53 protein-coding genes, 1 tRNA gene and 1 pseudogene (2 of these 55 running past the window's edge) are annotated in these 56772 nt (G+C 74.1%); 25 read left to right on the top strand and 30 right to left on the bottom strand.

Going from position 1 to position 56772, the window contains the following annotated elements; translation table 11 throughout:
- From ABZ881_RS08235 to ABZ881_RS08210, 6 genes and pseudogenes are all read right to left on the bottom strand, one after another.
- A protein-coding gene (locus ABZ881_RS08235; RefSeq protein WP_358482846.1) for an IS1380 family transposase crosses the window boundary here: on the bottom strand, positions 1–111 show its beginning. The gene continues 1299 nt to the left of window position 1, outside the view; the window shows 111 of its 1410 coding nt (coding positions 1–111); its start codon is at positions 109–111; the stop codon falls past the left edge of the window.
- 90 nt (positions 112–201) lie between these two features.
- Positions 202–795: a flavoprotein gene (locus ABZ881_RS08230; protein ID WP_358482845.1), complete on the bottom strand. Its 594-nt coding sequence runs from the start codon at positions 793–795 to the stop codon at positions 202–204.
- Positions 792–2033: pseudogene (locus tag ABZ881_RS08225) on the bottom strand (helix-turn-helix transcriptional regulator). Before ABZ881_RS08225 ends, ABZ881_RS08230 begins: the two are co-directional and overlap by 4 nt.
- 63 nt (positions 2034–2096) lie before the next feature.
- Positions 2097–3335 carry a site-specific integrase gene (locus ABZ881_RS08220; RefSeq protein WP_358482843.1) on the bottom strand — a complete coding sequence of 413 codons (1239 nt, stop codon included), beginning with the start codon at positions 3333–3335 and terminating at the stop codon, positions 2097–2099.
- 113 nt (positions 3336–3448) lie between these two features.
- Positions 3449–3523, bottom strand: a tRNA-Ile gene (locus ABZ881_RS08215).
- A gap of 52 nt (positions 3524–3575) precedes the next feature.
- Entirely contained in the window at positions 3576–5330 is a 1755-nt protein-coding gene (locus ABZ881_RS08210) for a BCCT family transporter (protein WP_358482841.1), read from the bottom strand.
- Between the two features lie 260 nt (positions 5331–5590).
- On the opposite strand from ABZ881_RS08210, the gene ABZ881_RS08205 reads away from it, so the two are divergent.
- Positions 5591–6457, top strand: coding sequence for an LLM class flavin-dependent oxidoreductase (locus ABZ881_RS08205; protein ID WP_358482840.1), 867 nt, complete (start codon positions 5591–5593; stop codon positions 6455–6457).
- 59 nt (positions 6458–6516) lie between these two features.
- The gene (locus tag ABZ881_RS08200) at positions 6517–6714 is read left to right on the top strand and encodes a DUF4177 domain-containing protein (RefSeq protein WP_344020017.1); all 198 of its coding nucleotides are present in this window, start codon (positions 6517–6519) and stop codon (positions 6712–6714) included.
- A gap of 6 nt (positions 6715–6720) precedes the next feature.
- Here the strand turns inward: ABZ881_RS08200 and ABZ881_RS08195 are convergent, their stop codons facing one another.
- Positions 6721–7257 carry a metal-dependent hydrolase gene (locus ABZ881_RS08195; RefSeq protein ID WP_358482837.1) on the bottom strand — a complete coding sequence of 179 codons (537 nt, stop codon included), beginning with the start codon at positions 7255–7257 and terminating at the stop codon, positions 6721–6723.
- Between the two features lie 272 nt (positions 7258–7529).
- Between ABZ881_RS08195 and ABZ881_RS08190 the strand changes: the two genes are divergently transcribed.
- A complete protein-coding gene (locus ABZ881_RS08190) occupies positions 7530–7754 on the top strand; it encodes a DUF2795 domain-containing protein (protein ID WP_358482835.1) in 225 nt (74 codons plus the stop codon).
- Between the two features lie 7 nt (positions 7755–7761).
- Here ABZ881_RS08190 and ABZ881_RS08185 read toward each other — a convergent pair whose 3' ends face one another.
- Entirely contained in the window at positions 7762–8790 is a 1029-nt protein-coding gene (locus tag ABZ881_RS08185; RefSeq protein WP_358482834.1) for a 5-methyltetrahydropteroyltriglutamate--homocysteine methyltransferase, read from the bottom strand.
- Between the two features lie 88 nt (positions 8791–8878).
- Positions 8879–10072: an acyl-CoA dehydrogenase family protein gene (locus ABZ881_RS08180; protein ID WP_358482832.1), complete on the bottom strand. Its 1194-nt coding sequence runs from the start codon at positions 10070–10072 to the stop codon at positions 8879–8881.
- A 148-nt stretch (positions 10073–10220) separates the two neighbouring features.
- Here ABZ881_RS08180 and ABZ881_RS08175 point away from each other — a divergent pair, with 148 nt between their 5' ends.
- On the top strand, positions 10221–11519 hold the full coding sequence (locus ABZ881_RS08175) for a D-arabinono-1,4-lactone oxidase (RefSeq protein ID WP_358482831.1): 1299 nt from the start codon (positions 10221–10223) through the stop codon (positions 11517–11519).
- Positions 11501–12523 (top strand): alanine racemase, encoded by a 1023-nt coding sequence (locus tag ABZ881_RS08170; RefSeq protein WP_358482827.1) that lies wholly within the window; start codon positions 11501–11503, stop codon positions 12521–12523. Before ABZ881_RS08175 ends, ABZ881_RS08170 begins: the two co-directional genes overlap by 19 nt.
- A gap of 106 nt (positions 12524–12629) precedes the next feature.
- Here ABZ881_RS08170 and ABZ881_RS08165 read toward each other — a convergent pair whose 3' ends face one another.
- Genes ABZ881_RS08165 through ABZ881_RS08150 form a run of 4 tightly spaced genes read right to left on the bottom strand, consistent with a single transcriptional unit; the run spans position 12630 to position 15865 of the window.
- Positions 12630–13064, bottom strand: coding sequence for an SRPBCC family protein (locus ABZ881_RS08165; RefSeq protein ID WP_358482826.1), 435 nt, complete (start codon positions 13062–13064; stop codon positions 12630–12632).
- 22 nt (positions 13065–13086) lie between these two features.
- Complete coding sequence (locus ABZ881_RS08160; protein ID WP_358482824.1) at positions 13087–13845, bottom strand: hypothetical protein; 759 nt, start codon at positions 13843–13845, stop codon at positions 13087–13089.
- Complete coding sequence (locus tag ABZ881_RS08155) at positions 13842–14675, bottom strand: phosphoenolpyruvate hydrolase family protein (RefSeq protein WP_358482822.1); 834 nt, start codon at positions 14673–14675, stop codon at positions 13842–13844. Before ABZ881_RS08155 ends, ABZ881_RS08160 begins: the two co-directional genes overlap by 4 nt.
- A complete protein-coding gene (locus tag ABZ881_RS08150; protein ID WP_358482819.1) occupies positions 14672–15865 on the bottom strand; it encodes a Tm-1-like ATP-binding domain-containing protein in 1194 nt (397 codons plus the stop codon). Before ABZ881_RS08150 ends, ABZ881_RS08155 begins: the two co-directional genes overlap by 4 nt.
- 128 nt (positions 15866–15993) lie before the next feature.
- On the opposite strand from ABZ881_RS08150, the gene ABZ881_RS08145 reads away from it, so the two are divergent.
- Positions 15994–17154, top strand: a complete 1161-nt coding sequence (locus tag ABZ881_RS08145; RefSeq protein ID WP_358482818.1) for a hypothetical protein — start codon at positions 15994–15996, stop codon at positions 17152–17154.
- A 69-nt stretch (positions 17155–17223) separates the two neighbouring features.
- Here the strand turns inward: ABZ881_RS08145 and ABZ881_RS08140 are convergent, their stop codons facing one another.
- A complete protein-coding gene (locus ABZ881_RS08140) occupies positions 17224–18327 on the bottom strand; it encodes a DoxX family protein (RefSeq protein WP_358482817.1) in 1104 nt (367 codons plus the stop codon).
- A gap of 112 nt (positions 18328–18439) precedes the next feature.
- Between ABZ881_RS08140 and ABZ881_RS08135 the strand changes: the two genes are divergently transcribed.
- Complete coding sequence (locus ABZ881_RS08135) at positions 18440–19438, top strand: ROK family protein (protein ID WP_358482815.1); 999 nt, start codon at positions 18440–18442, stop codon at positions 19436–19438.
- Positions 19435–21156, top strand: a complete 1722-nt coding sequence (locus ABZ881_RS08130) for an alkaline phosphatase D family protein (RefSeq protein WP_358482813.1) — start codon at positions 19435–19437, stop codon at positions 21154–21156. Before ABZ881_RS08135 ends, ABZ881_RS08130 begins: the two co-directional genes overlap by 4 nt.
- Positions 21157–21172: 16 nt before the next feature.
- Here ABZ881_RS08130 and ABZ881_RS08125 read toward each other — a convergent pair whose 3' ends face one another.
- Positions 21173–22042: a maleylpyruvate isomerase family mycothiol-dependent enzyme gene (locus ABZ881_RS08125; protein ID WP_358482812.1), complete on the bottom strand. Its 870-nt coding sequence runs from the start codon at positions 22040–22042 to the stop codon at positions 21173–21175.
- Between ABZ881_RS08125 and ABZ881_RS08120 the strand changes: the two genes are divergently transcribed.
- The 5 genes from ABZ881_RS08120 (at position 22041) to ABZ881_RS08100 (ending at position 29623) form a co-directional block, all read left to right on the top strand.
- Entirely contained in the window at positions 22041–22463 is a 423-nt protein-coding gene (locus ABZ881_RS08120; RefSeq protein ID WP_358482810.1) for a hypothetical protein, read from the top strand. The genes ABZ881_RS08125 and ABZ881_RS08120 overlap by 2 nt on opposite strands.
- 197 nt (positions 22464–22660) lie before the next feature.
- Positions 22661–25927 carry a fused isobutyryl-CoA mutase/GTPase IcmF gene (gene icmF, locus ABZ881_RS08115; RefSeq protein WP_358482808.1) on the top strand — a complete coding sequence of 1089 codons (3267 nt, stop codon included), beginning with the start codon at positions 22661–22663 and terminating at the stop codon, positions 25925–25927.
- Between the two features lie 137 nt (positions 25928–26064).
- Entirely contained in the window at positions 26065–27462 is a 1398-nt protein-coding gene (locus ABZ881_RS08110; protein ID WP_358482807.1) for an MFS transporter, read from the top strand.
- Positions 27463–27974: 512 nt separating this feature from the next.
- A complete protein-coding gene (locus ABZ881_RS08105; RefSeq protein WP_358482805.1) occupies positions 27975–28559 on the top strand; it encodes a hypothetical protein in 585 nt (194 codons plus the stop codon).
- A complete protein-coding gene (locus tag ABZ881_RS08100; protein WP_358482803.1) occupies positions 28556–29623 on the top strand; it encodes a serine/threonine-protein kinase in 1068 nt (355 codons plus the stop codon). Before ABZ881_RS08105 ends, ABZ881_RS08100 begins: the two co-directional genes overlap by 4 nt.
- Before the next feature lie 79 nt (positions 29624–29702).
- On the opposite strand, the gene ABZ881_RS08095 is transcribed toward ABZ881_RS08100, so the two are convergent.
- Positions 29703–30935, bottom strand: coding sequence for an alpha/beta fold hydrolase (locus tag ABZ881_RS08095; protein ID WP_358482801.1), 1233 nt, complete (start codon positions 30933–30935; stop codon positions 29703–29705).
- Between the two features lie 5 nt (positions 30936–30940).
- Positions 30941–32227, bottom strand: a complete 1287-nt coding sequence (locus ABZ881_RS08090) for an MFS transporter (RefSeq protein WP_358482799.1) — start codon at positions 32225–32227, stop codon at positions 30941–30943.
- Positions 32228–32295: 68 nt separating this feature from the next.
- Between ABZ881_RS08090 and ABZ881_RS08085 the strand changes: the two genes are divergently transcribed.
- Genes ABZ881_RS08085 through ABZ881_RS08070 form a run of 4 tightly spaced genes read left to right on the top strand, consistent with a single transcriptional unit; the run spans position 32296 to position 35497 of the window.
- Complete coding sequence (locus ABZ881_RS08085; protein WP_358482797.1) at positions 32296–33195, top strand: LysR family transcriptional regulator; 900 nt, start codon at positions 32296–32298, stop codon at positions 33193–33195.
- A 35-nt stretch (positions 33196–33230) separates the two neighbouring features.
- A complete protein-coding gene (locus ABZ881_RS08080; protein ID WP_358482796.1) occupies positions 33231–34079 on the top strand; it encodes an oxidoreductase in 849 nt (282 codons plus the stop codon).
- 27 nt (positions 34080–34106) lie between these two features.
- Positions 34107–34736 carry a TetR/AcrR family transcriptional regulator gene (locus tag ABZ881_RS08075; protein ID WP_358482794.1) on the top strand — a complete coding sequence of 210 codons (630 nt, stop codon included), beginning with the start codon at positions 34107–34109 and terminating at the stop codon, positions 34734–34736.
- Positions 34733–35497, top strand: coding sequence for a helical backbone metal receptor (locus ABZ881_RS08070; RefSeq protein WP_358482792.1), 765 nt, complete (start codon positions 34733–34735; stop codon positions 35495–35497). The genes ABZ881_RS08075 and ABZ881_RS08070 overlap by 4 nt, the downstream gene beginning before the upstream one ends.
- 60 nt (positions 35498–35557) lie before the next feature.
- On the opposite strand, the gene ABZ881_RS08065 is transcribed toward ABZ881_RS08070, so the two are convergent.
- On the bottom strand, positions 35558–37114 hold the full coding sequence (locus tag ABZ881_RS08065; protein WP_358482790.1) for a GMC family oxidoreductase N-terminal domain-containing protein: 1557 nt from the start codon (positions 37112–37114) through the stop codon (positions 35558–35560).
- Positions 37111–38598 carry an aldehyde dehydrogenase family protein gene (locus tag ABZ881_RS08060; protein ID WP_358482789.1) on the bottom strand — a complete coding sequence of 496 codons (1488 nt, stop codon included), beginning with the start codon at positions 38596–38598 and terminating at the stop codon, positions 37111–37113. Before ABZ881_RS08060 ends, ABZ881_RS08065 begins: the two co-directional genes overlap by 4 nt.
- Positions 38599–38739: 141 nt before the next feature.
- Here ABZ881_RS08060 and ABZ881_RS08055 point away from each other — a divergent pair, with 141 nt between their 5' ends.
- Positions 38740–39501 carry an IclR family transcriptional regulator gene (locus ABZ881_RS08055; RefSeq protein ID WP_358482787.1) on the top strand — a complete coding sequence of 254 codons (762 nt, stop codon included), beginning with the start codon at positions 38740–38742 and terminating at the stop codon, positions 39499–39501.
- Here ABZ881_RS08055 and ABZ881_RS08050 read toward each other — a convergent pair.
- Positions 39498–39944, bottom strand: a complete 447-nt coding sequence (locus tag ABZ881_RS08050) for an SRPBCC family protein (protein WP_358482785.1) — start codon at positions 39942–39944, stop codon at positions 39498–39500. The two genes, ABZ881_RS08055 and ABZ881_RS08050, sit on opposite strands and share 4 nt — an antisense overlap.
- 213 nt (positions 39945–40157) lie before the next feature.
- Here ABZ881_RS08050 and ABZ881_RS08045 point away from each other — a divergent pair, with 213 nt between their 5' ends.
- From ABZ881_RS08045 to ABZ881_RS08035, 3 genes are all read left to right on the top strand, one after another.
- Complete coding sequence (locus ABZ881_RS08045) at positions 40158–40454, top strand: hypothetical protein (RefSeq protein ID WP_358482784.1); 297 nt, start codon at positions 40158–40160, stop codon at positions 40452–40454.
- 4 nt (positions 40455–40458) lie between these two features.
- Positions 40459–42060 carry an alpha/beta hydrolase gene (locus ABZ881_RS08040; protein ID WP_358482782.1) on the top strand — a complete coding sequence of 534 codons (1602 nt, stop codon included), beginning with the start codon at positions 40459–40461 and terminating at the stop codon, positions 42058–42060.
- Positions 42061–42220: 160 nt separating this feature from the next.
- Positions 42221–42865: a TetR/AcrR family transcriptional regulator gene (locus ABZ881_RS08035; RefSeq protein WP_358482779.1), complete on the top strand. Its 645-nt coding sequence runs from the start codon at positions 42221–42223 to the stop codon at positions 42863–42865.
- A 75-nt stretch (positions 42866–42940) separates the two neighbouring features.
- On the opposite strand, the gene ABZ881_RS08030 is transcribed toward ABZ881_RS08035, so the two are convergent.
- From ABZ881_RS08030 to ABZ881_RS07995, 8 genes are all read right to left on the bottom strand, one after another.
- The gene (locus ABZ881_RS08030; RefSeq protein ID WP_344020079.1) at positions 42941–43144 is read right to left on the bottom strand and encodes a cold-shock protein; all 204 of its coding nucleotides are present in this window, start codon (positions 43142–43144) and stop codon (positions 42941–42943) included.
- Positions 43145–43283: 139 nt separating this feature from the next.
- Positions 43284–43589, bottom strand: a complete 306-nt coding sequence (locus tag ABZ881_RS08025) for a hypothetical protein (RefSeq protein WP_344020081.1) — start codon at positions 43587–43589, stop codon at positions 43284–43286.
- 8 nt (positions 43590–43597) lie between these two features.
- Entirely contained in the window at positions 43598–45265 is a 1668-nt protein-coding gene (locus ABZ881_RS08020) for a helix-turn-helix domain-containing protein (protein WP_358482777.1), read from the bottom strand.
- Positions 45266–45362: 97 nt separating this feature from the next.
- The gene (locus ABZ881_RS08015) at positions 45363–46529 is read right to left on the bottom strand and encodes an LLM class flavin-dependent oxidoreductase (protein ID WP_358482775.1); all 1167 of its coding nucleotides are present in this window, start codon (positions 46527–46529) and stop codon (positions 45363–45365) included.
- Positions 46530–46663: 134 nt separating this feature from the next.
- Positions 46664–47932, bottom strand: a complete 1269-nt coding sequence (locus ABZ881_RS08010) for an alpha-hydroxy-acid oxidizing protein (protein WP_358482774.1) — start codon at positions 47930–47932, stop codon at positions 46664–46666.
- A gap of 31 nt (positions 47933–47963) precedes the next feature.
- Positions 47964–49205, bottom strand: coding sequence for a cytochrome P450 (locus ABZ881_RS08005; protein WP_358482772.1), 1242 nt, complete (start codon positions 49203–49205; stop codon positions 47964–47966).
- Positions 49206–49329: 124 nt separating this feature from the next.
- Entirely contained in the window at positions 49330–50292 is a 963-nt protein-coding gene (locus ABZ881_RS08000; RefSeq protein ID WP_358482770.1) for an arsenic resistance protein, read from the bottom strand.
- 18 nt (positions 50293–50310) lie between these two features.
- The gene (locus ABZ881_RS07995) at positions 50311–51525 is read right to left on the bottom strand and encodes an MFS transporter (RefSeq protein ID WP_358482768.1); all 1215 of its coding nucleotides are present in this window, start codon (positions 51523–51525) and stop codon (positions 50311–50313) included.
- Positions 51526–51671: 146 nt separating this feature from the next.
- Here ABZ881_RS07995 and ABZ881_RS07990 point away from each other — a divergent pair, with 146 nt between their 5' ends.
- The 4 genes from ABZ881_RS07990 to ABZ881_RS07975 all read left to right on the top strand — a co-directional run bounded on the left by ABZ881_RS07990 (position 51672) and on the right by ABZ881_RS07975 (position 55386).
- The gene (locus tag ABZ881_RS07990; RefSeq protein WP_358482766.1) at positions 51672–51929 is read left to right on the top strand and encodes a hypothetical protein; all 258 of its coding nucleotides are present in this window, start codon (positions 51672–51674) and stop codon (positions 51927–51929) included.
- Between the two features lie 15 nt (positions 51930–51944).
- Positions 51945–52250, top strand: a complete 306-nt coding sequence (locus tag ABZ881_RS07985; RefSeq protein ID WP_358482764.1) for a hypothetical protein — start codon at positions 51945–51947, stop codon at positions 52248–52250.
- Positions 52251–52426: 176 nt separating this feature from the next.
- Positions 52427–53971, top strand: coding sequence for a GMC family oxidoreductase N-terminal domain-containing protein (locus ABZ881_RS07980; RefSeq protein WP_358482761.1), 1545 nt, complete (start codon positions 52427–52429; stop codon positions 53969–53971).
- Positions 53968–55386: an aldehyde dehydrogenase family protein gene (locus ABZ881_RS07975; protein WP_358482759.1), complete on the top strand. Its 1419-nt coding sequence runs from the start codon at positions 53968–53970 to the stop codon at positions 55384–55386. Before ABZ881_RS07980 ends, ABZ881_RS07975 begins: the two co-directional genes overlap by 4 nt.
- Positions 55387–55926: 540 nt before the next feature.
- Here the strand turns inward: ABZ881_RS07975 and ABZ881_RS07970 are convergent.
- Both ABZ881_RS07970 and ABZ881_RS07965 read right to left on the bottom strand, forming a co-directional pair.
- Positions 55927–56505 carry a dienelactone hydrolase family protein gene (locus ABZ881_RS07970; RefSeq protein ID WP_358482757.1) on the bottom strand — a complete coding sequence of 193 codons (579 nt, stop codon included), beginning with the start codon at positions 56503–56505 and terminating at the stop codon, positions 55927–55929.
- 84 nt (positions 56506–56589) lie between these two features.
- Positions 56590–56772, bottom strand: partial view of an alpha/beta hydrolase gene (locus ABZ881_RS07965; protein WP_358482756.1) — the 3' end only. The gene runs 678 nt beyond the window's last position; 183 of the gene's 861 nt are visible here — the last part of the coding sequence; the start codon falls outside the window, past its right edge; the stop codon is at positions 56590–56592.

The following is a 56772-nucleotide window of genomic DNA, read 5'->3' as shown; positions in this document are numbered from 1 at the left end:
CCCGACCTTGGCGTTGGTCTCGGTCAGCAGTCTCGTCCCGGCATGAGACACCACCGCCGTCGCGGCCGTGTCGATGTCCGGGCACGGGTAGAACCCGCTAGCCTTCTTCACCTGGAGGGTGCTCCTGCTCTTGGGCCGATGGAGACTTCAGCAATCCCCATTCTCCCTGGTCAGCGGCACCCTCCAGCCTCATGACACGCCCTACTCGGCGAACCGCGATGAAAGCCCCGGGCTAACGGCGATGACGCGGTCAACGCGCGTGAGAACTGTGTCCCACGGGAGTTTGCGATCTGGTGGAGCTTGGCGAGGCTCGTGCAGTGCCCAGACCTCCGGTCCGTAGATCAAGTGGACACCACCGGCGCGCAACGTGGTGAGGTGCCCTTCCCACGCCGGATGCCGTGCGTGGGCTGCGTTCACGCGGGGAAAGACCACGACCGGGGTGGCCGGATTGCCGATGGCCTCACCGGCTGTCGTGAGGGCCTGGTTGTCGGCGATCCCGAGGGCGAGCTTGGCGACCGTGTTCGCCGAGGCAGGCGCGACGACGTAGCAGTCGACAGGTGGATGCGGGCTCCGCTCGTCAGGACCTCGCGGTGCGACCCGTACTGGCAACCCGGTCGCCGTCTCCAGCTCGGCGAGCTCTCCAGAGTCAGATAGCCAGCTGCCTGCTGTGGGTGTCAGAGTGACGGCCACGCGCCAGCCACGTTCCAGGGCCGGGCCGATGAACGAGTCACGAATCGTCTCGACCCCGCCGACGGCTGTGGCGACCAGGCCGATGACCGGCCGGTCGTCGGTCACCGGACCGCCCGGCAGCGGTGGGCGAGACCGAGCAGCCGGGATGACCGCGCACCAGTGGACACCGGGGCGCGGCGGTGCATCGTCTTGACCGCTTCGCGCACAACGGCGCTGTGTCGGACGAGGGCAGGTGCCGTGCGCTCGGCCTCGAGCAGGAGATCTACCGCGTCATCGTCGCGGGCCAGGTAGGAGAGCGCACGCGCGAGGTCGATCAGGTGCGTCACCTGGCGTTCGACCGGGAGGTGAGCGACGTCGACGTTCTCGCCTCGACGCACGACCCATGTCATGTCGCCGAGATCGAGGCCGGCCGAGAGCCGGTGCAGCTCGACGTTCGCCGGCCCGAACCCGGTCTGCCAGTAGCTACCGTCCTCGCCTAGTCGGATCGCCGATTGCTCGGCGTAATCAAGCAGCTCGGTCGCCACCGCCCGGTCCTGACGGCGAGCGGCCGCTACCGCGGTGCGCAGATGCAGCATTCCGAGCAGGCTCAGTGCGTTCGGATCTCCTGCGGCGACCTGCGGGCCCAACCAGTGTGCCGCTGTCTCACCGAGGCTCAGGGCGTCGTCGTAGCGACCGACGGCGAGCAGCGCGTGTGTGGCCGCCCGCGCCGCGGACGCGAGCACGAGCGGGTCGTCAGCCTCGTCAGCGGCCTTCATCGCACGCTCCGCGGCCATCCACGACAGGTCGGCCTCCCCGACCTTGCTCAGCGTGGTCGCGGCCAGGTGATGGGTACGGGCCGACATTGCCCAAGCTCGCCGGCGACCTCCGTCGTCGAGATCGGAAGCCGCATCCTCGAGTTGCTGGGCCGCGCGAACGAGTCGTGGGAGCCGCTCGACGACTTCGCCGATCCGTCCGCGCTGTTAGTCGGCACACAAGAACTCAGCGAGTTGCTCGGCGCGAGCAAGATCGGGCTGCGGCCCATCGCTCGGCGGGGCGAACAGGACCCGAGAGAGTCGGCCGGGCGCCATGAGCGCGTCGCGGATAGCAGGGATGTCGTCGCGTTCCTCGTCCTCCTCCATGAGAACGGGCTGTCCCATGAGGTCGCCGAGCGTGACCCGCAGTGCGCGGGCCAGTTCGGTCAGGAGATCGACACGCCGCATCTGCCGCTCGCCACGCTCGATCTTGCTCAGCCAGTCGGTGCTCCGGCCGACGAGGCCGGCGAGCTGGCTCTGCGTGTAGCCGCGACGTTGCCGGTAGAACGCGATCCGCTCCCCGGTCTGCATCTCGTCACCCGCTCCGCGCATCACTTCAGGCTACCGCGCTCCGGCGTCCCGAATCGGACTGTCGCACAGCTGCCCTGATGAACATCAGGAATCCGCCCACGCCGCGTCCATGACCGCGGCTCCGGCCGGGTGCAGCTCTCCGCGGGCCACGTAGATGTCGGTCAACGTGCTGATCTTGGCGTGACCGGTGAGATCCGCTTTCTGCCGATCGGTGAGAATGCCCGAGTCGTGCCAGATCGTCGCTGCCGTCTTACGGAACGTGTGACTGGTGACCGGCCAGTCCATTCCGGCGGCTTTGCGGGCATCCCGAATATAGGTAGCCATGTTGTTGGGGTCCTTCCACCCCAATCCACCGACCACGGACGCCGCAGGGAACACCGGCACCTCCGGACCGTGGTTCTCTCGACAGCTCAACATTGCCACGACGAACCGCGGGAGCGGAACGATACGAAGTGACATTTCCGTCTTGCCATCGTGTCGCTGTAGCCCTTTCCCGCGATGACGGACGATGTTGCCCGTGATCGCGACGATCGGGACGGCGCGCATCGTGTCGCCGTCGACTACGGGCACACCCTCGAGGTCGACGTCGCACCAACGCACCCCGAGCGCCTCGCCGATCCGGACTCCGGTTCCGATCATGAACGTCACGATGTCCGGTAGGTCTCGCCTGCGGGCCTTCTCCTGCCTTCGTGCCTCGTCGGGGTCGTCCGACGTACCGGTCATCCAGTCGAGGAACTGGCGCCGCTCGACCGCGGTGAGAGCCCGTGGCTTCCGAGACCCCTTCTCGATGGGGTCGAGATGGCGAATCGGGTTGTCGGGGATTGCCTCGTGCTGCGCAGCCATGCGCAGGATCAGCGAGACGATGGTCCGCACTGTCTTGCGGGACTCGGCGCTGTGCCGCGGCGAGAGCGATACGAAGAACCCGTCGAATCGAGACACTGTGCACTCGTAGAGTCGCCACTGCCCGATCGCCGGCAGGATCACCGATCGCAACCGCTGCCGGTACAGGTCCGCGGTCGTCACAGCGCGGGCGCCGTCGGCGACCTGCGCATCGAGCTTCCCCAGCCACAACTCGGCGGCACGCTCGAACGTGTGCTCCGGCCGCAGCGGCGCGACAGCGACGCTGCGAGTCCGAGTACGGATCTCATCTTGGATGGCCCGTGACGCCGCCGCCTTCGTCGAGCCGGCACGCTCGATCCAGCGGGTGACGCCGTCGAAGTCCCGAAACCTGCAGCGGGCGACGTAGCTTCCGCCCCGAGAGCCCGCACGCTGCTTGATCCATATCTCGCCGTGGGTTCCCATCGGCAGCGGTGGTCGAGCCATCCGTAAACCGTCCGTCGCGCGTGCCCACGGAAAATTTCCGTGGGGTTTCCGTGTGATTGGATCACTCTACGGCGTCAGTTGCGGCAACAGCAAGGCCGTGAACTGGGATTTTGTGCGGCGGGCCGGGCTCGAACCGGCAACCTGACGGGTTATGAGTCCGCTGCTCTGACCAATTGAGCTACCGCCGCGGTGTGCGCGGGAGGTTACCGGAGGAGGGTCTCCCCTCCCCCGGCAACTCACTCACTCCGCGGGCGGCGCCTTCCCCGGCCCGCGCACGTCGGACGGCGGCTCCGGCGGGTCCGCCAGCGGCCCCACCTGGGCCACCGCCGGCTCGTCCGGGGCGTCCGCGGGGTCACCCGCGCCGTCCGTGGAGTCCCCGCTCACGACCTCGCGGGACGGCGCGTCGACCTCGGTCGGCTGCTCCCGCAGGTGCCCGGAGACGACGGCGGTGCGCGGCGGGACCTCCCGGCGGAACCCGACGAGCAGCGCGACCAGCATCCCGCAGACCAGGATGAAGATCGGCAGCCCGATGACGGTGATGACCTCCTGCAACGCCTCGATCGCGGTGTCCCCGCCGAGCAGCAGCAGGGCCGCGGCGAGACCGCCGAGCGACAGCGCCCAGAACACCCGCTGGCGCAGCGGGCTCATCTCGCCCTTGCCGGTGCAGAGCATGTCGACGACCAGCGACGCCGAGTCGGCCGAGGTGATCAGGAACAGCATCACGATGATGATCGCGATTCCGGACACCACGGTGGACAGCGGGAACTGCTCGAAGAACGCGAACATCGCCAGCGGCACGCTCTCGGCGACCGCGGCCGAGATGGGGCCGCCCTCGCCGCCGATGCCATCGGCCGCCATCGCCGACCAGCCGAAGACGACGAACCAGACGACGGTGAACGCGGCCGGCGCGACGAGCACGCCCACCACGAACTCGCGCACGGTCCGGCCGCGCGAGATGCGGGCCAGGAAGACGCCCATGTAGGGCGCCCAGGTGACCGTCCACGCCCAGTAGAAGACGGTCCAGCCAGCCTGCCAGCCCCAGCCGTCGGCCTCGGTGTAGGTGGAGAGCGCGTCGTTCCAGAACGACAGCGGGATGATCTGCGTCGCGTAGATCCCGACCGACTCGATCATCTGCCGGAGCAGGAACACCGTCTCGCCGACGAAGAGCACGAACAGCATCAGCCCGATCGCGGCCAGGATGTTGATGTTCGACAGGCGCTTGATGCCGCGGTCCAGCCCGGAGGCGACGGACCAGGTCGCGACCAGGGCGATGATCAGGACGACGCCGACGCGCAGCTCCGTCGAGTCCGCCAGGCCGGTCATGGCGCTGATCCCGGCGCTGATCTGGGAGGTGCCCAGGCCGACCGAGACCGCGAGCCCGAACAGGGTGCCGAGCACCGCGAAGATGTCGATCGCCCGGCCGATCGGGCCGTGGATCTTCTGCCCGAGCAGCGGGTAGAACACCGACGACACCCGCATCGGCAGCTTGTAGCGGTAGATGAAGAAGCCGAACGCCAGGCCGGGGAGTGTGAAGATCGCCCAGGTGTGCAGGCTGAGGTGGTACATGGAGAACGCCATCGCGTCCTGCGCGGCCTGGCCGCTGTAGGGCTCGACGCCCTCGAACGGCGGGCTCCTGAAGTGTGAGATCGGCTCGGCGACGCCCCAGAACATCAGGACCGTGCCGATACCGCCCGCGAACAGCATCGCGAACCAGGACAGGTTCGTGAACTCGGGCTTGTCGCCCTCGGCGCCGAGCTTGAGGTTCCCGTAGCGGGAGAACGCCGCCCAGACCAGGAACACCAGCCAGGCCGTCACGCCGATCACGAAGAACCAGCCGAGGTTGAACGTGATCCACTCCCGGCCCGCGGTGAACGCGGCGCCGATCGGCACCGGGAACATCAGCAGCAGCGCCAGGATGAACAGCATCAGGCCCGCCGACCAGAAGAAGATCAGCGGGTTCGTACGCAGGCCGAGCCTGCGCGCCAGGTCGTGCACGTCGAACTCCTCCCCCCGACCGATGCCCGCACCGCCGGGCGTCATCGGGCGAGGTCGTCGGGAGGCGGGTGGCGGGTGGGCATCGATGCAGTCGCGCAAGAATGTCCGATATGAGATCAGGTGTCCACCTTTGAGTGAGCCGCGGGACGGCCCTGACCACCCCGGACGGGACAGCTGACCAGCGCCCATCTCAGCTCCGCAACGGTCCGCTCCGGGGGATCACCCGTCCGGTGCCGCGCCCCGCCTCCTACCCTCTGCGGATGCGGCTCGGCTACCTCACCCACGTCACCGGGGACGACCCGGCGCGGGCGTACCGCGAGACCGTCGAACTGGCCGTGTGCGCCGAGGAGCTGGGCTACGACTCGTTCTGGGTCGCCCAGCACCACGACGGCCATTTGGGCGGGCGGCTGCCGTCCCCGCTGGTGCTGCTCGCCGCGGTCGCCGAGCGGACCCGGCTGATCCGGCTCGGCACCGCCACCGTCGTGCTGCCGCTGGAGGAGCCGCGCCGACTGGCCGAGGACGCGACCGTCCTCGACGCGCTGGCCGGCGGTCGGCTGGAGTTCGGCATCGGCGCCGGGGCCGACGCCGACGCGGCGCGGCGGTTCGGCCGGCGGCACGACGACCGGCACGCCGACACCGTCGCCGCCCTGGACATCCTGCTGGAACTGCTGCCCGCCGGGCTCGCCGAACAGCGGATGTGGTGGGCCACGTCGTCCTCGGTGGACGCCGCCGCGGACCGCGGTCTCGGGGTGCTCTCCGGGAAGCCAGCCGGGCCCGGGTCGGACGTCGTCCCCGATCTCGCCCGGTACTGGACCTACGCCCGCGGCCTCGCCCGGGTGGCGCTGTCCCGGCCGCTCCCCGCCGGGCACTCGCCGGGCCGGATCATCGACGACCTGCTCGCCGACCCGGCCCTGCCGTGGGCCGGGGAGCTGATCGTGCAGGCACAGCCGTCGACGGTGTCCGCCGATGTGCACCGGGAGACCATGCAGCGCTTCGCGCGGTACGTGCGGCCCTTCCTCGGGGTGGCCGGGCCGGCCCATCCGGCGCCGGTGCCGCAGGCCCCCGAGCCGGACGAGGAGATCGCACCGCTGCTGCGGCCGCGGCCGGTGGTGCGGTCGCACCGGTAGCGGCCCGGTCGCCACCGGCCGCACGGGAACCGTGTCCGGTCCGGACTCGTTCACCCCGCATGTACGAGTACACGGTGGTCGAACTCCGCGAGGGCCTCATCGGCGGCAAGATGTCCGGCGACAAGCTGGAGCGGATCCTCAACGACCACGCGGCCAAGGGCTGGCAGCTCAAGGCGATCACCTCGGTCGAGGTGAAGGGCCGGATCGGCCCCGGCGGCGTCGACGGCATCCTGGTCACCTTCGAGCGGCAGCGCTGAGGCCCCTCACCACGCCCAGGACCCGGTCACCAATCCGACCCCGGTCACCGCGAGCAGCGCGACGACGACGTGCTCGCCGCGCCCGCCGGTGCGGAACCGCAGCACGTCCGGCCAGCGGATCCGGGCCAGCGGCCAGAACGCGAAGCGGTTCCCGGCCGAGGTCAGCTCGTCGCCGATCGCGCCGATCCAGCATCCGGCGCCTGCGGCGACACCGGTCCACACGGCGGTGTCGCCGGGCACCACGAAGGCGGTCGCCCACCAGGCGAGCAGCCCGATCCCGGCGGCGAACACCGGCGAGTGCGAGAACCCGCGGTGCGAGACGCCGGTGAGCAGCCGCGACAGCCACCGGATCAGTCGGCACAGCAGCCAGGTGACCGGGGGCAGCGCCCGGGTCGCGGTGCTGCTCGGGTGGTCGAGATCGGGTGCGAACGCGGCCAGCGCGCACACCAGCACGACGACCGGGACCAGCGCGGGCGGCGGCGGCACCGCCGCGCAGACGGCAAGCCCCAGCACGGCCCCGGACAGCGCGTGCGTCCGGCCCATCACCTGGTCATCACGGTGTCGCGCTCCCCGGCGGTGTCGTCGAACGGCGGTCCCGGGGACGACCGGGCCGGTGCCGATCCTATCGGCGGGCCGGGCCCGGACCCGGCCGTCGACACGCGTCGCGGACAGGATGATTCGACCGCCGCCGGCGAGGTACCCGGGGGCCGTGGCCGACGGGCCTCCGATACCGGGCCACGGCCGCGGCCCGGGGAGCGGGCCGGCCCGCCGGATCCGCTGAACGACACCCGGCCGAACCGGACAGGAGGGTTCCGATGACCTACCGCGACGATCTCCGCGTCGACAAGGCCCTGCAGGGCGCCGACTTCCCGCGCACCCGGCAGCAGGTGCTCGACTACGCCCGGGAGCGCGACACCGACGACACGACGCTGGAGGCGCTGCGCGCCCTCCCCGAGGGCACCTACGACAACGGTGCGCAGGTCGCGCGCGCCGTGCCGCAGGAGCCCGAGGGCGACCGGCCGGGCGGCACCGACCGCTGAGTCGGGCTCAGAGCTCCGCGCGGACCCGGGCGGTGCCCCGGACGAGGGCCCGCAGCTTGCCCTCCGCCGTCGCCCGCGGGAGGTACTTCATCCCGCAGTCGGTGGAGGGCACGATGCGGTCCGGGGTGGTGTGCGGAAATGCCCGCCGCACCCGCCCGGCGACGACCTCGGCCGTCTCCACCTCCGGATCCGACAGGTCGATCACCCCCAGGATGATCGTCTTCCCGGACAGATCCTTCAGCACACCCAGGTCCAGCCCCGACTGCGCCGTCTCGATCGACACCTGATCCACCGCACAGTCCGCCAGCTCCGGCAGGAACGAGTACCCCTCCGGACGCTCGTGGATGATCGCCGCATACCCGAAACAGATGTGCACCGCCGTCGTCCCCGACACACCGTCGAGCGCCGCGTTCAACGCCGCCAGCCCGTACGCCCGCGCCGCATCCGGCCGCGCCTGCATGTACGGCTCGTCGATCTGCACCACGTCCGCACCCGCCGCGTGCAGGTCCCGGATCTCCGCGTTCACCGCCGCCGCGTAGTCCATCGCGGCCGCCCCGGCGTCCGGGTAGTGGTCGTTCTGCGCCTGCTGGCTCATCGTGAACGGCCCCGGCACGGTGATCTTGACCGTCCGATCGGTGTGCGCGCGCAGGAACTGCGCGTCCGCCACCTGCACCGGCGCCGGGCGCCGGATCGGGCCGGTGATCCGCGGCACCGGGTTCGGGTGCCCGCTGCGGTCCAGCGCGGTCCCCGGGTTGTCCACGTCCACCCCTTCCAGCGCGGTGGCGAAGTGGTTGGAGTAGCTCTCCCGGCGGATCTCGCCGTCGGTGACGATGTCCAGCCCGGCCTCCTCCTGGGCCCGGATCGCGAGCCGGGTCGCGTCGTCCTGCGCCTCCGTGAGGTGCTCCGGCGCGGGCCGCCACAGCTCCTTGGCGCGGACCCGCGGCGGGAACCGGTCGGCCAGCCGGGCACGGTCGATCAGCCACTCCGGCTGGGCGTAGCTCCCGACCAGCGACGTGGGCAGTACGGGAAGCGGCACGGGTTCTCCTTCGCGACGGCCGCGGCGAGGCATGCACCCCGCCGCATATCGGACACCTGTCCGATCCTCGGGCACCGTCCGGGACGGGTCAACCCGCCGGCAGGCCCAGCTCCACCTGCGCGAGCCGGCGGTACATCGGCTCCCGGAACCCGGTGTTGCGGTGACCGGCGATCGTCGACAGGTCCCGCCACGCCCGTTCGAAACGCTCGCCGGCCCGCAGCGCGCTGGAACCGACGACCGGGACCAGGCCGCCGACCGCCTCCCACGCGGCGACGATCGCCTCCCGGGCGACGACGGTGAGCCGCAGCTCGTCGTGCTCGCCGTACGGCTTCCCGCCTGCGGCGCCCCGCGCGCTCAGCTCGGTGTGCTCCTCGGCGCAGCGCAGTACGACGGCGTCCGCGACCGCCAGCCGGCTCAGCGCGGTGCCGTACCAGCGCTGGAAGTCCGGGTCGTCGATCCGCGGCCGGACCGGTGGCACCGCGGTTCCCCGGCTGCGCATCAGGCGTCCGAACTCGTCGAGCGCGCCGAGTCCCGCGCCGACGGCGAGCGCCGCCAGCGACACGGTGAAGGGGGCGAGTGCCCGTCCGGCGTAGAGCGGGTTGCCGTGCAGCTCCAGGCCGGGCGTGCCACCCGCGACGTCGACCGAGACCAGCCCGGCACCCTCGACGACCTGGTCGGCGGGGATCACCGCGCCCGCCAGCACGATCCCGTTCGAGCCGCTGCCGCGCAGGCCGAGCGCGTCGCCCCAGTCGTCGAGCACTGTCCACGCCGACCGCGGCGCGACGAACACCAGCGGCCGCTCCGGGTCCCCGTCGGCGAACGCCTGGCCCATGAAGTGAGTCGAGTACCCGATCCCGGAGCAGTACCGGACCGTCCCGTCGAGCCGCCACCCACCGTCCGTCCGGACGGCCCGCACCTCCCCCGACGCCGACGAGGCGCACCGGACGTCGCCGCCGGCGAAGATCCGCTGCTGCGCGGACTCCGGGAGGTACGAGCCGAGCTGCATCGCGTGGCTGGTGGCGAGCGCCCACGACCACGCCGTCGACGGGCAGCCGCGGGCCATCTCCCGCTGCAGCCGGACGAACGTCGGCAGGTCCAGCTCCAGCCCGCCGAACCGGCGCGGCTGCAGCACCCGGTACAGGCCCGCGGCACGGAACCGCTCGTGCAGCTCGGGCGCGTAGCGGGTGCGCCGCTCGGTGGCGGCCTGCTCGGCGAGCAGCGTCGGCCGGAGGTCGACGACGGTGCGCAGCAGGTCGTCGGCGGTGCAGGTGGTCCCGGTCATCGGCGTCCCCGTTTCGCGTCGACGCGGACGCTAGGAGCCGGGACCGGTCCGGCGCGAGACCCGTCCCACCGGGCGGAAGCCGCCGGACGGACAGATGTCCGCGGTACCGGGGTGGTGTCGGACGATCTCCTCCGGCCAGGATGGGAGCGTGAACGGCACCTGGCGGAACTGGGCGGGCAACCAACGGACCCGGCCGGTCCGCACGGTGCACGCCCGGGACACCGGCGAGGTCGCCGACGCCGTCCGCGCCGCCGCCGAGGACGGCCTGCGGGTCAAGGCGATCGGCAGCGGCCACTCGTTCACCGGCGTCGGGGTCGCCGACGGGGTCGCGATCGCGGCGCCGTCGGATCCGGCCGGCATCCGGCTGGACGGCGAGATCGCGCACGTCCCCGCCGGGGTCACCCTGCGCGCGCTGAACCGGCGGCTCTGGGAGCTGGGCCGGGCCCTGCCGAACCTGGGTGACATCGACGCGCAGACCGTCGCCGGGGCGATCTCCACCGGCACGCACGGCACCGGCGCCGGGTACCGCGGCATCGCCACGCAGGTCGAGGGCGTGCAGCTGGTGCTCGCCGACGGCACCGTCCGGCATCCGGGCGGCGACGAGCTCGCCGCCGCCCGGATCGGGCTGGGTGCGCTCGGCGTGCTGACCGGGGTGAGCCTGCGGACCGTGCCCGCGTTCCGGCTGCACGCCGTCGAGTCGGTGCGGCCGCTGCCGGAGGTGCTCGACGGGCTCGACGGGCTCGCCGCCGCGCACGACCACGTCGAGTTCTACTGGTTCCCGCACACCGACCTCGCCGTGCTCAAGACCAACGACCGCACCGACGCCGAGGGTCCCCGGCGCGGCCGCGCGGCCGGATGGATCGGCGACGAGCTGCTCGGCAACAGCGGGTTCGGCCTCGCCTGCCGGGCCGGTGAGCTGGCCCCGCCGCTGGTCCCCCGGCTGAACGATTTCGTCGCCCGCCGGATGCCGGCGGGCGGCTACGTCGGCCGGTCCTACGAGGTGTTCTGCAGCCCGCGCCGGGTCCGGTTCCTGGAGATGGAGTACGCCGTGCCGCGCGCCGCGCTGCCGGAGGCGTTCGACGGGCTGCGCACCGCCGCCGACCGGCACGGTCACGGCGTCACCTTCCCGGTCGAGGTCCGGGTGCTCGGCGCCGACGACGTCCCGCTGTCCACCGCGTACGGCCGCGACACCGCGTACCTGGCCGTGCACGTGCGGGCCGGACGGCCGCACGAGACGTACTTCGGCGCCGTCGAACCGGTGCTGTCCGCGCTGGACGGACGCCCGCACTGGGGCAAGCTGCACACCATGACCGCGGCGACCCTGCGGTCCCGCTACCCGGCGTACGACGACGTCGTCGCCGTCCGCGACCGGCTCGACCCGGAGGGCCGGTTCCGCAACCCCTACCTGGACCGGGTCCTGGGAGTGCCGTGCGCGTCGCCGACCTGACCACCCCCGCGCTGCTCGTCGATGCGGGTGCGCTGGAGGCGAACCTGACCGACATGGCCGCCGTCCTGCCCGGACCGCGGTTGCGGCCGCACGTCAAGGCGCACAAGACGACCGCGCTCGCCGCCCGGCAGGCCGCACACGGTCACCACGGATTCACCTGCGCCACCGTGCGCGAGGTGGAGGGCATGGCGGCGGCCGGCCTGGGTGCGGACCTGCTGCTCGCCAACGAGGTGCTCGACGCCCGCAGGCTGGGCGCCGTCGTCGACACCGGTGCCCGCGTGACCCTGGCGATCGACTCGGCGGAGACGCTGCGGGCGGCCGTCGACGGCGGGGTGCGCGAGGTGCTCGTCGACGTCAACATCGGGCTCCCGCGCTGCGGGATCGCACCGGACCGGGCCGGGGAGTTCGCCGACGCCGCCCGCTCCGCCGGGCTGACCGTGCGCGGCGTGATGGGCTACGAGGGACACCTGCAGATGCTTGCCGACCCGGCCGAACGCGCCCGGCTCACCACCGAGTGCACCGACCGGCTGCTGGCCGCGCACGCCGACGTCGGCGGCGAGGTGATCTCCGGCGGCGGGACCGGCACGCACACGATGAACACCGCCTGCACCGAGATCCAGGCCGGCTCGTACGCGCTGATGGACACCGCCTACACCGCCGCCGGGCTGACCTTCCGGCAGGCGCTGACCGTGCTGTCCACCGTGCTCTCGACGACCGCGCCGGCCGGGGGCATGCCCGGCTGGGCCGTCGCCGACGCCGGGCTGAAGGCGTTCGGAATGGACCACGGCAACCCGACCGTGCCCGGCGGCGACGTCTGGTTCTGCTCCGACGAGCACCTGACCTTCGCCGCGACCCCGCTGCCCCGGCCCGGGGACCGGATCAGGATCGTGCCCGCCCACGTCGACCCGACCGTCGCGTTGCACGAGCGGATGCACGTGGTGGACGGCGACGGCCCGGACGCCGAGGTCCTCGACACCTGGGCGGTCGATCTCCGAGGCTGGTGAGCTGCGCCCGGCCGACGTCCGCCGCCGGGCTGCACCGCACTGGGCCGCGCCGCACCGGGCCGGACCGGGCCGCGCCGCACCCGCGCGGCCACACCTCCGGCCCGGGTCAGCCGTACCGCTGGGCCAGCGCGGTCAACCCGGTGGCGAACACCCCGTTCGCGAACAGCTCGACGAGGTCCCCCTCGGCGGCGGCGTCGGCGTCGAACTCGGTCCACCACTCGCCGAAGGTGTGCCCGGCCGTGGTGACCGGGGCCAGCCGCAGGGTGGAGATGTAGCGGCGCACCGGGAACGGCGACTCCAGGATCTCGTAGGTGACGGCGTGCCCGCGTTCGTCGAGGGCGAGCAGCTCCTCGACGACGACGCCGCCGTCCCCCAGCACGAGCCGGCGCTGCGCCCCGATCTCGGTGCCGGACGCGCCGCGGATCAGCTCGCAGCCCTCGATCGCCGGGTGCCAGCGGTGGATGCTGCCGAAGTCGCGCACGTGCGGCCAGACCTCGGCCAGCGGCGCACCGATCACGGCGCTGGAATAGGGACGGGGCATGGCGTCTCCTCCTCGGGAGTCGTCAGTTCTCGGTGCGCAGGTGGGGTGCCTGGGCGGCGAGCGTGTCGAGCTGGGCGCGCACCTCGGCGAACCCGGTGTCGGAGCGCAGGTCGAGCGCGATCGACGCGGCCTGTTCGGTGGTCTGGCCGAACGCGGTGCGGGCCTCGTCGAGCCGTTCGGCGATCGTGACGGCGGTGGGCCCGCCCGGGGCATGCCCGGAGTCGAGACTCTCCCCCAGTACGGCCAGCCGCAGCGCCTCGTCGAGCTGCCAGTCCAGCCGGCGTCCGACGTCGACCAACCAGCTGCGGGCCGGGCCGTCCGGGGTGGTCCGGACGACGGCGTGGTACGCGGTCACCGCGCGCACGCAGTCCTCGTAGGCGCCGGCCCACCAGCTGCCGGCGCGCAGGCCCGGCGGCAGCACCGGGCGGGCCTCGCCCTGCGCGAGGCGCATCGCGGCGAGCTCGTCCGGGCTGGGCGAGCGCAGCCAGGCGCGGGTGGCGAACTGCACCGGCAGCCCGACCAGCAGCCCGACCGGGATCCCGACGAACAGCACCGTCACCACGAGGATCGCCAGCATGCCCGGCACCCCGTCCAGGCCGCTGGGCTCCTCCGACACCGCCACCCCGATCATGCCGAGGACCCCGAACCCGAGGGCCGCGAACCCGCCGATGATCAGGGCACCGAACCTGGCCAGCGCGTGCTGCGGCCAGCGCCCGCGGACCCGCATCCGGCGCCGCCAGTCACCGCCCGGCGGCGGCGCGGGCCGCCTGGGGGCCATCACCGTTCGAGCGCGTTCTTGAAGGCGCGGGTCTGCGCGGTCAGCGCCTGCTCGGTCGGCAGCCGCTCCATCGACGACGCCCCGTAGAAGCCGTGGCAGGACTTCGTCCGGGACAGCACGTATGCGGCGTCCCCGGGCATCGCGATCGGGCCGCCGTGGCAGAGCACGAGCACGTCGTCGCGGACCTCGCGGGCCGCCGTGGCCCAGTCGTCGACCAGCTCGACGCAGTCGTCGAGGGTCTTCGAGGTCTCCGCGCCGATCGCGCCGCCGGTGGTCAGTCCCATGTGGCAGACGACGATGTCGGCACCCGCCCGGGCCATCTCGCGGGCCTGCTCGGCGGAGAACACGTAGGGCGTGGTCAGCAGCTCCTTCACCCGCGCCGCGGCGATCAGGTCGACCTCCAGGCCGAAGCCCATCCCGGTCTCCTCCAGGTTCGCCCGGAAGACGCCGTCGATCAGCCCGACGGTCGGGAAGTTCTGGATGCCGGCGAACCCGAGCGAGGCCAGCTCGTCGAGGAACCGGTCGGTGAGCAGGAACGGGTCGGTGCCGTTGACCCCGGCGAGCACCGGTGTCCGGCGGACCACCGGCAGCACCTCGGCGGCCATCTCGACGACGATCGCGTTGGCGTTGCCGTATGCCAGCAGTCCGGCCAGCGAGCCGCGTCCGGCCATCCGGTAGCGGCCCGAGTTGTAGATGACGATCAGGTCGATCCCGCCGGCCTCCTCGCACTTGGCGGACAGCCCGGTGCCGGCGCCGCCGCCGACGATCGGCTCGCCGCGCGCCGCCATCCCCGCGAAGCGTTCCATCAGCTCGGAGCGGGTGAACCGCCTCATGCGTGCACCTCCCGCCACGCGGTGAGCACCGCGTCGGCGAACTCGGGGTCGTTGACGTGGTGCGGGATCCGCCGCACCCGGCCGGTGTCGGCCACACCGGATTCGATCGCGGCGAACAGCGCCGCGTCTGCCGCCGGATCGTGGAACGCCCGGCCCGGCGTGTCCAGCGCGGACACCCCGCCCAGCGGCAGCAGGAACAGCCAGCGGCCGGTGAAGGTGTTCAGCTTGCGCGCCAGCCACTCCCCGATCGCGCGGTTCTCCTCCACGGTGGTCCGCACGAGGGTGACGTTGGCGTTGTGCTCGTAGCGCAGCCGTCCGGCGAACCGCTCCGGCACGGTCGCGACCGCCCCGAAGTTGACCATGTCGAGGGCCCCGCAGGACCCGACCCAGGGAATCCCGGTCCGGGCGACCGCGTCGAGCCGGTCCTCGCCGGCCGCCATCACGCCGCCGACGAGGAGATCCGCGATCTCGGTGGTGGTCAGGTCCAGCACCGAGTCGACCAGGCCGTCGTCGACCAGTTTCTCCAGCGACGCACCGCCGGCGCCGGTGGCGTGGAAGACCAGCGCGTCGATCTCCTCGCCGAGCAGCTCGCGGACCCGGCTGACGCACGGCGTCGTCACCCCGAACATGGTCAGGCCGACCGCGGGCAGGTCCGTCCCGGCCGGCGCGGCGGGGGCGGCGACCGCACCGGCCAGCATGTGCGCGGCGTTGCCCAGCACCGCCCGGGAGATCCGGTTCAGCCCGGCGATGTCGGTGACGGCGTGCAGCATCGCGATGTCGCTCGCGCCGACGTAGGGCGCGGTGTCGCCGGACGCCACGGTGGACACCATCACCTTCGGCACGCCGACCGGCAGCGCCCGCATCGCCGGGGTGACCAGCGCCGTCCCGCCGGACCCGCCGAGCCCGAGCACCCCTGCGACGTCGCCGGCGCGGGCGAGCAGGAACGCGCGCAGCGCGACCGCCATCGCCCCCACCGCGGTCCCCCGGTCCCCGGTGAACACCGCGGCCGCGCCGTCCGGGTGGTGCGCGGCCACCTCGGCGGCGGACACCTCGGCGCCGGGCGCCGGGGCGGGCCCGGTGGACACGTCGACCCGGCACACCGGCACCCCTGCGGCGGCCACCGCGTCCGCCACGAAGTCGATCTCGGCGTGCTTGGTGTCGCGAGTCCCGACCACATACGCGCTCCGCACACCGGAGTTCTACCGGTACCCACCGCCCCGGGGCGAGGGCCGACGCCGGAACGACACAGGGCAGTATGGGTGGGCTCTCCCGGAAGCCGGGCTCGTGACCTCGCGGCCCCCGACGTCGTTGGAGTGACATGCACGGTCAACCGGACGACCACCACGGCATCGTGCTCCCGCTCGAGGGGCGGCCCGGCGGCGCCGTTCCCGGCCCGCCGGAACGCAACGGCGGCCCCCGCCCCGGCCCGGCCGCGCCGCCGCCCGGGCCGGCCCTGCTGCTGAGCTGGGTACCGGCCGACGGCGCCGACGAGGCCCGGAGCTGGGGCGGGCGGATCACCGCGTCCAGCGAGCTGGCCCGCCATCTGGTGCGCCCGCGCGCGCCCCAGACCGATCTGGCGGTGCGGCTCGCGCTGCCCGAGGCGTTCGGCGCGGAACCGCTGCTGCGGATGGTCGGCGCCGAGCCCCGGCCGGTCCGGCCCGGCCCGTCGACACTGCTGCCGGTCGGTGCGCCCGGCTCCGGGCCCGCCCCGGGCGCCCCGCTCGGGGCGCTGGTCCTCTCGATCGCCGTGGAGATCGCCGCCACCGGCACCCAGCACCGGGTGCTGGACGCGATCACCTCGGCGGCCGCCGCGCTCACCCGGTCCGGCGTGACCGGGCCGGACTCCCGGCTGCGGGCCGCCGAGGAGGCGCTGCGGGCCGCCCAGACCGACCTGCTGGAGCACGGTGGGGTGGGGGCGGACTCCGGCCTGAACACCGCCGTCGCGAACCTGTCGGTGCTGCGGCACCAGACGCACGCCCGGCTCTCGGGCTGGGAGCGGGTGGTCGCCGCCGCCGATCCGGCCGGGACCCCGGGGATCGCGCTGCGCGAGCAGCTCGGCGAGGTCGGCAGGCTCGGCTGGGACGGCTTCCCGGCCGCCGTGCACGGCGCCTATCAGGCGCTCGTCCTCGACGCGCGGCGGATCCTGCTCTCCGCAGCCGATCAGCTGCTGCGCTCGCCGAGCCGGCCGCTGGCCGCGCTGCGCCCGCTGATCGAGCCGGACCTGACCGGGCGCGCGTGCGACATCGCCCGGCTGCACCGGCTGCTGACCACGCTGTCGGTGCTGCCGCTGACCGTGCGCAAGCGCTCCGGCGGGATGCTGCCGAACCTGATCGCCGAGCAGGCGACCACGAACGCGCGCACCCAGGCGCTGTTCACCAGGATGGCGAACGCGCTGCACCCGCCGTCGTGGTGCGGCCAGGTGGCGGTGGAGGTCCGGGCGCTGCCGACCGGCGAGCTGCAGATCCTGCGCCCGGCCTGAGCACCCGCACGAACGGCCCTCCGTGGCGGTGCGGCCCACGGATGGCCCGTTCGTGCCGGTGCGGGTGGCTCAGCGCGCGGCGGCCGTGGCCCGCTTGCGGGCGTCCTTCGCGGCACCCTTGGCCTGCTTCGCGGCGTCGGCACCGGCGCTCGACGCGCGATCGGCGAGGTCCGAGCCGAGGCGGGCGGCCTGCGCCTGCGCCTGGCTCGCCAGCGTGCTCAGCCGGTCGGCGTACTCGGGGGCGCGCTTCTCGGCGCGGGCGACGGCCTTCTGGGCCTGCTTCTCCCAGCGGGCGCGCCGCTTCTCGGCCTCCTTGAGCCACCGGTCGCCGGTCTTGCCGGCCGCCTTGCGGTACTGCGCGCCGCGCTTGTCGACGGCCTTCTCCAGCTTGTCGCCCTGCTTCGCGGCGGCCTTGGCGAGCTTGACGCCCTTCTTCTCGGCCGCCTGGGCCTTCTTCTCCGCCTTCTTCGCGGCCCGCTGGGCAGCCGCCGACAGCTGCTCGGACCAGGTGGAGGCGCGCTCGGAGGCGACCTCACCGAGGTGCGCGGCCTGCTCGGACGCCTTGCCGCTCCACTCGCTCGCCCGCTCCCGGACGACCGGGCCGTACTCCTCGGCGGCGTCGTGCAGCTTCTCCCGGGTGCCCGCGGCGGCTGCGGCGATCGAGGTCCCGGCACCGGCCAGGCCGGCGGCGAGCTGCGCCCCGGTGTCCGAGTCGGACGCGGACGACAGGCGGGCCTGGGCCTTCGCCGCGGCCTGGCGGGCGCGGTAGGCGTTCGACGGTTTGCCGTGCGTGTCGGACGCGGCGATCAGCAGCCCGCCCAGCAGCCCGACGTTCTTCAGGAAGTGGATCTGCTGCTCGGTGCGCTTCTGCTGGTCGGTCTCCTCCCAGAAGCGGTGCCCGGCGAGCGTGGTGGGGATCACGGTGGCGGCGAGCGCGGTCGACGCGAGCCGAGGGAACCTGCCCAGCGCGAGCAGCGATCCGGCGGCGATCTTCACGCCGGCGTCGACCTTCACCAGGGTCTCGTAGTCGGGTCGGCGGTCCAGCGGCGCGTTCTCGACGACCTTGTCGATCGCCGGTGCGGCCTGGTCCAGCACGGGCTTGGCGGCTTGCGCGTGGCCCTCGGACTGGCGGAGCGCGGTCACGCCGCCGTAGATGAAAACGGCCGCGAGCATCGGCCGGGCAACTCGTCGCAAGACTGGCATGGGTCACCTTTCCCCGGTTCACCGCGTCCGCAAACCCCGGGGTGCGCTGGCATCACAGCGGCTGTGCCGCAATCATGCCCGGGTGACGAACGGACGGCGGGCTATCGGGCTCGACATCGGAGGAACGAAGGTCGCCGGAGCGATCGTGGGCGAGGATGGCACGGTCCACGCGGAACTGCGGCGCAACACCCCGGACACGTCCGACGCGGGCACGATGAACGTCCTCCTCCAGGGGATGGTCGAGGAGCTGCGCTCCGGCGAGGCGGGCGACGGCGTCTCCGCCATCGGCGTCGGCGCGGCCGGGACGGTCGAGTGGCCGGTCGGGCGGATCCGCTGGGCGCCGAACAACAACTACGAGAACTGGGACGTCCGCGGCGACCTGGAGCGGACGACCGGGCTGCCGACCGTCGTCGACAACGACGGGAACGTCGCCGGGCTCGCCGAGGCCCGCCTCGGCGAGCGCCGCTACGACGACATGCTGCTGCTCACCGTCGGCACCGGGGTGGGCGCCGGGATCGTGCTCGGCGGCCGGATCTACCGGGGCGCGCACGGCCTGGGCGCCGAGGTCGGGCACATGAACGTCAATCCGGACGGCCCGCAGTGCGGCTGCGGCAACTTCGGCTGCCTGGAGTCGGTCGCGTCCGGCACCGCACTGACCCGGATGGGCCGCACCGCCGCCGCGCACGACCCGGACGGGATGCTCGCCGGCCTCGCCGCCGAGGACGGCGGCGAGGTCACCGGCCGGCACGTGACCACCGCGGCCACCGCGGGCGACCCGACCGCACAGTCGCTGTTCCAGCGGCTCGGCCGGGCGCTGGGCACCGGGATCGCCGGCCTCAACGCGATCTTCGAGTTCGAGGTGGTGCTGATCGGCGGCGGCCTGGTCGACGCGGGCGAGCTGCTTCTCGGCCCGGCCCGGCGCGCCGCGCGCGAGTTCCACTACGGCCCGCCGCAGGTCCGGCCGATCCCGCAGGTGCTGCCCGCCACCTACAAGGGCGACGCCGGGAAGATCGGCGCCGGGCTGCTCGCGCTGGAGGAGACCGCCGGCCCGGAGCAGGCAGGTCTACCCTCGATCGGGTGACCCTCCTGCTCGGGCCGGTTCTGCGGCACGTCGACGAGACCTCCGCCCTGGTCTGGGTGCAGACCGACCGGCCGTGCACGGTCGAGGTGCTGGGGTGCACCGCGCGCACCTTCGAGGTCGCGGGCCTGCACTACGCCGTCGTCGTCGTGACCGGTCTGGAGCCGGACACCCGGTACCCGTACGAGGTGCACCTGGACGGGACCGTCGTGTGGCCGCAGCCGCACTCTCCGTTCCCGGCGAGCGTGATCCCGACCCGCGGGCCGTCCACCGAGCGGCGGCAGCGGATCGTGTTCGGCTCCTGCCGCTACGTCAAGCTGTCCGACCCGAGGACCGCCCGCAGCTATGGGCTGGACGCGCTCGACGTCTACGCCGCCCGGATGGCCGGGCTGCCGCCCCAGGAGTGGCCGAGCGTGCTGCTGATGCTGGGCGACCAGGTGTACGCCGACGAGCTGACCCCGCAGACCCGGCGCCGGATCGCCGGGCGCGGGGACCGCCGTCCCGAGTGGCCGGACGACGAGATCGTGTCCTTCGAGGAGTACTCCGGGCTCTACCGCGACACCTGGTCCGATCCGGAGGTGCGGTGGCTGCTGTCCACCGTCCCCACCGCGATGATCTTCGACGACCACGACGTCCGGGACGACTGGAACACCTCCGGCGTCTGGCGGGCCCGGATGGCGGAGCTGCCCTGGTGGCGCGAGCGGGTGCGGGCCGGTCTGGCGTCGTACTGGGTGCACCAGCACCTGGGCAACCTCACCCCGGGCGAGCTCGCCGCCGATCCGGACTGGCAGGCGGTGCAGGCGTCCGGCGGCGACGTGTGGCCGCTGCTCGCGGAGCGGGCCGACCGCTGGGACCGCGAGGTCGGCGACGGCGGGGACCGGCACAAGGACGAGCGGTTCTCCTTCTGCTGGGAGCTCGGCGGCACCCGGCTGATCGTGATCGACTCCCGGAACGGCCGGATCGTCGAGTCGCTGCCCCGCAAGATGGTCTCCGACGCCGAGTTCGGCTGGGTGCGCGAGCGCGTGCTGGCGCCGGGCCGGATCGACCACCTGGTGCTGGGGTCGTCCATCCCGTGGCTGCTGCCCCAGGTCATCTCCGACCTGCAGGCCGGCGTGGAGACGAGCGCGAACCGGCCCGGCCGGATCGGGCGGGCCGCCGAGTTCCTCCGCCAGGAGGCCGACCTGGAGCACTGGCCCGCGTTCGGGCACTCCTTCGCGCGGCTGGCCGATCTGGTCCGCGACGCCTGCCTGCCGCGCGCCGGGGACCCGCCGCCGGCGACCGTGTCGGTGCTGTCCGGCGACGTGCACCACTCCTACGCGGCCGTCGCCGACGTGCACGCCGACGCGCCGGGCGACCGGCCGGGGCGCGGCGTCGACGGCACCCGGGTGCACCAGCTGACCTGCTCACCGGTGCACAACGTGGTGCCCGGCTTCATGCGGGTGCTGTTCCGCGTCACCTGGTCGCGGCTGATCGCCCGGGCCAGCAACCGGTGGGCCCGCGACCACGACACCGACCGGGCCGGGGTCTCCTGGGAGCGCACGGCGGGCCCGCTGTTCGGGAACCTGATCGCCACCCTGACCCTGGACGGGCGGCGGGCTGCGGTCCGCTTCGAACGCCCGCGGTCGGCGTCCACACTGGACCTGGCCGCCGAGGTGGCGCTGACGCCGCAGGCGCCGCCGGAGCGCCCGCCCGCGGAGGTCGCGCTGGGCGCGCGCCGCTAGCCCCGGGCCGCCGCGCTCAGAAGTCCGTGCGGGACAGCCAGGTCGTCCAGACCGCCGGGTCGCCGAACACCTGCAGCCGGTCGTCGTCGGCAGGGATCCGGCGCAGCACCCCCTGGAGCAGATCGGCGGCGGTCCCGCGGACGGCGGCCGCGCCCTTGCCGTGCCCGTTCTCCCAGACCACCCGGCCGCCGGCGGTCCGGATCATCCACTCCCCCGCGGCGCCCAGCTCGTCGTCCACCGCGTGCAGGTGCAGCGTCACGCCGTCGGGCAGCGGCGGCTCGGCGGCCGGCGGGCGGGCGGTCAGCAGGTCCAGCCACTCAGCGACGCCGTCCGCCGCGACCTCCGGCGCGATCTCGAACGGCGCGCCGAGCGCGATCGCCGCGTCGGCCCGGTGCACGGTCGCCTCGTGCAGCCGGCGCCGGATCCACCAGGCGGCGGGCCTCGGCCCGGTGAAGGTCCACACCGGAGCGTCCCGGCCGGCGGCCGTCACCGCGTCGAGCAGCTCGGTGACGCCGTCGCGCAGCCACTGCGCCCCGGCCTCCGGGCCGTCCTCGGCGGGCTTGCCACCGGTGACGGCGCGCGGGTCGAGGATCTCGGTGGCCCCCGCGGCGATCATCTGCGCCGCCCAGCGGTGCCCGCGGCCGACGTGCCGCTCCAGCTGGAGCAGGCTCCATCCCGGGCAGGTCGGCACCGGGACGGTCAGGTCGGCCGTCTCCAGCAGGTCGGCGAGCCGGTCGTTCTCCGAGATCAGGAGCCCGGCATAGGGGTCGATGGTGCTGCCCTGGGATGTCCCCGGCATGAACTCGGGCCTCCACTCGAAGAACTGACGAGGTCGTACCGGCGAGTCGCGCATGACGATCTTGCCGGTCGGGTAGGTATAGATCATGCCTCCGCACCGCGACTGGACGCGACGGGGAGTCGGGCGCGCGCTGCTGTACTGGCCGCTGGTGGCCTTCCTGCTGGTGGCGGCCTTCCCTGCCGTCGCGGTGCCGCTCGTCATCGTATCCGGGTTCGCCCTGCTGTTCCTCGGCCTCGTCGGCGGTTTCGCCGCGAAGCGCCGGCGCGCAAGGCGACTCGCGAAGGCGCGGCGCGCGCTGGCCGAGCTGGCCGACCAGGTGACGCCCGGGACCGACGAGCCGGCCGATGCCGCGGCCGACGGCGCCGACCGGACCGGGGCCCGCCCGGATCCCTGCCCCGCGGCCTGGCCCACCGGCCGGCACGCCCGGCGCACCCGGCAGCCGCACACCCCGGCGCCCGCCCGTCCGGCCGCCGTCACCGAGGAGCCGGCCCGACGAAGCGCCGCCTGACCGACGCCACACCCCCTGGCCCCGCCACACACCTGTCCCAACGGGTGTGCGGCGGGGCCGTGGGGTGTGCGGCCGGCACGGGGGGTGATCGCAATGTGACCCGTGACCCGTGACCCGTTTCTTGTACGTCCAATACTAGGATGTCAAACTAAATGGGCCGGGGACGTCGTCCGCACACCCGGCGGGAGGAGCGGGTCATGGCCGACAGCCGCGGAGCGAGCACCGACACCGAGCTGCACGTCCCCACCCATCCCGTCCGGTTCGTCACCGCGGCGAGCCTGTTCGACGGCCACGACGCCGCGATCAACATCATGCGGCGGATCCTGCAGAAGCAGGGCGCCGAGGTGATCCACCTGGGGCACAACCGGTCCGTCGACGAGGTCGTCACCGCGGCGATCCAGGAGGACGTCCAGGGCATCGCCATCTCGTCCTACCAGGGCGGGCACGTGGAGTACTTCTCCTACCTGGTCGAGCTGCTGCGCGAGCGCGGCGCCGGCCACGTCCGGGTCTACGGCGGGGGCGGCGGTGTGATCGTCCCCGAGGAAATCGAGCTGCTGCACTCCCGCGGCGTCTCCCGGATCTTCTCCCCGGAGGACGGCCAGCGCCTCGGCCTCCCCGGGATGATCAACATCATGATCCGGGAGTGCGACACGGACCCGGGCGAGCAGCCGCCCGCGTCGTACGACGGGCTGTTCTCCGGGGAGACGGCGACGCTCGCCCGCGCGCTCACCCTCGCCGAGACCGGGCGGCTCCCGGCCGAGGTCCACCGGCGCATCGCCGCCCCCGAGCGGACGGTGCCGGTGCTCGGCATCACCGGCACCGGCGGATCCGGCAAGTCGTCGCTGACCGACGAGCTGGTCCGCCGCTTCCGCCTCGACCAGGAGGACAAGCTGCGGATCGCGGTCCTCGCGGTCGACCCGACCCGGCGCCGGGGCGGCGGCGCGCTGCTCGGCGACCGGATCCGGATGAACGCGCTCTCCGGTCGCGGGCCGGCCGGCGGCGGGGGCCAGGACAGCGTCTACTTCCGGTCGCTCGCCACCCGCGGCGGCGACGGCGGCTCGCTGCCCGAGCGGCTCGGCGACGCGATCGCGGTGCTGCGCAGCGCCGGGTTCGACCTGGTGATCGTCGAGACGCCGGGCATCGGCCAGGGCGACGCGGGCATCGTCGGGTTCGTCGACCACTCGCTCTACGTCATGACGCCCGAGTTCGGCGCCGCGTCCCAGCTCGAGAAGATCGACATGCTGGACTTCGCCGACGTCGTCGCGATCAACAAGTTCGAGCGCCGCGGCGCCGAGGACGCCCGGCGCGACGTCGGCCGCCAGCTCGTCCGCAACCGCGAGGAGTTCGGCGCGAGCTGGGAGGACATGCCGGTCTTCGGCACCTCGGCCGCCACCTTCAACGACGACGGCGTCACCGCCCTCTACCAGCACCTGCGCGATCTGCTCGCGGCCGGCGGGCTGCCCGTCGGGGAGGGCAGGCTGCCCCGGGTCGACACGAAGACCTCGTCGCACCACGCCGCGGTGATCCCGCCGGAGCGCAGCCGCTACCTGGCCGACATCGCCGACACGGTGCGCGGGTACCACGCCGACACCGAACGGCAGGCGCTCGCCGCGCGCACCCGCCAGCACCTGCGCACCGCCCGCGAGCTCGTCGGCGAGCAGGTCGCTCCTGCGCTGGAGAAGGCCGAGCGGGAGCTGCCCGCCGAGGGCGCCGCGCTGCTGGACGGCTGGCCGTCGGTGGTCGCGGACTACTCCGGCGACGAGTACGTCTACACCGTGCGGGACAAGGAGTTCCGCACCAGGCTGACCCGCGAGACACTGTCCGGCAACAAGGTCCGCCGGGTCTCACTGCCCCGCTACGACGACGACGCACAGCTGCTGCGCTTCCTGCGCCGGGAGAACCTGCCGGGCCGGTTCCCCTTCACCGCCGGGGTGTTCCCGTTCAAGCGGGAGGGCGAGGACCCGGCCCGGATGTTCGCCGGCGAGGGCGACCCGTTCCGCACCAACCGCCGGTTCAAGTACCTGTCGCAGGACTCCGAGGCCAAGCGGCTCTCGACCGCGTTCGACTCGGTGACCCTCTACGGCCACGACCCGGACACCCGCCCCGACATCTACGGCAAGGTCGGCACCTCGGGCGTCTCGATCGCCACGCTGGAGGACCTGAAGGCGCTCTACGACGGCTTCGACCTCTGCTCGCCGACGACCTCGGTCTCGATGACCATCAACGGCCCGGCGCCGACGATCCTGGCCTACTTCCTGAACACCGCGATCGACCAGCAGACCGACCGCTTCCGCGAGGAGCACGACCGCGAGCCGGACGCCGCCGAGCGCGAGCAGATCACCGCCTACGCGCTGGCGAACGTGCGCGGCACGGTGCAGGCCGACATCCTCAAGGAGGACCAGGGGCAGAACACCTGCATCTTCTCCACCGAGTTCTCGCTGCGGATGATGGCCGACATCCAGGAGTGGTTCATCGCACACCAGGTGCGCAACTTCTACTCGGTCTCGATCTCCGGCTACCACATCGCCGAGGCCGGGGCGAACCCCATCTCGCAGCTCGCGTTCACCCTCGCCAACGGCTTCACCTTCGTCGAGAGCTACCTGGCCCGCGGGATGAGCATCGACGACTTCGCGCCGAACCTGTCGTTCTTCTTCTCCAACGGGATGGACGCCGAGTACACCGTGATCGGCCGGGTCGCCCGCCGGATCTGGGCGGTCGCGATGAAGGAGCGCTACGGCGCGAACGAGCGCTCGCAGAAGCTGAAGTACCACGTCCAGACCTCCGGCCGCTCGCTGCACGCGCAGGAGATGAACTTCAACGACATCCGGACCACGCTGCAGGCGCTGTGCGCGCTCTACGACAACGCGAACTCGCTGCACACCAACGCCTACGACGAGGCGATCACCACGCCGAGCCAGGAGTCGGTGCGCCGCGCGATGGCCATCCAGATGATCATCACCAAGGAGTGGGGCCTGTCGATGAACGAGAACCCGCTGCAGGGTTCGTTCGTCGTCGACGAGCTGACCGACCTGGTGGAGGAGGCCGTGCTGCGCGAGTTCGAGTCGATCGCCGAGCGCGGCGGCGTGCTCGGCGCGATGGAGACCGGCTATCAGCGCGGCAAGATCCAGGACGAGTCGATGCTCTACGAGCACCGCAAGCACTCGGGCGAGCTGCCGATCGTCGGCGTGAACACCTTCCTCAAGCCCGACGGCGACGACGAGCCGCAGGAGATCGAGCTCGCCCGCGCCACCGAGGAGGAGAAGCGCTCGCAGCTGGAGCGCCTGGCCGACTTCCAGTCCCGGCACCGCACCGAGGCCGAGCAGGCGCTGCGCCGGCTGCAGGACGTGGCGACCGGCGACGGCAACGTCTTCGAGGAGCTGATGAAGGCCGCGCGGGTGTGCTCGCTGGGCCAGCTCACGACGGCGTTCTTCGAGGTCGGCGGGCAGTACCGGCGCAACATGTGACGGACCGGCCGGGCGGCGCGGCACCGGGTCCGGTGCCGCGCCGGTCCGCCGCGCCGGGGCGCCCCGGAGCCCCAGTCGTTTTGCTTGCTTCAAGATAACTACCATGGTGGGCGACCCCGACGAAGGGCACGCCGATCGTGACCGAGAGCGTCCGCGACACGCCGCACACCGCCGCCGAGCCGCTCCCCCGCCGGCACGCCGTGTTCGCCGTCGTCGCGCTGGCGCTGCTGATGGCCGCCCAGGACCAGACCGCCGTCGCCACCGCGCTGACCACGGTCAGCGCCGACCTGCGGACCGACCTGGCCTGGACCGGCTGGATCATCACCGGGTACGCGGTCGGCCAGATCCTGGCGCTGCCGCTGGGCGGGCGGCTCTCCGCCCGGTTCGGCGCCCGCCGGGTGTTCCTGCTGGCGATCGCCGCGTTCACCGTCCTGACCTGCCTGTGCGCGCTCAGCCCCGGGATCGGCCCGCTGATCGCCTGCCGGTTCCTGCAGGGCGTCGCGGGCGGGGTGATGCTCCCGGCCGCGAACGCGATCGTCGCCCACCACTACGGCCGCGACCGCGACCGCGCGCTCGCGCTGTTCACCAGCGTGCTCCCGATCGGCGCGATCCTCGGCCCGCTGCTCGGCGGCCTGGTCCTGACCATCTGGTCCTGGCACGCGATCTTCCTGATGAACGCCCCGCTCGGGATCGTCGTCGTGGTCGCCGGCGCGTTCCTGGTCCTCGACCCGCCGCGGTCCGCACCCGGGCGGCTCGACGTGCGCGGCATCGCCCTGCTGCTCGGCACGCTGGTCACCGGGATGGTCGCGATCACCGTGCTCGGCGCGGCCGGGCTCGAACCGGCCGGCATCGCGGTCGTGGTGCCCGCCGCGCTGCTCGCCGTCGCCGCCGGGTACCTGTTCGTCCGGCACGCCCGGCGGCGGACCGACGCGGTGGTGCCGTGGCGGCTGATCGCCGGTCGCGGGCTGGGCATCATGAACTCGACGAACCTGCTGCTGGGTGCCGCGATGATCGGTTTCGGCGCGCTGCTGCCGCTCTACGCCCAGACCCGGTACGGGATGGCGCCGCTGGCCGCCGGTGCGCTGCTGGCCGGGCGCGCGGCCGGCTCGGTCGTCTCGTCCGGCGTGTCGGTCGCGCTGCTGCGCCGCACCGGGCACCGGCCGCTGCTGCTCTGCGGGATGGGGATCGTGGTGACCGGGCTGCTTCTGGCCGCCGCACCGCCGGTGGGGACGACGCCGGAGATCTGGCTGCTCGTCGCGGCCACGCTGCTCGGGATCGGCACCGGGCTGACCGCTCCGGCTGCGAACAACGCCGGCATGCACCTGGTGCCCGGCGACGTCGCGGCCATGTCCGGGCTGCGGATCATGTTCCGGCAGGTGGGCGGCATCGCCGCGGTGTCGGCGACCACGGCGGCGGTCGCCGCGGCGAGCTCGCCCGGGATCGCGGGCGCGGTCGCGCTGGTCGTGCTCGCGGCGCTGCTCGCCGGGATCACGCTGGTCGCGGCCCGCCTGCCCAACCGGCGCGGCCGCTGGTGAGGGTGCCCGCCCGCCCCGACCCGGGCAGGCACCGGCGGATCAGCGGCGGGACCGGGACCTGCTGCCGCGGCGGCCGCGGTTCCAGCCGCCCAGGATGCCGATGGCCTCGACGAACGACTCGGCAGCCTTGGAGATCTTTCGACCGGCCTTCTTCATCGGGTGTCCTCCACGGGGGTTCGGTACTGCTCGGGGTGGTGCTCGGGAGCGGGGTCCACCGTCTCAGAGCGCCGGTCCGGACTTGGCGAGGGGGCATTGCTCCATCTCGGTGACACCGGCCGGACCGATTCGTTCCGGATCGGAAGCACCTCACCCGCCTGCCGCACCGGGCCCCGGCGTGTCCGCGCGACGACCGCCGTCCGGAGCAGCCGCTGCGGCCGCGCCGGGGCCGATCACCCTCGCCCGGGTGGCACCGCCGCCGTGTGTGACACGTGCCGTGCGGTGGTACTCCGGCCGGGTCACCCGGTGGAGTGACGCAGGAATCCGCCGGGCACGACGGGACGAGGGGGCTCAAGGTGACACCGGACGTACTGATGTGGGTCGTGATCGCGGCGGTCGTGCTGCTCGTGCTGGGCGCGGTGCTGGTGATCGGCGCACGGTTGCGGGGGCGGCGCCGCACCGCGGCACTGCGCAGGCACTTCGGCCCGGAGTACGACCACGTGGTCGAGGTCTCCGGCAGCCGCACCCAGGGCGAGGCCGAACTGCGGCGCAGGCTGTCCCGGCGCAACGAGCTCGACGTGCGCGAACTCGACGCCGACGAGCGGGAGCAGTTCGCGGCCCGGTTCCAGCAGGCCCAGAACTCCTTCGTGGAGACGCCGCGGACCGGCCTGCGCGACACCGACCTGCTGGTGCAGCAGGTGATGCGCAGCCGCGGGTTCCCGGTCGAGCACTTCTCCGAGCGCGAGGCGATGGTGTCGGTCGACCATCCCGATCTGGTCGCGCACTACCGGGCCGCGCACGCGGTCGCCGTCGCCGACACCCAGGAGGAGGCCGACACCGAGCAGCTGCGGCAGGCGATGGTCGACTACCGGTACCTGTTCGACGAGCTCATCGGGGCCGGGCACCCGGAGAGCACGCACCGCGATCTCCGGGCGTCGTGACCGGACCGGGCGAGCCGACCACCCGGTTCCCGGCCGTCGAGGGCGACCTGCTCGGCGGCCGCTACGAGCTGCGCGGGGTGCTCGGCGAGGGCGGCATGTCCCGGGTGCACCTCGGGCACGACCGTGAGCTGGACCGGCCGGTCGCGGTCAAGCTGCTGCACTCGACCGATCCCGACGACATCGCCCGGATCGGCGACGAGGCCCGCGCCGCCGCGGCGGTCGACCATCCGGGCGTGGTGACCGTGCACGACGTCGGTGGCACCGCCGACGGCGTCTACCTGGTCATGTCGCTGATCGAGGGCGAGACGCTCGGGCAGCGGATCGAGCGCGACGGCCCACTCGACCCGGCCGAGGTGGTGCGGATCGGCGTCGCGGTGTGCGACGCGCTCGGTGCCGCGCACCGGGCCGGGGTGGTGCACCGCGACGTGACGCCCGGCAACATCGTCCTCGGCCCGGACGACCGGGTGACCGTCACCGACTTCGGCATCGCGCGGCTCGGCGAGGGCGCCGGGCGCACCCGCACCGGGTACGTGATCGGCACCCCGCTGCACATGGCCCCCGAGCAGGGCCGCGCGACCGGCCGGGTGGACGGCCGCGCCGACCTCTACGCGCTGGCCTGCTGCCTGTTCACCGCGCTCACCGGACGCCCGCCGTTCACCGACCCGGACGCGTTCAGCGTGGTGCTGGCACACCTGCGCGACGCCCCGCCGCGCCCCTCCACGCTGCGCGCGGGGATCCCGCCCGCGCTGGAGGAGACACTGCTGTGGACCCTGGCCAAGGACCCGGACCGGCGCCCGCCCGACGCGGCCGCGCTGGCCGCCGCGCTGACCACCGGGACCGGGGCGACCGTCCCGGTCCCGCAGCCGCGCCGCGGGTCCGGCTCGACGGTGGCGCTGCCCGGCGACGGCGGGCCGGTCACATCGCACGCGCTGCACAGCACGCTCGACGACGTCGAGCACGACGACGTGGCCGCCGCCGACCGGCGGCGCCGGGTCGGCCTGGCGCTGATCGTGCTGGCCGCGCTGCTGGTCCTCGGGGTGCTCGCCGCGGCCCTGCCGCTCTGACCCCGCCGCTCCGACCCCGCCGCCCGGACCCCGCCGCCCGGGCCCGGCCACCCGGCTCGGTCCCGCCCGGGCGGCACGGTCACGGGGTGGGTGGGGCGCCGGGCAGCCGGGTGTCGAGGGCGATGCCGGCCCGCAGGACCGGGCCGAGCAGGGCGGACGCCCCGCGCCTGGGCAGCGCGGCGAGCCGCCCCGCCAGCCCGGGCAGGGCCCGGTGCGCGCCGGCCTCCAGCACGTGCGCGACGTTCAGCGCGGCCAGCCGGTGGGTGTCCAGCGCGCTGTGGCCGTGCGCCGCGAGCGGGACCAGCACGGCGTCGGGCAGCAGCTCGGCGACCCGCTCGGCCACCGGTGGTGGCGTGCGCAGGTCCCGGTCGCCGGACACCACCGCCACCGGCCAGGTGAAGCGGCCCAGCTCGACCGGGATGTCGTAGGGCGGGGTGCGCGACTCCGCGGCCGGGGCGAGCGCGAACAGCTGCTGCGGGTCGAGCGGGTGCCCGTCCGGCGGGGCGTCGAAGCCGAGCTCGCCCTGCCCGATCGGCCGGACCAGGTCGGGCTCGAACACCAGCGGCTGCCCGGTCGGCGACTCGACCTCGGCCCGGCCGAGCCCGGCGATCCGCGCCCAGCTGCGCCGGCCCCGGCCACGCAGCCGCGCCGCCAGCAGCCGCTCCAGCGGCGCGCTGCCCGCGAACTCGTACACGTGCTGGACCACGCCGGACAGCTCCAGCGGGTCCTCCCCCGCGGCGGCGAGCTCGCGGACCAGCGCCGCGCACCGGGCCGTCGCCGGATGGTGCCCGTCCCAGAACAGCGCGCGCAGGTGTGCCCGGACGTCGGCGACGTCGCCGGCGTCCAGGCCCGGCGAGTCGAGCACCATCGCCGCGATCCGGTCCGGGTGCCGGACCGCGAACACCTGGGCCAGGTAGCTGCCGTACGAGGTGCCGTAGACGATCGCCCGCGGCACGCCCGCCGCGTCCAGCACCGCGGCCAGGTCGTCGGCGGCGGAGGTGCTGGTGACGTCGTCGACGGTGAGGTCCGCGCCGGTCGAGTCGTGGCGGGACAGCCCGACACCGCGGTGCTCCACCATGATCACGTCGAGGCCGCGGCGGGCCGCCGCCCGGCGCAGGCCGCGGTAGGGCAGCACCGAGGCCAGGCCGGGCCCGCCGGGGACGGCGAGCACCGGCGTCCGCTCGCCGGGCCCGTCCCGCACCCAGGCCAGCGGCAGCTCGCGGCCGCCGGACAGCGGGCGCGGCACCCACCCACCGGACCGCTGCACCTCGGCGCGGCCGATCGCGGTCCACGCCGCAGCCGGGTCCCCCATCGTCGTCACCTCCCGGCCCGGTCCACGAACGGGGGACCCTGCGGGTTCCCCGCCCGGCCGTGACCCGGCGCGCCGATCCGGCGCAGCACCAGTGCCAGCGCGAGTGCGGCGAGCAGCAGGCCGCTGACGTAGCCGGCCAGCGCGGGCCAGCCGCCGTGGTCGAAGGCGATCCCGCCGATCGCGCCGCCGACGCTGGAGCCCGCGTAGTAGCCGACCAGGTAGAGCGACGACGCGTGCGCAGGCACCGCGCCGGGGAGCAGCCGGGAGCGGCGGCCGACCCAGCTGCTGGCCACCGAATGCGCGCCGAAGAAGCCGACCGTGATCATCAGCAGCCCGGCGAGAACGGAGCCGAGGACGTCCGGCAGGGTCACCCAGACCCCGGCCAGCGCGAGCAGGGTGGCCGACCACAGCACCGGACGGCGGCCGAACCGGTCGCCCAGCCGGCCGGCCCGGGTGGACGCCCAGCTGCCCGCCAGGTAGCCGAGGAACACCAGGCCGACCAGCGTGCCGGGCAGCGAGAACGGCGCGGCGAGCAGCCGGAACCCGAGGTAGTTGTAGACCGTCACGAAGGCGCCCATCAGCAGGAACGCCATCCCGAACAGGCACAGCAGGCCGGGATCGGTGAGATGGCGGCGCAGCGGGCCGCCGAGATCGCGCAGCCGGGTCCGCGGCGGGGCGGGCGCGGTCGGTGCGGGCAGCAGCAGCCGGAACGCGACGGTCGCCAGCACCGACAGCCCGCCGACGGCGGCGAGCCCGGCCCGCCAGCCGCCGAGCTCGGCCACCCAGGACGCGACCAGCCGCCCGGACAGCCCGCCGAGCGTGTTGCCGGCGATCAGCAGCCCGACCGCGCCGCCGAGGTGCCGCCCGGCGACCTCGTGGGTCAGGTGCGCCATGGACAGCGCGGGCAGCGCGGCGAGCGCGATCCCCTGCAGCGCCCGGACCGCGACGAGGGTCTCGAAGGTCGGTGCCAGCGGAGCCAGCAGCGCGAGCACGGCCGACGCCGCGAGCGCCCAGGTCATCACCCGGGCGCGGCCCCACGCCTCGGTGACGGCGGACAGCGGGAGCACGGCGAGCGCCAGCGCCCCGGTCGTCGCGGACAGCACCAGGCTGGCCGTGGACGATCCGACTCCGAACTCGGCGGACAGCGCGGGCAGCAGCCCCTGCACGCTGTAGACCAGCACGAACGTCGCCATCCCGGACAGCCACAGGGCGGCGCCGAGCCGCCGGTAGCCGGGCGAGCCGCGCTCGTGCGGCGGGGCGGCGAGCGCCGCGGGACGTTCGGTCGTTGTCATCGCACACGACCGTAGGCGCGACCGTTGCCATGCGTCCAATGCATGTGACGACCGATTAGAATGCAGATGTGCATGAATCTCTGGCGCCCGCGCTGCACCGCTTCGTCGCCGTCGCGCAGGACGGGCACCTCACCCGGGCCGCCGAGCGGATCGGCGTGCCGCAGCCGACGCTGTCCCGCTCGATCGCCCGACTGGAGGACGAGCTGGGCGTCGCGCTGTTCCGCCGCGTCGGCCGCGGCCTGCGGCTCACCCCGGCCGGCCGGACGCTGCAGACCCGGGCGGAGGCGGCGCTGGCCGAACTGGCGGCGGCCGCCGCCCAGCTGGCCGGCGACGCGGACCCGGTCACCGGGCTGGTCACCTTCGGCTTCCTCGGCACGCTCGGCCCCGAGGTGGTGCCCCGGATCCTGCGCGGCTTCCGCGACGCGCACCCGGCGATCCGGATCGATCTCGTCCAGACCCTGCACACCGCGCTGCTCGACCGGGTCCGCGACGGCACCGTCGACCTGGCCCTGACCTCGCCGATGCCGGACGAGCCGGGCCTGGTCGCGACCGCGCTGGCCGAGGAGGAGCTGCGGCTCGCGGTGCCGTCCGGGCACCGCCTGGCGAACGGGCCGGGCGCCGATCTCGCCGAGGTGGCGGGCGAGCCGTTCCTGCAGTTCGCCCGCGGCTACGGGCTGCACGGCATCGTCCGCGCCTGGTGCGGGCAGGCCGGGTTCCGGCCCCGGGTGGCGTTCGAGGGCGGCGAGACGGCGACCCTGCGCGGGCTGGTCGGGGCCGGGCTCGGGGTGGCGCTGCTGCCGCTCGGGCCGGACGTCCCCGGCGTCGTCCAGCTGCCGGTGCGCGCCCCCCGCACCGTCCGCACGCTCGGGATGGTGCACGCCGCGGGCGGCCGCCGGACCGCACCGGTCCGCGACCTGTGCGACTTCGTCGCCGAGCACGGTCCCCGACTGTTGCAGCACGTGCGCTAGAATGAACTAAACGTTCAGTTCAGTTGGAGGTCCCGATGGGCAGCACCTTCCTCGTCACCGGCGTCAGCAGTGGCCTGGGCCGCGCGATCGCACTGGCCGGCCTGGACGCGGGTCACACGGTTGTCGGAACCGTGCGCCGTGAGTCCGACGCCGAGGCGTTCTCCGCCACGGCCCCCGGGCGTGCGCACGCCCGGCTCCTCGACGTCACCGACGCCGACGCGGTCCTGAGCACCGTCACCGAGGTCGAGCGGACCGTCGGCCCGGTCGACGTCCTGGTCGCGAACGCCGGGTACGGCCACGAGGGCCTGCTCGAGGAGACCTCGATGGCCGAGCTGCGACGCCAGTTCGAGGTGAACGTCTTCGGCGCGGTCGCGGTGATCAAGGCAGTGCTCCCGGGCATGCGCGCCCGCCGCTCCGGGCACATACTCGGGGTCACCTCGATGGGCGGCCTGCGCACCTTCCCCGGGCTCGCCGCCTACCACGGGAGCAAGTACGCCCTGGAGGGCATCCTCGACGCCCTCGCCCGCGAGGTGGCCGGATTCGGCGTGCGGGTCACCGCGATCGAGCCCGGCTCGTTCCGGACCGACTGGGCGGGCCGGTCGATGGTCCGGTCCGAGCGGACGGTGCCCGACTACGACACGTTGATCGAGCCGCGACGGGAGGCCCGCCGCTCGGGCAGCGGCCGCCAGCTCGGCGATCCGGCGAAGGCGGCGGCCGCGGTCCTGCAGGTGGTCGGCTCCGCGAACCCGCCGGTGCACCTGCTCCTCGGGTCGGACGCGGTGGAGCTGGTCGGGCAGGCGCGCGCCGAGATGTCGGCGGAGTTCGCGGAGTGGGAGGCGCTGGCCCGCTCCACCGACTTCCCCGACGGGCACCGGATCCGGTGATCCGCTCGTTCTGCGATGATCGGCCCGATGCCGACCCCACCCGACGACGGGCCGACGGCGACCCGGTCGCAGCGGCCGCGGAGTGTGCGCGCCCGCCGGGCCGTCCTGGACGCGACGGACGAGCTGCTGCGCGCCGGCGGGCTCCCCGCGGCGACCGTCGACGGGATCAGTGCACGCTCCGGGGTGAGCAAGGCGACGATCTACAAGCACTGGCCGAGCCGGACGGCGGTCGCGGCCGAGGCGTTCGGCGAGCGGATGGCCGGCGCACTGCCGCTGCCCGACACCGGCAGCGCGGTCGGTGACCTCACCGCGCAGGTCCGCCGGGTCAGCGAGTTCTACGCCAGCCAGGCGGGCGAGGTGTTCGCGCAGCTGCTCGCCGCCTCGGTGACCGACCCTCAGGGCGCGGAGTACTTCCGCACCTACTTCCTGGCCGGGCGCCGGGCGGCGATCGGCGAGCTCTGGCAGCGCGCGGTGGAGCGCGGCGAGGTGGACGGCTCGATCGACGTCGAGGTCGCCCAGGACGTCCTGTTCGGACCGCTGATCTTCCGGCTGCTCACCGGACACGCCCGGCTCGGGCCCGCCGAGGCCGACGCCATCGCGTCCGCAGCACTCCACGGGCTGCTCCGACGGGGGTCGGAGGCTACCGTCGGAGGATGACCCCGGTGATCGACGACGAGGGCCGCACGGTGCCCGTCCCCGGCGAGGTGCGGCGAGTGGTCTCGCTGGTCCCGTCGCTGACCGAGGCGGTCGAGGTGACCGCCCCCGGGCTCGTGGTCGGCGCGACCGACTGGTGCACCCATCCGGAGGGGCTGGCCGCCGAGCGGGTGCGCGGGACGAAGAACCCGGACGTCGAGCGGGTCCTCGCGCTCGACCCCGATCTGGTGCTCGCCAACCAGGAGGAGAACCGGCTGCCCGACCTGGACGCGCTGCGCGCGGCCGGCGCGGCCGTGTACGTGACCGATATCCGCGACGTCGACGGCGGGCTGACCTCGCTGGGTCGGATGCTCACCGCCTGCGGTCTGGACGAGCCGGGGTGGCTGGGCGAGGCCCGCGAGCTGTGGGCCTCGCTGCAGCCCGCCGAGCCACGCCGGCGCGCGGTCGTGCCGATCTGGCGGAAGCCGTGGATGGCGGCCGGTTCGGACACCTTCACCGGCGCCGTGCTGCACCGGCTCGGTGTCGACAACGTGCTCGCGGGCTCCCCGGAGCGCTACCCGCGCATCGACCCGGACGACCTTCCGCCGCACGATCTCGTCGTGCTGCCCGACGAGCCGTACCTGTTCACCGCCGACGACGGGCCGGAAGCGTTCGACGCGCCATCCGCGCTGGTCAGCGGTCGGCTCCTGACCTGGTACGGCCCGAGTCTGGTCGAGGCGGCCCGGGAGCTCCCCGGCGCGCTCGGGCTGCCGGCCCGCGCCTGACACCCGGCCCGCGCCGGGCACGGCGTGTGCAACGCGGTCGCCGGTCGCCCCGCGGGACGGTCAGCGGTGCTCGGCCCGCAGCAGGTCCGAGCACTTCTCGCCGATCATCATCGTGGTGATGTTCGGGTTGATCGCCGGCAGGAACGGCATCGCCGAGGCGTCCGCGACCCGCAGGTTCCGCACCCCGCGCACCCGCAGCTGCGGGTCGAGCACGGCGTCCGGGTCGCCGTCGACACCCATCCGCGCCGTGCACGCCGGGTGGTAGACGGTGTTGTGGGTCTTGGAGATGTAGTCGGCCAGCTCGTCGTCGGTGACGGCGTCCGGGCCGGGTGCCAGCTCCGCGGCGATCCACTCCTTGAGCACGGGCTGCTCGGCGATCCGCCGGGCCAGCCGGATGCCCTCGGTCATGATCCGCATGTCGTGGCCGTCCGGGTCGGTGAAGTACCGCGGATCGACGCGCGCCCGGTCCCGGAAGTCCCGGGTGCGCAGCCGCACCGTGCCGCGGGACCGGCCGCGGGTGACGTTCGGGGTCAGGCAGAACCCGTTGTCGGTGGTCGGGTAGCCCCAGCGCAGCGTGTTCATGTCGAACGGCACCGAGCCGTAGTGCATCATCAGGTCCGGCCGGTCCAGCCCCGGGCCGGTGCGGTGGAACAGGCCGATCTCCCACCACTGGGTGGACTCGGTGACCATCGGCCGGGCCGCGTCCCAGAAGACCAGGCCCTCCACGTGGTCGTCCAGGTTGGACCCGACGCCCGGCGCGTCCACCCGCACGTCGATGCCGAACTCGCGCAGGTGCCCGGCCGGCCCGATGCCGGAGAGCATGAGCAGCTTCGGGGTGTCGATCGCGCCCGCCGAGAGGACCACCTCGCGATCGGCGTGCACCGCCTCCCGGCCGGGCCCGATCCCGCGCTGGTACTCGACGCCGGTCGCCCGGTCGCCGTCGAACAGCACCTGGGACGCCCAGCAGTCGGTCCGGACCTCCAGGTTCGGCCGCGAGTCCAGGATCGGGTGCAGGTAGGACGCCGACGACGAGGCCCGCGTCCCGTCCGGGAAGGAGTTGATCTGGAAGTAGCCGGCGCCGTCGGTGACCGTGCTGCCCTCGTTGAACCGCACCGTCGGCATCCCGACCGCGGCGGCGGCTTCCAGCACGGCGTTGCCGCAGGGATCGCGCGGTGGGATCTGCATGAGGTTGACCGGGCCGGAGCGGCCGTGGCCCGACCACTCGCCGTCGTTGGTCTCCAGGCGGGCGATCAGCGGCCAGCACTCGTCGGCCGACCAGCCGGTGAGCCCGGACGCGGCCCACTCATCGAGGTCCTCGCGCGGCGTCCAGAACGCGATGCACGAGTTGTGCGACGAGCAGCCGCCGAGCACCTTCGCGCGGGCGTGCCGCATGTGCGAGTTGCCGCGCTCCTGCGGCTCGACCGGGTAGTCCCAGTCGTAGCCGGAGTCGAGCAGGTTCATCCAGTCGGCGAGCCGCAGGATGGCCTGGTCGCCGACGTCGGACGGGCCCGCCTCCAGCAGCAGCACCCGGGTCGACGGGTCCTCGGACAGTCGCGCGGCGACCGCGCAGCCCGCCGAGCCGCCGCCGACGACGACGTAGTCGAAGCGGTCGCTCACTTCTGCTCCCCCTCGGTGCTCCCGGCGAACCAGCGCTGCGGCTCCGGCGCGGTGTTGTGCCAGACGTGCTTGATCTCCTGGTACTCGGCCAGCCCGGTCGGGCCCAGCTCGCGGCCGTTGCCGGAGCGGCCCATGCCGCCCCACTCCGCACCCGGGAAGTACGGGTGGAAGTCGTTGATCCAGACGGTGCCGTGGCGCAGCGCGTTCGCGACCCGGTTGGCCCGCCCCATGTCCTGGGTGAACACGGCACCGGCCAGGCCGTACTCGGTGTCGTTGCCGAGCCGGATCGCCTCGTCCTCGGTGCTGAAACGCTCCACGGTCAGCAGCGGCCCGAAGGTCTCCTCCTTGATCAGCCGGGAGCCCGGGGCCAGGTCGGTGATCACGGTCGGCAGGTAGAAATAGCCGTCCTTGAGCTCCGGGGCGTCCGGCCGGGCGCCGCCGCAGCGGATCGTGGCGCCCTCGGCGCGGGCGGCCGCGACGAAGTCCTCGATCTTGGCCAGGTGCGCGGCGGAGACCAGCGGGCCGACCTCGACACCGTCGGCGAGCCCGTTGCCCAGCCGGATCCGCTGCGCCCGGCGGACGATCTCGTCGACCAGCGCGTCCGCGATCGCGTCCTCGATGATCAGCCGGGCACCGGCCGAGCAGACCTGCCCGGAGTGCAGGAACACCGCGAGCATCGCGTAGTCCACGGCCAGCTCGAAGTCGGTGTCGGCGAAGACGATGTTCGGGTTCTTCCCGCCGAGCTCGACGGCGGTGCGCTTCACCGTCTCCGCCGACGCCCGGATGATCGCCCGGCCCGTGTTCAGCCCGCCGGTGAACGACACCATGTCGACGTCGTCGTGCTCGGTCAGCGGGGCGCCCACCGACGGGCCGTCGCCGAGCACGATGTTGACGACGCCGGGCGGGATGCCGGCCTCGGCGCACAGCTCGACCAGCTTCACCGACGTCAGCGGGGTCACCTCGCTGGGCTTGATCACCATCGTGTTCCCCGCGGCGATCGCCGGGGCGACCTTCCAGGACAGCTGCAGCAGCGGGTAGTTCCACGGCGTGATCAGCGCGCAGACACCGACCGGCTCGTGCACGATCCGGGACACCACGGTGGCGCTGCCGGTGTCCACGATCCGCCCGGCGTCCTTGTCGGCCAGCCCGGCGTAGTAGCGGAAGACCGCGGTGACGTCGTCGACGTCCTGCCTGCCCTCGGCGATCGTCTTCCCGGTGTCCAGGGTCTCGGTGCGGGCGATCTCCTCCCGGTCGCGGACCAGCAGGTCCGCGATCGTGGCGAGGATCGCGCCGCGCTCGGCGGTGGACGTGGCGCGCCACGGCCCGGTGTCGAACGCGCGGCGGGCGGCGGCGACCGCGCGGTCGACGTCGTCCGGCCCGGCCTGGTCGACCTCGGTCACGGTGGACGCGTCGTACGGGTTGATCACCGGAGCGGTCCCGGCGGAGCCGCCGGTCCAGGTTCCGTCAATGTAGAGGCTCGGCACGGGGGGCAGCGTTCACCTGCGGCTGAGCGAACGCAAGCCGGGGTCGGAACCGGATGACCATCCTCACCGGGCGGGTGGGGGTCACGCTTTCCCGGACCGTCCGGGCGGGCGTACCGGCGGCGGCGCGGTTAGGGTTGCGCCATGGGCAACCCGGTGCGGAGTCGCGAGTCCGGGGTGCAGTCCGTCGACCGCGCGATCACCGTCCTGGAGCTCATCGCCGGGCTCGGCGAGGCCGGGGTCAGCGAGCTCGCCGCTGCGCTCGAGGTGCACAAGTCAACGGCGTTCCGGCTGCTCGGGGCGCTGGAGGAGCACGGCCTGGTCGAGCAGATCGGGGACCGCGGCAAGTACCGCCTGGGCTTCGGCCTGATCCCGCTGGCCGGCCGGGTCGCCGAACGGCTGGAGGTCACCACCCAGGGCCGCCCGGTGTGCGACGAGCTGGCGGCCCGGCTCGGCGAGACGGTGAACATCGCGATCCCGGACCGCGGCTTCGCGGTCAACGTCGACCAGGCGCGCGGCCCGGCGATGGTCACGACCTACAACTGGCTCGGCCGGATCACCCCGATGCACAACACCTCCAGCGGCAAGGTGCTGCTCGCGGCGGCCGTCGCCGACGACCCGACGGCGCTGCCCGAGGAGGTCCGGCCGGCCGACCGGAACGCGCTGTCCCGGGAGCTCGCCGAGGTCGCCGCGGCCGGCTACGCGTGGTCGCTGGAGGAGCTGGAGACCGGGCTGAACGCGGTCGCCGCGCCGGTGCGCGACCACAGCGGGACCGTCGTGGCGGCGCTGTCGGTGTCCGGGCCGGCGTACCGGCTCCCGGTCGAGCGGATCGAGGAGATCACCCCGGAGGTGGTCGCCGCCGGGCGCGAGATCAGCCGCCGGATGGGGTTCTGGGAACCGGTCTAGAGCCGCTCGAGCACCGTCGGGAGGTTGCGCTCGATCTCGTCGCCGAGCCGCTCGAACTCTCGGCGCAGGAACGGTACGGCCAGCTTGAGCAGGCCCTTGAAGCGCAGGTCCGCCGTGTAGGTGACGACGCTGCCGCCGTCCGGTGCCGGATCGGTGGGCTCCGCGACGATCTCCACGGTCGCGGTGACCGTGCTGTTCTCCCCGACGAACTCCAGCCGGGAGTCGCTGCGGCCGGCCAGCGTGTAGGTCAGCTCGGTCTCCCGACCGTTGTACACCGCGACCGCCTGCCAGGTGGACCCGACGTCGATCGGGCCGCCGTCGTCGGACCGGGTGCACGTCTTGGTACCGGGGTTCCAGGTCTCGCTGTGTCCGAGATCGGCCAGGTAACCGAGCACGGCACCGGCTGGGGTGGACACCGTCATCACCCGCTGGAAGCCGACCACGTCGCTCCTCTCACCCCGACTCGGACGGCGAAGATGGTCTCACGTCGCGGAACCTTGATCGAGAGTGCCGCCCGGTGCCTGCTCGGCGATCGCGGGCGCGACCCGGTTCCGGCGTTCCGCCGCGCCGACGGGGCCGTCCGGCGCACACTGCGGAACCTCAGCGGGTCGTACCGGACGCCCGCGCCGCGCCCGGGAGGCCGACCGGTGGTACCGATGGACCCGACCGTCACGACCGGGACGGTGTGCGTCGAGCCCGTCCTGCTGATCGCCTCCGCGGAGCGGCTGACCGCGCTCGCCGACGCGCTGGCCGATGCCGCCGCCACGGTGCCCGCGCTGCCGGCGGATCCCGGTTTCGGCTCCGGCACCGCGGCCGCCGAGCTGGAGGCCGACCTGCTCGACGCCGTCCGCGGGCACGCCGAGCGGGCCCGGCACACCGCCGGGGCGGTGCGCGCCGCCGCCGCGGGCTGGCGCGAGGCCGACGAGTCCGCCGCCGCGTCGTTCACCGGCTGATCCGGTGCCGACGCTCACCGAACTGCTGGCCGCCGATCCCGGGGCCTGGCTGCGCCGCAGCCGCTCCTGGGAGGCACTCGCCGACCGGCTCGCGGCCCGCGCCGACGATCTCGGCCGGGCCGGGACCGCCGCGCTGCCCTGCCGCTGGGCCGGCGCGGACGCCGATCGCGCCCGCGAGCAGCAGGACGCGCTGCGCAGCAGGCTGGTCGCCGGCTCCGCGGTCGCCACCCGGGCGGGCGATGTGCTGGGCAGGCACGCCGGCGAGGTGCTCGCCGCGCAGCGCCGGATCGTGGTGGCCGCGCTGGCGGTGCATCCGCTGCTCGACGTCGATCTCGGCGCCGGCACGGTCTCGGTGCCGTCGGTGGTGCGCGGTGCCGCGACCGCGCTGCCGGTCGGTGTGGCCGCGACGGCCGGGCTGCTCATGGTGGAGAGCCTGCGGTTCGGCGCCGCGGTGCGGGCGGCGCTGGCCGACGCGGCCCGCTCGGACGCCGTCGCCACCGCCGCGCTGCACGCGCTGCGCCCGGCGCCCGGCGGCGCACCGGCCGTCGCACCCGTCGGGGTGGGGGCCGCCCGCGCCTGGTGGACCGGCCTGCCCGACGGCGAGCGCGACCGGCTCACCCGGACCCGGCCGGAGCTGGTCGGCGGCACCGATGGGATCCCCCCGGCGGCCCGGGACCGGGCCAACCGGATCCGGCTGGACGCCGAGCGCAGCAGGCTCCGGGCGCACGCCGACCGGCTGCGGCTGCTCGGTGACGACCGCGGGGCGGCCCGCGCCGAGGCCGACCTGGCCGGGCTGGCGGCGGTGCACCACAGGCTGGCCGCGGGCGACGCGCTGCTCCTCGATCTCGCCGGCGGCACCGGGAACGGGCAGGTGGTGCTGGCCGTCGGCGACCCGGAGCGGGCCGCGCACGTCGTCACGCACGTGCCGGGCACCGGGGCGGGCTGGGCCTCGGCCGGGGAGGACCTGCGCCGGATCGACGCCACCCGGGACGCGGCCCGCGCCGCCGGACCGGACGGCGAGGTGGCCGCGGTGCTGTGGACCGGCTACCGCACCCCGGCCGACCTGATGGCCGCCACCGACCCGCGGGAGGCCGCCCGGGCCGCCGCGGACCTGCGCCGGTTCCAGGAGGGGCTGCGCTCCGGGCACGACGGGCCGGTGCACCTGACCGCCGTCGGGCACTCGTACGGCTCGCTGGTGCTGGGCCGGGCCGCCGGGCCCGGGATCGCGGTGGACGACGTGGTGTTCGTCGGCAGCCCCGGGGTCGGGGCCGGGAAGGCCGGCGAGCTCGGGGTGCCGGACGGCCGGGTCTGGGCGACGACCGCGGCAAACGACCCGATCCGGCTGGCTCCCGGCCCCGAGCTGTTCGGCACCTCGAGCGGGTTCGGACCGACCGGGCCGGTGCACGGCGCGGACCCGGCCGGCCCCGGATTCGGCGCGACGGTCTTCGAGTCGGCACCGGGGCCGCTGGGCCGGAGCCTGCACGACGACCCCGCGACACCGACCGACGAGTCGGAATGGGCGTCCGCGCACAGCGCCTACTGGGATCCGGGGACGCCGGCTCTGCACACCATCGGGCGGATCGTCGCGGGCACTGCGAGGGGATGACGCTGAGTGATCGACACGGCGCTCTCAGGGACGCCGATCCGTCCGTCCGGCCGAATGAGCGACCGCTCAAGGAACCAGAAATGGCGCAGGTCACAGATAGTCGTCAGATAGACGGCGACTACCCTCCCACCGGACCGGGCACGGGCAGTAGCATGCGGACGTGACCGAGACCGAGAGCAGACCGGCGCGGCGCACCGGACGCCCCCCGTTGACCGACCGGGCCACGCTGCTCGCAGCCGCCCGTGAGCTCGGCTTCTCCGACCTGACGGTCGGCGCGGTGACCGCCCGGGTCGGCGTCAAGTACTCCACGTTCTACCGGCACTTCCCCAGCCTGGAGTCGCTGGTGGCCGCGCTGGTCGACGATGTCGTGACCGAGGACGTCTTCCCCGACGCGGAGGGCCGCTGGCAGGAGCAGCTGCTCGCGTTCGCCGCCGCGACCTTCGACGTCATGGCCGCGCATCCCGGCCTCGCACCGGCGATGGTCCGGCTGCCCGAGGCGCCCGAGGCGCTGATGGCGGTGATGCAGCGGCTCACCGACCGGCTGCTCGCCGCCGGGCTCAGCGCGGAGGACGCGGTGCTGGCCGCCGGCACCGTGTTCCAGATGGGCATGCACCCCTGGCTCAGCGCGAACGGCCAGGGCGTGGGCGACGTGCGGCGCCGCGACCAGGTGATCGAGTCGGCGCAGCCGTTCGACCCGCAGATCCGCGCGGTCTTCCGCGATCAGATCGACGACCCGCCCCGCAGCTGGACGCTGCGCCGGACCGAGCTGTTCATCGCCGGGCTCGAGACTCGGCTCGCCGACTGACCGACCCTCCGACACGAGAACGCCCGGGGTGTGCGATGCACCCCGGGCGTTTCCGTCTGTGGGAGGTTCTCCCGCTCAGGTGGGCACGACCTGGTCCGCCTGCGGACCCTTCTGCCCCTGCGTGACCTCGAAGGTCACGGCCTGCCCCTCGTCGAGGGTGCGGTATCCGGAGGACTGGATCGCGCTGAAGTGGACGAACAGGTCCTGCCCGCCTCCGTCCGGCGTGATGAACCCGTACCCCTTCTCCGCGTTGAACCACTTGACGGTTCCCTGTGGCATCCGGATGTCTCCTCGCGTCTTGCCGGTACCTACGAGGTGGACCCTAGCCGCCAACACGCCCGAGGGGCACCGGGCGAGAGCATCAAACTCGGGCGCGTCGCGGAGCGATGTCCGCTTCGTCCTGATCTTGACGGGGATGTCAGCCGATCTCCACGTGCGCGCGCACCATCGCACCGTCGTCGGTCAGCCAGCCCTTCCGGTCGGCGTAGGCCAGCATCCCGGCGAAGCCCTCCGCCCAGTCCGCACCGACCCGGCCCTCGGCCATCCTGCGGACCGCGTCGACCCGGACCAGGACGTCGTCGCCGTCGGGCCGGCCCACCTCGTGCCCGGCCAGCGCCGCGGCCAGCGCGTCCGGGCTCATGCCGGCCGGCCGGACCACGTGGAAGGCGGTGAACACCTCCGGCTCGGCCAGCCGGACGTCGGACTCGGTGACTTCTACGAACACGGGACTCCTCAGAGGCGGTAGCTGCGGATCTTGGCGTAGAGGGCGGTCCGGGAAATCCCCAGCTCGCGGGCGGCGGTCGACTTGTTGCCCCCGTGCGCGCCGAGCACGGTGCGGATGACCTGCGCCTCGGCCCGTTCGAGCGGGGTCAGCGCGCGGCGGGCGGCAGCGGCGCGGATCCCGTCCGGCAGCGCGGCGGCGGGCAGCACCGGCCCGGGATCCTCGGCGACGGCGTCCCGGACCGCCCTGGCGAGCTCGGCGAGGTTGCCGGGCCAGTCGTGCCGGCGCAGCGCGGCGAGCGCGTCCGGCGCGAACGACAGTCCCTCGCCGTGCCGGCGCAGCAGCGTGCGGGCCAGTACGGCGATGTCGTCGGGCCTGCTGCGCAGCGACGGCAGCGTGACGGTGCCCGCGCCGATCGCGTCGAGCAGCAGGGCCGCGGCCGGGCCGGGCGGCTCGCCGTCGGCGACGGTGGCGGTCAGCCCGACCGGTGACCGGCCGGCGAGCACCGCGGCGACCACGCGTGCCGCGGCCTCGTCGAGCAGCTCGACGTGCCGCAGCAGCACCGCGCCGTCGGCGAGCGCGGCCCGCAGCCGCCCGATCCAGGCCGTCGTCCCGTCGACGGCGTGCGTGGCGGCGTCCAGCACGGTGTGCGGGCCGAGCGCGCCGGCCAGCACGGTCGCCTTCCCGGTCCCGCTCCCGCCGCGGACCACGACCGGGCCGGTGCCGATCAGCCGGGCGGCGCGGGTGGCCGCGGCCGACCACGGATCGGCCTCCGGTGCGGGGCGGCGGCGCGGCCCGGGGACTGCGGCGTCGGGCTCCCGGCCGGCCACGGTCAGCAGGGCGCCCGCTGTGGTGCCGCCGGAGCGCACCAGACGTACCCGGGCGGTGAGGTCGGCGGGCAGCTCGATCGAGGTCCCGTCCACCACGTCGCTGTGCGGTGAGCGGAGCTCGTCCCAGACGTCGAGCCGGTCCAGGCCGATGTCGGCCGCCTCGGAGTTGGTGATCAGGACGCCGTCACCGACCACCGCGACCGGGCCGCTCCCCCGGCGCTGCTCGGCCAGGAAGGCGTCGAGCAGCAGCCGCTCGCGGACGCTCGCCTGGTCGAGCAGGGCGGCCCGGATCTCCTCGACCAGCTTGCGCACCACCACGGCGAGCAGGTGGTTCGCGTCGCCCGCCCGGCAGGTCACGTTGACCGCGCCGACGGTGCGCCGGGTGACCGGGTGCCGGACCGGGGCGGCGACGCAGGTGACGTCGTGGAAGCGCTGCACGTAGTGCTCGGTGCCGTGCACGACGGCGAGCGTGCCGGTCTCCAGCGCGGTGCCGAGGCCGTTGGTGCCGACGTACTCCTCGCCGAAGCAGAAGCCCTCGATCACCGACAGCTCGTCGAGCGTGCCGCGCAGCATCGGCTCGGACACCCAGCGCCAGATCACGCTGCCGTGCTCGTCGGACAGCGCCAGGCAGGACCGGTCACCGACCAGCAGCCCGGCCATCCCGGTCATGATCGGGACGGCGACCCGGGCGAACGGCGAGTCCGCGTCGGTCTCGACGTAGGGGACGTCGACGTACTCCGGATCGACGCCGCTGAACCGGGAGCGGCGCCAGGACGTGAGGAGGTCGCCGCGCAGCTCCCGCGGTTCCTCGCCGGACTGGAACAGCTCCCAGACGCTCCTGGTCGTCATCGACCCTCCCTTCACCGCTGATCCTCACCCGTACGCCGCCGGGACGCCAGGGCCGGGCCCCTCGGCGGAGGGCCCGGCCCCGGCGCGGGGAGGCCGGTCAGCTCCCGGCCTTCTCCTGCTCGTAGCGCTTGGTCATGATGTCGACGGCGTCGAGCTGGGTCTTCGCGTGCTGCTCACGCGTCGAGGTGGCCCGGTCCTTCGCGGCGAGGGTGCCGGCGGCCTGGCCCTGGAACTCCGGCATCACGTGCTGGGCGATCAGCTCGTAGGACCGCTTGGTGGCCTCCGGGTTCGCCCACTCGTGTCCCAGCAGCAGGAAGGCCCCGAAGCCGCCGGACTGGTCGACGAGCTTCTGCACCTGCGCCTTCGCGTCCTCGACCGTGCCGATCGCACCGATCCCGGCCTCGTTGATGAAGTCGATCATCTCCTTGATGTCGCCGCCCTCGACCGCCATCTGCGGGAACGCGGCGACCTTCTGGAAGTACCGGAACCAGTGCTCGATCCCGTACTCGACCTCCCGGTAGGCCTGCTCGCGGGTCTCGGCGATGTGCATCAGCCCGACCAGGCGCCACTTCGACCGGTCCGGGGCCGGCTGCCCGAAGTGCGCGGCCCGCTCCTCCACCACGCTCCAGTGGTGGGCGAGCGCGTCGAAGCCGTCCTGGGTGAGGGTCGCGCCGATCGAGAGCAGCCCGACGCCGTGCTGCCCGGCCATCCGCGGGCCGGTCGGCGAGGCGACCGCCGCGACCGCGACGTCGAAGCACGGCTGAGTGTAGGGGGCGAGCTGCAGCTGGGCGTCGATCAGCTTGTGCGTGCGGGTCTCGGCGTTGACGACCTCGCCGCGCAGCAGCCGCATGATGATGTCGAGGTTCACCTCGAGCAGCTCGCGGGTGTCGGTCGGGTTCAGCCCGATCATCGCCGAGTCGGTGGGCAGCGAGCCGGGCCCGCAGCCGAGCATCGCGCGGCCGCGGGTGAGGTGGTCGAGCATCACCATGCGGTCGGCCACCCAGAGCGGGTTGTGGTACGAGATCGAGGTGACGCCGGTGCCCAGCTTGATGTTGCGGGTCCGCTCGGCGGCGGCCGCGATGAAGATCTCCGGCGACGCGATGATCTCCGAACCGGCCGAGTGGTGCTCGCCGAACCAGGCCTCGTCGTAGCCGAGCCGGTCCAGGTGCTCGACCAGCTCGAGATCGCGCTGCAGGGCGAGCGTCGGGTTCTGGCCGGGCTGGTGGAACGGGGCCAGGAACGAGCCGAATCGGATTCGGGTCACGGGGGTCCTCCTGAGGAGCTCTCGGGTGCGGCCGTGATCCCGACCGCGCTGTCCGGAGCCTCAGGATGACCCCGGTCACTCCCGCCGAGGTGTACGAAAAGTTGACACCGGGGCGACGGCGCGCGATGCCGCCGTCACCTGCCACGCTCGCGGATCTCGATCCCGGCCGGCGTCGTCGCCCCGGCGAGCCCGCACACCAGGTCCAGCTCGGCGACCACGTTCGCGATCACCTGCGCGACGCCGCGGGCGCCGTCGAGTGCCAGGCCGTGCACGAACGGCCGCCCGAGCAGCACCGCGCGGGCGCCGAGCCGCACCGCGGTCGCGACGTCCGCGCCGGTCCGCACCCCGCTGTCGAGCAGCACCGGCGCGCGGTCCGCGACCGCGCCGACGACGCCGGGCAGCGCGTCCAGCGAGGCGATCGCGTGGTCGACCTGCCGGCCGCCGTGGTTGGACACGATCACCCCGTCGGCGCCGGAGTCGAGTGCGCGGCGGGCGTCGTCGGGGTGCAGGACGCCCTTGACCAGGATCGGCAGCCGGGTGCGTGCGCGCAGCCCGGCCAGGTCGTCCCAGGACAGCCGGGGCCGCGAGTAGACCTGCAGGAACGTCTCGACCGCCGCCCGCGGGACCGGTGAGCGCAGGTTCTCCCAGAACCGGCCGGGCGCGTTGCGGGTGATCTCGAGGAGCGTCCGCACGGCCTGCGGGGTGACCTTCGGCGCCGGCCCGGACCGGGGCCGGGACAGCCGCTCCTGCACCAGCCCGCGGAACACCGGATCGGAGGTGTACTGGGCGATGCCGATCCCGCGGGCGAACGGCAGGTGCCCCAGATCGAGATCGCGCGGCCGCCAGCCGAGCATCGTGGTGTCCAGGGTGACGACGACGGCCTCGCAGCCGGCCGCCTCGGCCCGGCCCAGGAAGCTGTCGACGAGCTCGTCGGAGGTCGACCAGTACAGCTGGAACCAGGTGGGGGCGCCGCCGGCCCGGACGATCTCCTCGGTCGGCGTCCCGGCCTGGTTGCTGATCACCATCGGGACGCCGGCGGCTGCCGCGCCCGCGGCGACCGCCCGGTCGGCGCCGCGCCGGACCAGGTCGAGCGCGCCGATCGGGGCGAGCAGCAGCGGGGCGGGCAGCGTGCGGCCGAACAGCTCGGCCGACAGGTCCCGGTCGCCGACGTCGCGCAGCACCCGCGGCACGATCTCCCGACGGGTGAACGCCTCCCGGTTCGCGCGCACCGTCGTCCCGCCACCCGCGCCGCCGGTGACGTAGGCGTCGGCGCGCCGGCTCATCGCGCGCCTACCGCGGCGTTCCAGCTCGTCCGGGCCGGTCGGGACGCGGGACCGGATGCCGACGACGCCGTCGGAGTAGATCCGTTCCTGCCGCGCCCGTCCCGGTGCCTGCTCCGCCATGTGGCCCCTCCCGCTGATCCGGACGCCCACGTTACGGTCCGGCGGCGGCCGGGGCGCCGAGCCGGACCGGGAGCCGGGTGCGGCCGTGGATGAGCGTGCTGATCCGGTGCGGGCCGGGTGCGCCGGCCGGCGCGAGATCCGGGAAGCGGGACAGCAGGGTGCGGAACGCGATCTCGCCCTCCAGCCGGGCCAGCGGGGCGCCGAGGCAGTGGTGGATGCCGAAGCCGAACGCCAGGTGGCCGGACGGGTCGCGGCCGACGTCGAGCCGGTCGGCGGCCGGCCAGCGGTCCGGGTCGCGGTTCGCCCCGATCAGTGAGACGAGCACGAACGCGTCCGCCGGGATCGTCGTGCCGGAGTACTCGACCGGCTCGGTGGTGAACCGAAAGGTCGCCAGGTTGACCGGCCCGTCGTAGCGCAGCAGCTCCTCGACGGCGGCGGGCACCCGGTCCGGCTCGGCGCGCAGCAGGGCCAGCTGGTCCGGGGCGCGCAGCAGCGCGAGCACCCCGTTGCCGATCAGGTTGACGGTCGTCTCGTGCCCGGCGACGAGCAGCAGGAACGCCATCGCCGTGGTCTCGCCGGGGCTCAGCGAGTCGCCGTCCTCGGCGGCGCGGACGATCTCCGACAGCATGTCGTCGGCGGGGTGCGCCGCCTTGTCGGCGACCAGCTCGGCGAGGTAGGCGGCGGTCGCCGTGCCTGCGGCGGCGCGCTCGTCGTCCCCGGCGTCGGAGAGCAGGGTGTTCGACCAGCCGCGGAACTCGTCCCGGCGGTCCTCGGGGACGCCGAGGATCTCGCAGATGACGGTCATCGGCAGCGGATAGGCGAACTCGTCGAGCAGGTCGACCTCGGGTCCGGCGGCCGCCATCGAGTCGGCGAGCCCGGCGGCGATCTGCTCGATCCGTGGCCGCAGCCGGGCGATCGCGCGCCCGGTGAACGCCCGGCCGACCAGCCGGCGCAGCCGGGTGTGGTCCGGCGGGTCGGCGTTGAGCATGTGCCCGACCAGCGACTCGGCGATCGCCCGGGCGGGCGGGCCGGACTCCTGGCGGCTCAGCAGCTCGGGGATCCGGCGGGCGTCCTTGGCCAGCCGCGGGTCGTTGAGCGCGGCCCGGGCGTCGGCGTAGCGGGTGATCATCCAGAACGGCAGGCCGTTCGGGCCGACCGCCCGGGCGACCGGCCGCTCGGCGCGCAGCTCGCGGTAGAGCCGGTCCGGGTCCTCGAAGAAGGTCTCGTCGAGCACCAGCGGCTCGCCGGCGTCGGTCTCGGTGGCGTGTGTCATCTCGGTCCCCCCGGCTGTCGCGGCGGACCGCCGGCGCGGGCCGCACCCCCGAGCGTGGCACAGGGCGCGGCGCGCGTCCTCCGGGTTCGGCGCGCGGGTCCGGCGCGGGCCGTGCGGGGGGGGTTCAGCGACCGACGGCGGCCGGGCGCACCCGGACCAGCTGGGCGATCAGCGCCAGCACCGGCAGCTCCAGCAGCGGCCCGACGACAAGCGCGACCGCGATCAGCGGCCGGTCCGGGAACGCGGCGACCGCGACCGCCAGCGCGATCGGCGAGTTCCGCGCGGTGGTCACCATCGTGAGGGTGACCCGCTGGTCGGCGGGCAGCCGCAGCAGCCGGGCGGCGCCGGTCGCGAGCAGCGGCAGCAGCACGAAGAAGACCGCCAGCGGCGCGAGCAGGGCGAGCAGGTCGCCGGCGTGCGCGACGACGGTGCGCGCCTGCCAGGCGAACATCGCCAGCACCGCCAGGTACAGCATCGGCAGCACCAGCCGGGACGCCGGCGCGACCACCGTCCGGTCCCGCCAGGCGGCGCCCCGGCGGCGGGTGGCGAGCACCCGCAGTCCGGTCGCCACCAGCAGCGGGACGACGAGCACCAGCAGCACCGACTCGGCCAGCGTGCCGGCCTCGACCATCGCCGCCTGCCCGCCGAGCAGCAGCACGTACACCGGCAGCAGCGCGAGCTGCAGCACCAGGTTCACCGGGAGCAGCGCCGCGGCGATCCCGGTGTGCCCGCGGGCCATCGCGGTGAAGATCAGGTACCAGTCGGTGCACGGGGTCACCAGGAGCAGCAGCAGGCCGATCCGCAGGTCCGGCTGGTCCCCGAGCAGCCCGGCGCCGAGCGCCCAGGCCAGCAGCGGGGTGACCACGAAGTTGAGCAGCAGGCTGACCGCGACCACCGATCCGGCCCGGCGCACCTCCCCGACGTGGCCGGCGTCCATCTGCACGAAGACGGCGGTGACCATGACCAGCAGCGCGGGCAGCACGACGTGCCCGGCGACGTCGCCGACCGGGAGCAGCAGGCCCAGCCCGAGCCCGGCCAGCGCGGCGAGCGTGACCAGCACGCTCTGCAGCCGCTCGGCGAGTGACACCGGTTGCTACTCCTCTGGTCAGCGGGGCGGGTGGCGCTGCGGGACGGTCCCGAGGGCCAGTCCGGCGGCGAGCAGGGCGGCGGCGCCGAGCAGCACGAAGACCTGAGGGTAACCGCCGAGCGGTCCGGCGAGCGCCGAGCCGGCCCACGGCGAGACCGCGACGGCGACCATCACCGGCGCCGACGCGATCCCGTTGAGCCGCCCGTAGACCCGCGGGTGCCAGCGGTCGGCCAGCGCGGTGGCCTGCAGCAGGGTGAACATCCCGCGGGCGGCGCCGGCGAGCACCGCCGCGGCGACGAGCGCCCAGGCCGGGCCGGGCAGGGCGGCGAGCAGGACGGTGGTCGCGGCCAGCACGGCCATCAGCCAGGACGTCCGGCCGCGGACGCCACTGTGCCGCGCCAGCAGCGGGTAGCCGAGGCGGCCCAGCACCTGCCCCAGGCCGCCGAGGCCCAGCGCCCAGGCCGCGAGCCCGGTGGACAGGTCGCGGTCGAGCAGCAGCGGGACCTGGTTGACCGCGACCGCGAACGAGGTGAAGGCACCGAGCGTCACCGTGACCGTGGTCAGTACGAACGCCCTGCTGCGCAGGATCCGGGACGGGTCGTCGTCGGGCGGGGCGACGGCGGCGCCGGCCGGCGCGGGATCGGCGACCGGATCGGGCCACCGCCCGCGCAGCCCGAACAGGTGCGCCGGGACGCACACCGCGGCCAGGATCGCGGCCAGCACCAGGTAGCTGCCGCGCCAGCCGAACGGCTCCAGCAGCGCCGCGGACAGCGGAGCGAACACGGTGCTGGCCAGCCCGGCGACCAGGGTGAGCCCGGTCAGCGCGCGCACCCGGTCCGGGCCCCACCAGCGGGTCAGCGCCGCGAACGCGGGCGGGTACAGCGTCGCGGCCTGGGCGACCCCGGCGAGCAGCCAGGCGGCGACGAAGGCCGGGTACGACCCGGCGGTGGCGATCAGCGCCACCGCGGGGACGGCGACGGCCGAGCCGGCGGTCATCACCCAGCGGGGGCCGTGCCGGTCCAGCAGCCGCCCGACCGGGATCCCGACCGCCGCCGACACGAGCAGGCCGGCGGAGAACGCCGCGGTGACCGCCGGGACCGACCAGCCGGTGTCCGCGGCGATCGACGGTGCGAGCACCGGGAAGGCGTAGTACAGCACCCCCCAGCTGGTGATCTCGGTGATGCACAGGACCAGCAGCACGCGTCGTCGCCCGCGCCGGGACAGCCCGTCCATCCGGGTCACGATGCCCGGGTGGCGCACGGGCCGCACGACCGGCACCGATCCCGCGCCGAGATGCGGCTCAGCGCGCCGTTCCGCGCCTCGACGCCCCGTGTGCTGCATCTCGGCGGTCGCGGAGTGGCGGCCGATAGGCTCCGCCGGTGCTCGGGTACGACGCGCCGCTGCCGCACCGGCCGCGCCGGGTCGCCGTCGCCGGGGTGTCGGGATCGGGCAAGACCACCCTCGCGGCCCGGATCGCGGCACTCACCGGTGGACCGCACACCGACATCGACGGGCTCTTCCACGGCCCGGGTTGGACGCCGCGGGAGTCGTTCCTCGACGACGTCCGCGACCTGCTGGCCGGTGACGCCTGGACCACGGAGTGGCAGTACCGGACCGCGCGGCCGCTGATCGCATAGCGCGCGGACCTGATGGTGTGGCTCGACCTGCCGTTCTGGACGACGACGTTCCCGCGGGTCGTGCGCCGGACCCTGCGCCGCCGACGGCATCGCACCGTGTTGTGGAACGGGAATGTCGAGCCGCCGTTGCGGACGCTGTTCACCGATTCCGAGCACATTCTCCGGTGGGCCGTCTCCACCCGGGGCAAATACACCGATCAGGTCCCGGGGGTGGCCCGGGAGCTGCCGTCGCTCACCGTCGTCCGCCTGCGTTCGGCGGGCCAGGTGGAACGGTGGGTCGACGGCCCGCTCCGGAATGCGGTGAATGGGCACCGGGAATGAACCCGTGAATGCGCGGACGCCCCACCTCGGGTGAGGTGGGGCGTCCACCGATCCGGAGGCAACTTCCCGGGACGAATGGATCCGGGCCGCCCGTCCCGGTGCGGCGGAGCTTGACCGTGCCGTAGCGGCATCCTGTCTGCTGTCGCCGGGCAACGAGCTCGACAGAGGAGCGACAGATGTACGACATCATCGTCGTCGGTGCGGGATCCGCCGGAGCGGCGGTCGCAGCACGACTCACCGAGGACCCCGACCGGCGGGTGCTGCTGCTGGAGGCGGGCCCGGACTACCGCTCGGCCGAGGCGTCGGAGGAGCTGCGCAGCGTCGAACCGGGCAGGATCGGGCTGACCGTCCAGCTGGCGGCCACCCACACCTTCCCGGACCTGACGGCCACCCGGTCGTCGGCGCAGGAGCCGCGGCCCTACATCCGGGGGCGCGGGGTGGGCGGGAGCTCCGCGGTCAACGGCCTGTTCGCGATCCGCGGCACGGTCGAGGACTTCGACGGTTGGGCCGCGCACGGCGCCACCGGCTGGGGCTACGACGACGTCCTGCCGCTGCTCAACCGGCTGGAGAACGACCAGGACTTCGCCGGCGAGCGCTATCACGGCGGCGACGGGCCGATCCCGGTCGTCCGGCCGAAGCGGGAGAACCTCGCCACCGTGGAGGCCGCCGTCGACCGGATCACCGAGCGGCTCGGCCACCCGTGGGCGCCGGACCACAACGCCCCCGGCTCGACCGGCGTGTCCCCGTACGCCTACAACAGCTTCGGCACCGAACGCGTCTCGACCAACGACGGGTACCTCGAACCGGCCCGCGACCGGCCCGGCCTGCACGTCCTGGGCGACGCGCTGGTCGACCGGGTGCTGTTCGACGGCGGTCGCACCGTCGGCGTGCGCGCGATCGTCGACGGCGAGCCGACCGAGTTCCGGGCCGCCGAGGTCGTGCTGTCCGCCGGGGCGCTCCACTCCCCCGCGATCCTGCAGCGCTCCGGCATCGGCCCCGCATCGGAGCTGCGGGAGCTGGGCATCGAGGTCGTCGCGGACCTCCCGGTCGGACACGGCCTGCAGGACCATCCCGGCATCATGCTGGCACTCGGACTGAACGAGGAGGCCGACTACCGGGGGCTGCCCGAGCGCGGCCAGCTCTGCGTGCGGTTCACCACCGGGATCGGCGACGAGCCCAACGACGCGATGCTGGCCACGCCGGGCGCGCTCGGCATCGGGCTCCCGATGGCCGGGATCCTCGGCTGGGCGAACCGGGTCACCTCCACCGGCCACGTGCGGATCACCGGCACCGACCCGGCGCTCGACCCCGCGGTCGATCTCGACATGCTGTCCACTCCGGACGACCTGCGCCGGTTCCGGGCCGTCGTCGACGAGCTGCGCACCATCGCCGCCCAGCCGGAGCTGCAGAAGATCGCCGGCTTCATCGCGCTCGGGACCGAGCTCGTCGCACCCGACACCGTCATGTCGGACAGCGAGTTCGCCCGGTTCGCGCTCGCCAACGTGACCGACACCGTGCACGCGTCCGGCTCCTGCCGGATGGGCTCCCCGGACGACCCGGCCGTCGTGGTCGACCCGGCCGGCCGGGTGCTCGGCGTCGACGGCCTGCGGGTCGCCGACGCGTCGGTGTTCCCGTGGGTGACCCGGGCCAACACGCACCTGACCGCCGTCCTCGTCGGCGAGAAGATCGCCGACTCGATCCGCCACGGGAGCACCACATGACCGACACCGTCCGCGAGCTCGTCGGCGGCACGATCGCGGTGCCGGGCGTGGAGCTGGCGACCGTCCTCACCGATCCGGACACCGGCGCGCCGCTGTACCCGCAGCGCGCCAGCACGCCGGAGCGCGTCGAGGAGGCGATCGCGACGGCGTGGGCCGTGCACACCGACGGCGCCTGGTCCGAGCTGCCCCGCAAGGAGCGCGCCGACGCGGTACGCGCCCTGCAGGCCGAGCTCGCCGCGCGGGCCCCCGAACTGGGACTCGCCGACAGCCTGGACACCGGGGTGCCGCAGGCGATCACGCCGCTGTTCATCGGTGCGGTGACCGGCCTGCTGGAGTCCGCCGCGAGCCGGATCGAGGACGGCTTCGGGCACGTCGAGCTGACGTCCTCGGCCGGTGGCTGGGACCGCTGGCAGCTCCCGTGGGGCCCGGCGGCGATCTTCCTGCCGTGGAACGCGCCGACCGCCACCGCGATCGTGAAGATCGCCGAGGCGCTGGTCGCCGGGTGCCCGGTCGTGCTCAAGCCCTCGGAGTGGGCGCCGCACCTCTCCGGCCCGTTCGCCGAGGCGGTGCTCGCCGCGCTGCCGCCGGGCGTCGTGCAGATCGTGCACGGCGATCGCGTGATCGGTGCCTCGATCGTCGAGGACGCGCGGATCGCCGCCGTCTCCTACACCGGCGGCGTCGAGGGCGGGCGGGCCGTCGGGCAGGCGTGCGCCCGGAACTTCACCCCGGCCGATCTGGAGTTGTCGGGCAACAACCCGGTCGTCGTGCTGCCCGACGCGCAGCCGGGCACCGTCGTCGAGCACGTCGTGCCGGGCATGCTGCTGCTGAACGGGCAGTGGTGCGCCGGGCCGCGCCGGCTCGTCGTCCCGCAGTCCCGGCTCGACGACTACCTCGCCGCGCTCGCGGCCGCCCTCGACGCGCTGCCGATCGGCCCGACCACCGACCCGGGCACCGTGCTGGGCCCGCTCGGCCACGGGCCGCACCGCCGCCGGGTGGAGGAGCAGCTCGACGCGTTCGCCGCCCGCGGCTGCGAGGTGCGGCGCTACGGCACGCTCCCGGAGGCGGGCGGGCACTTCGCGGCGGCCGCCGTGGTGCTCGCCGACGAGGCGCCGGAGCTGACCGAGGAGGTGTTCGGGCCGGTGCTCGTGGTGCGGACCTACCGCGACGTCGACGAGGCGGTCCGGATCGCGAACGACCACCCGTACGGCCTGAGCGGCTACGTCTTCGGCGACGACCGGGACGCCGCCCGCGCGGTCGGGCGCCGCGTGCGCGCCGGGCTGGTGACGCTGAACGCGGTGCTCGCCGGGCCGCCCGACATCTCCCGGGTGGGGGGCATGTGGGGGTCGAGCGGCATCGGGATCGCCGGGCTCGGGCAGGGCGCCTCGTTCTTCAGCGGTCACCGATCCGTCGGCTGAGCGCCCGGCGCGGGCGCCGTGCCGCATCAGCGCGGGCGCCGTGCCTGCGCACCGCGGATCCGCGCGCGTACGCGACGGATCTGCGCCCTCGAACGGGATCGGCGCGTTCGCACGGGTTCGGCATGGGGGAACGTGTGCCTGCTGATGAACTCCTGGTCCGGCGCGCCCGAGCGGCGCACCCCCCGGCCTGCAGGAAGCCGGCGTGCCAGCCAGCCGTTCGTGCGAGTACCGGTGCTCGACCTGCTCGATCATCTCGTGGTCGATGCAGGCCATCGTCCCGGTGCGGCGGGCCGCCTGGATCACCTCCGCGCAGAACCTGGATGGCCTCCCGCGGGCGGTGGAACGTCGGGCGAGGACGTAGTCGAACGTCGTGGTCCCTCGGGCAGGCGGTACTCGAAGAAGCCGGGCCCACACCTGCTCGTCGGACAGGTCCCGGAGCTTGGGCACCGACCGGCGGATCCGGGCCGCGATCATGGCGAGCAGCTCGCGCTCGCCCCAGGCGATCTTCTCGGCGAATGTCCCGGTACTTCGGGGCGGGATTCACCCGATGCCGGCGAGGAAGGCCCGGACGCGCCGGTTCAGCTGGGCGGCGGCGTCGCGGTCGTAGGCGGCCAGGCTGCTGTCGGTGAACAGGTGCCGGTCGCCCGGATACAGGAACAGCTCGGCGTCGTCGTTCGACGCGACGATGTCACGCGCCGCGTCGAGGTCGCCGTCGGAGCGGAACAGCTCGTCGCCGTCCATCGCGTGGATCTGGACCGGGACACCCTGCGGCCACGGGACGTCGAACTCGGCGGTCGGGATGCAGGAATGGCACAACAGGGCCCCCTGCGCTCCGGGCCGGGTCTGGGCCAGCATCTGCGCCGGCAGCACCCCGAGGGAGAACCCGAGGTAGACGACCTCGGCCGGACCGACGTCGACGGCGTCGCGACCGCGTCCGACGAGGGTGCCGAAGCCGATCTGCTCGGCGTGCGCCACCCCGGCGTCGAGGCTGTCGAACGTCGCCCCGTCGTAGAGGTCGGGCACCGTGACGTCGTGTCCGTCGGCGCGCAGCTCGTCGGCGAACGACCGGATGCCGTCGGTGAGCCCCTGGGCGTGGTGGAACACGACGACACGAGCCATCGGGGCACGGTAGCGAACCAGGTGCGGCCCGTCCCCGACGACGGGATGGTGTGTTCCGGGTTCGCCGGCGGCGGGACCCCGGTCCTACTTCACGAACCGGGAGACGAAATCCAGGCAGGACTGTGCGACGGTCTGCCAGCCCGAGTCGATGGTGAGCGAGTGGCCACGGCCCGGGATCTCGACGAACTCGGTGACGAAGTGTTCGTTCTTCTTCTGCGCGTTGTAGGTCGCCCAGGCGATGGCGTGTGGGGCCTGGTGGTCGAGCTC

It is taken from the genome of Pseudonocardia sp. NPDC046786, from assembly GCF_040645415.1.
In the GTDB taxonomy this organism is placed as follows: Bacteria; Actinomycetota; Actinomycetes; order Mycobacteriales; family Pseudonocardiaceae; genus Pseudonocardia; species Pseudonocardia kongjuensis.
The sequence above is the reverse complement of the archived record's forward strand: the minus strand, read 5'-3'. Positions and strand labels throughout refer to the sequence as shown.

Bases quoted from the DNA above. Each gene is read 5' to 3' on its own strand.
- ABZ881_RS08020 (WP_358482777.1), bottom strand. From the start codon at position 45,265: ATGACGACCAGGAGCGTCTGGGAGCTGTTCCAGTCCGGCGAGGAACCG.
- ABZ881_RS08145 (WP_358482818.1), top strand. From the start codon at position 15,994: ATGCACGGTCAACCGGACGACCACCACGGCATCGTGCTCCCGCTCGAG.
- ABZ881_RS08075 (WP_358482794.1), top strand. From the start codon at position 34,107: ATGCCGACCCCACCCGACGACGGGCCGACGGCGACCCGGTCGCAGCGG.
- ABZ881_RS08005 (WP_358482772.1), bottom strand. From the start codon at position 49,205: ATGACACACGCCACCGAGACCGACGCCGGCGAGCCGCTGGTGCTCGAC.
- ABZ881_RS08030 (WP_344020079.1), bottom strand. From the start codon at position 43,144: ATGCCACAGGGAACCGTCAAGTGGTTCAACGCGGAGAAGGGGTACGGG.
- ABZ881_RS08010 (WP_358482774.1), bottom strand. From the start codon at position 47,932: ATGGCGGAGCAGGCACCGGGACGGGCGCGGCAGGAACGGATCTACTCC.
- ABZ881_RS08090 (WP_358482799.1), bottom strand. From the start codon at position 32,227: ATGACAACGACCGAACGTCCCGCGGCGCTCGCCGCCCCGCCGCACGAG.
- ABZ881_RS08155 (WP_358482822.1), bottom strand. From the start codon at position 14,675: ATGAGGCGGTTCACCCGCTCCGAGCTGATGGAACGCTTCGCGGGGATG.
- ABZ881_RS08045 (WP_358482784.1), top strand. From the start codon at position 40,158: ATGGACCCGACCGTCACGACCGGGACGGTGTGCGTCGAGCCCGTCCTG.
- ABZ881_RS08220 (WP_358482843.1), bottom strand. From the start codon at position 3,335: ATGGCTCGACCACCGCTGCCGATGGGAACCCACGGCGAGATATGGATC.
- ABZ881_RS08125 (WP_358482812.1), bottom strand. From the start codon at position 22,042: ATGATCTATACCTACCCGACCGGCAAGATCGTCATGCGCGACTCGCCG.
- ABZ881_RS08080 (WP_358482796.1), top strand. From the start codon at position 33,231: ATGGGCAGCACCTTCCTCGTCACCGGCGTCAGCAGTGGCCTGGGCCGC.
- ABZ881_RS08165 (WP_358482826.1), bottom strand. From the start codon at position 13,064: ATGCCCCGTCCCTATTCCAGCGCCGTGATCGGTGCGCCGCTGGCCGAG.
- ABZ881_RS08200 (WP_344020017.1), top strand. From the start codon at position 6,517: ATGTACGAGTACACGGTGGTCGAACTCCGCGAGGGCCTCATCGGCGGC.
- icmF (WP_358482808.1), top strand. From the start codon at position 22,661: ATGGCCGACAGCCGCGGAGCGAGCACCGACACCGAGCTGCACGTCCCC.
- ABZ881_RS08120 (WP_358482810.1), top strand. From the start codon at position 22,041: ATGCCTCCGCACCGCGACTGGACGCGACGGGGAGTCGGGCGCGCGCTG.
- ABZ881_RS07995 (WP_358482768.1), bottom strand. From the start codon at position 51,525: ATGGACGGGCTGTCCCGGCGCGGGCGACGACGCGTGCTGCTGGTCCTG.
- ABZ881_RS07970 (WP_358482757.1), bottom strand. From the start codon at position 56,505: ATGGCTCGTGTCGTCGTGTTCCACCACGCCCAGGGGCTCACCGACGGC.
- ABZ881_RS07975 (WP_358482759.1), top strand. From the start codon at position 53,968: ATGACCGACACCGTCCGCGAGCTCGTCGGCGGCACGATCGCGGTGCCG.
- ABZ881_RS07980 (WP_358482761.1), top strand. From the start codon at position 52,427: ATGTACGACATCATCGTCGTCGGTGCGGGATCCGCCGGAGCGGCGGTC.
- ABZ881_RS08195 (WP_358482837.1), bottom strand. From the start codon at position 7,257: ATGGGCCGGACGCACGCGCTGTCCGGGGCCGTGCTGGGGCTTGCCGTC.
- ABZ881_RS08190 (WP_358482835.1), top strand. From the start codon at position 7,530: ATGACCTACCGCGACGATCTCCGCGTCGACAAGGCCCTGCAGGGCGCC.
- ABZ881_RS08180 (WP_358482832.1), bottom strand. From the start codon at position 10,072: ATGACCGGGACCACCTGCACCGCCGACGACCTGCTGCGCACCGTCGTC.
- ABZ881_RS08095 (WP_358482801.1), bottom strand. From the start codon at position 30,935: ATGGGGGACCCGGCTGCGGCGTGGACCGCGATCGGCCGCGCCGAGGTG.
- ABZ881_RS08055 (WP_358482787.1), top strand. From the start codon at position 38,740: ATGGGCAACCCGGTGCGGAGTCGCGAGTCCGGGGTGCAGTCCGTCGAC.
- ABZ881_RS08140 (WP_358482817.1), bottom strand. From the start codon at position 18,327: ATGCTCGCGGCCGTTTTCATCTACGGCGGCGTGACCGCGCTCCGCCAG.
- ABZ881_RS08070 (WP_358482792.1), top strand. From the start codon at position 34,733: ATGACCCCGGTGATCGACGACGAGGGCCGCACGGTGCCCGTCCCCGGC.
- ABZ881_RS08205 (WP_358482840.1), top strand. From the start codon at position 5,591: ATGCGGCTCGGCTACCTCACCCACGTCACCGGGGACGACCCGGCGCGG.